Source organism: Okeania sp. KiyG1, assembly GCF_014132355.1.
Classification (GTDB): domain Bacteria; phylum Cyanobacteriota; class Cyanobacteriia; order Cyanobacteriales; family Microcoleaceae; genus Okeania.
Map to the genome: position 1 here is coordinate 1 of NZ_BLZO01000098.1, position 57,671 is coordinate 57,671.

Here is a 57,671-nt window from a genome sequence, read left to right on the forward strand (position 1 = left end):
TAGCCATAGGATAAGCAAAGTGCTAAACTTCACTTGATTGGCTTATCTTATGGCTTATTTATTAAGAGCTTATGAAAATTAACTATCATATCATCAAAAAATCTATGAAAGTCCTAATTCCTTAGTTTATAAAGCTACTTTAAAGGAAAATAATAACCCAATTATTCTCAAAATCCTCAAAGAAAACTACCCAATTCCTTTAGAACTGATTCGCTACAAACAAGAATATGAAATTACTCGTTCTTTAAATGTAGATAGTATTATCAAAGCTTACGATCTACAAAGATATGAGAATAGTTTAGTAATACTCTTAGAAGACTTCGGTGGTCAATCTCTAAAATTACTAATATCTCAATCTCAATTAAACTTAGAAAACTTTCTAACCATCGCCATTAAAACAACAGAAAGTCTAGCAGCAATTCATAAATCTAATATTATCCACAAAGACATTAACCCCTCAAATATTGTCTATAACCCCCAAACAAAACAACTCAAAATCATCGACTTTGGCATTTCTACCCGTTTATCCCAAGAATTTCTCACAGTTGTTCCCCCCAATCAACTAGAAGGAACCTTAGCATATATCGCCCCAGAACAAACAGGTAGAATGAACCGAGGTATAGATTATCGTAGCGATTTTTATTCCCTGGGAGTAACTTTCTATGAACTTTTAACTAATACAGTACCTTTTGAAACAACAGACCCCATGGAGTTAGTTCATTGTCATATTGCCCAACAACCATTACCAGTACATCAACTAATTCCCGACATTCCTCATTCTATCTCTAACATCATCAACAAACTATTAGCAAAAACCCCAGAAGAAAGATATCAAAGCGCTAGGGGAATTAAAGCAGATCTACAAACCTGTCTAGAGCAATTCAATACTTTAGGAGAAATTTCAGACTTTCCTTTAGCAACTCAAGATATTTGTGAGAAATTTCAAATTCCTCAAAAACTCTATGGTAGAGAACAAGAAGTCGAGCAACTATTAACAGCATTCGAGCTAGTAAGTCTGGGAAAAACTGGAATGATTTTGATTTCTGGTTATTCAGGAATTGGTAAATCTGCTTTAGTCAATGAAATTCACAAACCTATTACAAAAAAACGAGGAAAATTTATAAGTGGAAAATTTGACCAGCTCCAGAGAGATATTCCTTATTCAGCAATTTCTCAAGCTTTTCAAGAGTTAATCCGTAAATTGCTCAGTGAACCAGAAACTACTCTGCAAAATTGGAAAAATCAACTATTAGAAGCTCTAGGAAATAACGGTCAAATTATTATTGATGTAATTCCCGAAGTTGAAAAAATTATCGGTAAACAACCACAAATTGAACAATTAGAAGCTACTGAAAGTCAAAATAGATTTAATTTATTCTTTCAAAGATTTTTGAGTGTTTTCTGCAAAAAACAACATCCTTTAGTAATCTTTATTGACGATTTACAATGGGCAGATTTAGCATCTTTGAACTTAATTGAGCAATTAATGTCAGATGATGAAAATCAATATTTTCTTTTAATTGGAGCATATCGAGATAATGAAGTTAGTGCTACCCATCCTCTAATGTATACCTTAGAGAAAATTAAGACTGCACAAGTACCAGTTAATGAAATTACCCTTTATCCATTAAAAATTAATCATATTAATCAATTAATCGCTGATACCCTAAGTTGCTCAACAGAAATTACTAAACCTTTAGCTGAATTAGTTGCCAAAAAAACAGGAGGCAATCCATTTTTCCTGACTCAACTGCTGAGTTCTTTATACCAAGAAAAATTCTTAGTCTTTAACCCCATAAACAACAAGATGATCGACAAAGTTATTGGCAATGGGATATAGAAAAAATTGAAAGAGTTTCTATTACTGATAATGTAGTTGAATTGATGGTGGGTAAAATTGAAAAATTAGATGAAAAAACTCAACAAGTTCTTAAATTAGCAGCTTGTATTGGCAATAAATTTAATTTAGAAATTCTGGCTATCGTTAATAATAAATCTCAAACAGTAACAGCTAATGAATTACAATCTGCTTTAGATGAAGGGTTGATTTTACCGCTAAAAAATAACTATAAAGTTCCTTTACTATGGAATCCAGAAGACTTATCAAATAACCTCTCGCAAAACTATTTTGAATCCTCAAAATATATCCCCTACAAATTTTTACACGACCGAGTACAACAGGCAGCTTATTCTCTGATTCCAGCAGTAGAAAAAAAGCAAGTGCATCTACAAATAGGTCGTCTACTGTTGAAAAATATTGAAGAGGATGAGTTACAGAAGAAGATTTTTGATGTTGTCAATCAACTAAATCAAGGGTCTAGTTTAATTACCGAACAATGGGAAAAAGATGAGTTAGCGAAATTAAATCTTCAGGCAGGTAGAAAAGCAAAAGCTGCAACAGCTTACAAAACAGCATTAGAATATTTAGAGACAGGGAAAAAATTATTAGCAGAAAATAGTTGGGAAGAGCAGTACAAATTTACATTAGAACTTCAAGTAGAAACCTTAGAAGCTTTGTACTTAAATTATCAGTGGGAACAGGTTGAAAAACTATCTACAACTATTCTAGAAAAAGTCAACAATATTCTCGATAGTGTCAAGATTTATGAGTTAGTAATCTTGTCTTACTATGGTCAATATCAGCCGCAAAAATCTATAGATATTGCTTTAAAAGTTTTAGAAAAACTCGGAATAAAACTCTCTCAAGAATTGGTTAGTCAAAGTGCCATAAAAAATAGGATTGAACAACAACAGAAATCTTTAAAGTTTCTATTAAAAGGAAAAAACATTGAAAATTTAGCCAATATGCCGAAAATGACCGATCCCTATAAACTGGCAGCTTTCTCAATAATGCAGTCAGTTGGAACAGCATTAACAACAAGAAATTTTTCTCTGCGGATTGAAACAATCTTAATTCAGCTTAATCTCTGTATTAAATATAATAATCCTCCTGAAGCTGCTACTACTTATAGCTTATATGGAGTACTTCTGTGTGGAATAATCAAAGATATTGATTCTGGATATCGGTTCGGAAAACTTTCCCTCAAATTATTAGAGAAAGATAATATAGATCAATTAGAATCTGTACTTATCAATCAATATTACGGAAATATCTGGCACTGGAAACAGTTGCTGAATGAAAAATTGTCGCGAGAAAAGTTACTAAAGAGTTTACAAAAAGATATCAATCTAGGAAACAATGAACATATTTGTTATCTTGCTATAGCTTATTGCTTTATCGAGTTTTTTGGAGGGTGTAATTTAGAAGACGTTGAACGGGATTATCGAAAATACAGCAAGTTAATCGCAAAAACTCATCAAGAATATTCTATAAATTATATAGAAATCTGCAAAAATATTGTTTTAAATTTAACCACTACAGAGCAACACAAATACTATCTATTAATTGGAAATTCTCAAGATGCAGAAGATAGAGCAATGGAAATATATATTAATCAAAAAACCCATGGTTACTATTTACTTACTACTTTGGCAAAACTTTAATTTTATATCTCTTCAAAGATTACATTCGAGCTTTTAAAAATAGTCAATATGCAGATAGATATGTTGCTGGAATGATCGGATATTTATGTACCCCGCAGCATAATTTTTACTACTCTCTTGCTTGTCTTGCTCATCACAATAATTGCGACATAGAACAGCGAAAACAATTACTAGAACAAGTAGAAAAAAATCAAGAGGATATGAAAATATGGGCTGGTCATTGTCGTGAAAATTTCCAGCACAAATACGATTTAGTAGAAGCAGAAAAAGCCAGAATATTAGGACAAACTTTACAAGCAGAAGAACTGTACGATCGCGCCATTCAAGGAGCAGAAAAATATGAATTTATCCATGAAGAAGCTTTAGCTTACGAACGAGCAGCAGAGTTTTATCTCGCCCTTGACAGAAAGAAAATCGGTCAATTTTACTTAAGAAATGCCCATCATTGTTACATCCGTTGGGGTGCTAAAGCTAAAGTAAAACAGTTAGAATCAGAATATCCTCAGTATTTATTAAGAGTAACAAATAAAAAAAATTAAAAGGTATTAATCCAACCATTTCTACTTCTGGTTCTGATGGAGAAATTCTCGACTTAACAACAGTTATTAAAGCATCTCAAGCAATTTCAGGTGAAATTAATCTGGAAAAACTTTTACACAATTTAATGAAAATTGTGATAGAAAATGCCGGGGCACAAACAGGGTTTTTAATTCTCAATCACGAAGATAGTTGGGTTATTGAAGCTCAAGGAAAAATAGATAGCGATGAAGTGATAATTTTACAATCAATTCCTATAGAATTTGTAGACCCAGAAACATCAATTCCGATTTTACCAACCACGATTATCAATTATGTACTCCGCAGTCAAGAAAATATTGTTCTCAAAGATGCAGCCAACGAAGGACAATTTATTAATGACCCTTATATTATTGCCAAAAAAACTAAATCAATTCTCTGTATTCCATTAATTAATCAAAATCAATTAAGAGGAATTGTTTATTTAGAAAATAATTTAACTACAGACACATTCACAGCAAAAAGAGTCGAACTATTAAAAATATTATCCGCTCAAGCTGCAATTTCCATTGACAATTCCAGACTGTATCAAACCCTAGAACAAAGAGTCGAAGAACGCACAAAAGAACTGTCTCAAACCTTAGAAATTCTCAAAGAAACTCAAGCAGAACTTATCTTTGAAAATGACCTACTAAAAACTGCCGAACCTAGCTCTAGTTTTGATTATCAAGTAGGAGGAAGTTTGCCCATGGATGCTCCTACTTATGTAGTCCGACAAGCAGACCGCACTCTCTATCAAGCCTTAAAAAAAGGTCAGTTTTGTTATATTTTGAACTCCCGACAAATGGGTAAATCTAGTCTCATGGTGAAGATGATGCACCATTTTAACCATGAAGGATATCATTGTGCTGCTATAGATTTAACCCGCATCGCTGATGAAAATGTAACGATAGAACAATGGTATAAAGGATTAGCCGTCGATCTATTGTACAGTTTTGATTTACTAACCACAGTTAATTTAAAAGCTTGGTGGAATGACCGATTAGATATTTCTCCCTTACAAAGATTCGATAGATTTATGCAAGATATTTTATTAGTTGAACTGAATAATAACGAAAGTCAAACTCCCAAAAAGTCTTCATTTTTATTGATGAAATAGATAGTATTTTAGGCTTAAAAATTCCCGTGGATAGCTTTTTTGCCCTAATTCGGTCTTGCTACAATCAACGAATGATCGATCCAAAATCTAGATATCAGCATCTCACCTTTGCCTTGTTTGGGGTAGCAACTCCTTCCCAATTAATGACTGATATTAGGAGAACCCCTTTTAATATCGGTCAAGCAATTGAATTAGAAAGCTTTAAACCACATGAAGCACAACCTTTATTATTTGGAATAGCTGAAAAAGTTAGTAATCCTCAAACTATTCTTCAAGAAATATTAAACTGGACGGGAGGACAACCTTTTTTAACTCAAAAACTATGTCAGTTTATTCGTAATTCAAAAATACCCATTCCTGTTAATGGTGAAACAGAATGGATAGAGAACCTAGTACAAGAAAAAATTCTGACAAATTGGGAAACTCAAGATGAACCAGAACATTTAAGAACTATACGCGATCGCATTCTTTACAGTCCAAACAAAACCAAACTTCTCACAATTTATCAACAATTATGGGAGGAAAAAGAGATAGCAAGCGTAGATATTCCAGAACAAAAAGAATTATGTTTGTCAGGACTAGCAATAAAGCAAAATGGGTCGCTAAAAATTCATAACCGCATTTACGAATTAATTTTTAATCAGCGTTGGATCGAGTGCAACCTGGGTTCAAAAATTAATAATTAACAATTAATAATTAATAATTACCTATTCTTTTAAAGGAGAGGATTTACTCATTCGTTCCTGTTATAATCAACGGAATATTAACCCAAAATATCAGAATTTAACATTTAGATTATTTGGAGTAGCAACCCATCCGACTTAATATCAGATTCCCAAAAAACACCATTTAATATCATGTCCGGTAGCATCGGTATTGTATAGAGAAGGTAAGGAAGAAGGAAGAAGAAAGAAGGAAGAAGGAAGAAGTAGGGGCGTTAACGATAGTTATGCGCAAGCTTTCGGCCGTTCACCCCTACAAGAGAAGGAAAAACCTTATATGGCGCTAGATATTTCCCCAACTTTATACACAAACGATTGCGTTCGGACATGATATAATATTAGTAAAACAATTCAACTAAAAGGCTTTCAACTCCACGAAGCAAAACCTTTATTGCAAGGCTTAACAGAAAAAATTAGTAATCCAGAAATAGTCTTAAAAGAAGTATTAGCTTGGACAAACGGACAACCATTTTTAACCCAAAAAATTTGTAGACTAATACGCAACTATTCCGCAGCTATCCCCACTAATAATGAAGCCAAATGGGTAGAAAAATTAGTGCGAACCAATGTCATAGAAAATTGGGAAATACAAGATCGGCCAGAACATTTAAGGTAAGCATTCAGCTATTAGCAGTCAGCTATCAGCAATAAGACCCTGTGCTTAAGGATGAGGTTTACCGAATAATTAATAATTAAATAATTAAATAATTAAATAATTAAATAGTTCAGGTTTAAAGCCTCCCCTTTCAAGGGGAAAAAAGCGGTCGAGGGATGGCGAGGAAACCTGCGCCATATCCAATCGACCAAGAGAATAAATTTTTTCCTTTTACTCAATCCTCTTCCTTTTAGGGAGAGGTAATTATCAATTATCCATTATCAATTATCAATTATTGAAAGCAGTTTTCATTTCAGTAGACCACAGTAGGGACGCCCTTATGCAACGTCCCTACAAGGTTTTGGTTATGGCGATGTGGTTCATAAATGAGCAAAAGCGCTGTAAATGAATATAGACTTTGGAGTTGACTTTTGTATCAGGTTTTTCGTTTCTCAATTAATAAAGTCTTTATCACTCACTAAAAGCAATAGCTGTTAACGTAGTTCCGACCATAGGAGGCTAGCTGAAGTTCGCAGTTCCGACCATAGGAGGCTAGCTGACGGCTGTTTGCGCAGCAGTCCGCAGGAAATGCTTACCATTTAAGAACGATACGCGATCGCATTATTCATAGTACACAGCCAAGGAATAAACTACTGCAATTGTATAGACAAATATTAGTAGAAGGGCAGGTGATGGCCATTGATAGTCCAGAAGAAAAAGAGTTGTTGTTGTCAGGGTTAGTGGTAAAGGAAGGGAGAGTTATCAAGGTTTATAACCGTATTTATGAATGGGTACTTGATAGTAATTGGGTAGAGATGGCCGAGCTTACTTAGGGGATTAAATTCTACAATTTGGCCGCATCAATAAGGCTTTCGGTAAATTTCCGGGGACGATATAAAGTTTATATAAAGTTGTCTAAAAATCATATAAACTTTATATAAAGTTTTGGGGTTGTATTTTTTTTTTGGTGCAAGTATCGTTGGTAATAACTCAGAGAACAACACTCAAAAGAAGTCAGGACTTACGCACCAACCGCCATATTTAGTAGGGGTGAATGGCATTTGCGTTCCGCAAAGCTGTCGCTAACGCCCCCTACTGATAGCGTATTGTCAATAATTTGCGTAAGTCCTGAGAAGTATGTTCTTTGTGCAACTGGTTGGTCTTGGCAGCTATAATAATTGCCTTCCCCATCATATTGAGTGGATACAATAATTTTATAGCAAATCACCTTAGATATTGACCAAAATAAATGCTCTAACTCAGTCAGGGATTATTTTTCACTTTTGACTAGGGCAAAGTTGGTATTAAAAATAATTATCTTTATTTATCAAAAAATCTACTTAAGCAGTTGATATTGACATCACGGTAGCTATCCGATCGTGTTGCAGCAAAATTAAAACACTTAAAACACTTTAAATACCCCAAATTAATTAATCTATGGTACATCTCAAAGCCAAGGAAAAAGGGAAATTAACAGACCAGAACCCTGGTGGTAAAACAACTGAAGAGGGAGGAAGTATGGCTATGTTAGCGACCTTGACTCCCTCTCCCGTGGCAGTAGCTCCAGGAAAAGGCAGAAATCCTCAGAAATTGGAGAAAGAGGATATAGAAAACCAGTTTTGGCAGGTATGGTGCGAGCATCGAGACCGACTTTATCGTTGCTGTCTGAGATTGATGAACTCTAACCAGACAGATGCGGAGGATGCTCTGAGTGAGGCCATGCTGAAAGCATTAGAACTGGTGCAGAAGTTCGCGGGGAAAATTACTAATTTGCCAGCTTGGTTGACAACCCTGACTCGCAATTTATGTCTCGATCTCATCCGCAAACGTTCTCGGGGTGCTGTGGGTGTTGATGATATAGAGTGGGTTGGTGATAGTGGAGAAATGGGAGTTGCTTCGGCGGTGGATTTGCCGGAGCAGGTTTTGGAGAGGGATGAGAGGTCAGTAGTTATTCGACGGGCGATCGCTTCTTTGCCCGAATTGATGCGGGAAACTTTTATTTTACATTTTTATCAAGAGCTTTCTTATCAGGAAATAGTCGAGCAGCAAGGGATTTCAATAGATTGTGTTTACAAGCGCATCTCCCAAGCACGGAAAAAGTTGAAGCCGATGTTGAGGAGTTATTTTATTGACATGGATGGGTCAGTGTTGGGCACGGAGAGGGAATTAGGCGAAAGCAATGAGTCGTGCGAGAAACAGGAAGATTTGGCAAAGGTGTCGGTGCAGGAGATATCGGCAACTCCTGGGGTGTCTGGGGAAGAGCAGAAGAAGGAGGAGTCGGAAGTTATGAGTGCGGATATTGCCCCTGAAAATACCCAGGGGTTGGAGACTATGACGGTATTGGTATCGGAAGAGTGTGTTGAGGTGGATGGGGAAGGAGAAGGTGTTGAGGCAGAAAAAATAATGGTGGTAGAGAGTTCAGAAAAGAGTAACCCAACAGTCAAATTAAGTAGGATGTCAAAAAAAACAGACACCTAAATTAAAGAAAAACAAAAGGACAAAAAAAGACAATCAAAGAAATAGGAAAGGTAATAATGGCAGTGTTGCTAGCAATAACGATTAGTCTAGCAGCCATACCTACTCAGAGTGCGTCTGCTGAAGTTGGAGTTGATGTAAGTATTGATGTAAATCAGACGATAGATCAGATTCTCGGCCTGTTTAAGTTTGAAGGAGAGCGGTATGTAGTTGTAATCAACAAGACAGATGATCTGCTATACAGATCGGGAGCATACAATGACTCAGTGAACTGGCCAGCGGGAGACGTGCCAGCACTGACAGCAAATCAAACGTTAATACAAGGAACGCAACCAGCAGATACACATTCATTTGCAAATTATAGATAATAAAATCTGGATACAAAGAGATGGAATAGAGGAAGGTATTGCTACGGACTTAATGGAAGCTGGCATTCCTAAAGAGCAAATTGTCCTGGGTTTAAAGCGGAACATATTCGCCCTTATACCGAATTTGCAGTCAAATAGTATTCCATCTTACTAATGTGGAGCGATATAGCTGCCGCTAGGCTCCGAATGGCGCCAATCATTCACACAATTTGTTAGGTTAAGCGCTAGCGCAACCCAACAAATATTCCTAATGTCAGTACTTTGGTAAGCATTCAGCTAGCTCGCATTTCCGTTTGTCATGCTCCGCAAACAGCAATCAGATGCATGAACTTATGCAAGCAAGAACTAAGGTTAGGTTATAGCCAATTTCATTAATGAATTTTAATTCTCCTTGGTGGATAATTCCCCTCTAGTATGATAATGAGTTAATAACAAATAGCTGATAACGTAGTTCCGACCTTATGAGGCTAACTGATGGCTGACTGCTGTTAGCTCCGCATTCCGCAGGAAATGCTTACGTACTTTGCTAGTCAACTAAAGCATGAATCAGAATATCTGTGAGAGATTTTTGCTTAATTTCATACCAAAACTTCGTGTCAACAATATCACACTTTGCACCAGCGTTGACGAGATGATCGTCTAAGAAAGTCAAACATTCTGTTGTTGCTGGATCTTCACCAATTTGTAAAAAACTAATTCCTAATTCATAACTATTTTCTGTACCTGGAATCAGGTCAATTTTTTCAGTAGCATTAATAATTAAATTTACCAAAGCTTCTTGTTCATCAGAAATTTTATCTACTAATACTAAAATAATATCCCCATTTGTAGTTTGCTTTGCATCTCGGCGTTGAAAATAGTCATCAATAGCATCTTCTAGACTACTTACTACATCTATTATTTCTGGAGGATTTTTTAGTTGAAATAGTTGAGCTAATTTTACAACTTCTGTATTTGTATGCTTGAGAAAAGGACTAGAAGCAAGATAAACAGTGATTCCATCATCATCTAATGTTTGACAATGCTTGGCTAAATCAATAATTTTTATTTGTGCTGCAATCCAATCTTCATAGTACAGATTAGAAATAGACCAGCTTTCAAAACTTCGAGCAAAAATAAATGTGTAGTCTCGATTTTTTAGTAATGAAAGATTATCAGACATAGACTTTTACCTAGAATTTTAGTTGGGAGCAATATTGTTTTTTGTACTTATAATCAAAATAGTAACAACTTAAATAAGTATATGTCTATTAAATTAATATGAAATTATATCATGTTCGGATAAAAGCGTGATAAAAAAACTGGCGTTGCTGAATTGAAGTACGAATGCGCGATTGTTTGGTTCTCGCCTTCGCCCCCGCGCATCCCCCGTTCAACAAAAAGCGCAGCAACATCTGGCTTCCCCCGATCCTGCGGGGGACGGGAGGGGATCAAGGGGGACTTTTAGAGTTTTATTCCCCCCAAAATTGGCTTGCTCGGGGGGCCAAATCATACCCAGAATCAGCAACGCCAAAAAACTTTCTCCTTTTCCTTCTCTTTCTTATTTCTTCCCTCCTGACTTCCCCTCCCCTCCTGGGAGGGGCTAGGAGTGGGTTGGGAGGGGTTAGGGGTGGGTTGTCTCCTACCCTCACCCATAAGACTTTTTCAGCAAATCCTAAATAGGTATTAATACTGTGACTGCATAGCGATTTGGAGATAAATATTTTTCAGCTAAATTGAGTAATTCTTTTGGTTGAAATGCTGCTATTTTTTCTGGATAAGCGATCGCTAACTCTGGATTTGCTATAGTAAAATAATAACCATAAAGACCTGCTAACTGTCCTGGACTTTCAATGGAAAACACATAGTCATTACATAATAAACGCTTACACCTAGCTAATTCTACCTCTGAAATTTCTTGAGTCAATAACTCATAAAGGCGATCGCCAATTCGTGCCTCTACTTCTGGAATATCTTTCGGTTCTAACATAGCACTAATTGTAAATAAACTTGAGTCTTGCTGCAAAGAGAAACTGCTAACAATTCCTTGCACTAAACCTAAATCTTCGCGCAATTCTCTAACTAACCTAGAACTTCTACCATCAGCTAATAATATTGAAAGCAAGTCTAATCCATAAGCATCATCTAGCTGTTCGACTCCAGGTCCCATCCAAGCCATCATTAGACGACCTTGTTCTAATCTTGGCAAACATATTTCCTGGCGACGAACTTCAGTTATTAACGGTTCTGCTGCTATTTCAACTCGCGGACAATGAGAACATTTTTCCGCAAAACTTTCAAAAGCTGCACTAACTAATTCTATTACCTGGGTTTGCTCTACTCCCCCAATAACCACCACTGCCATATTCTCTGGTTGATAGTGATAATTGTGAAAACAACGCATTTCATCAACCTCTCGCTCTCTCAGAAGTTCTGCTGTCCCCATAACTGAACGTCGGTAGGGATGATATTTGTAAACATTCTCCATCAATGCTTGAAAACCTACCGAGTCAACACAGTCCTCTGATTGACGAATTTCTTCTAATACCACTTCCCGCTCTCTAGCAAATTCTGATTCTGGTATGGAAGCACGCAATAATATTTCTGCCAATGGATGTACCACTTCTTCTACATATTGGGCAGCAGTTGTAATAAAAAAATGAGCATAGTCGTGACTTGTAGCCGCATTTGCTAGTCCGCCACGATTTTCAATTATTTGATCAAAGATACCAGGACCTAATGTTTCTGTTCCCTTAAAAATCATGTGTTCTAGGAAGTGAGCCATACCTGACCATTTATCCGGTTCCTCCCTAGCACCTGCTCTTACCCACACATCTATAACCACTGCTGGAGTAGCTGAAATATATTGATGAATAATTGTTAGACCATTATCCAGCTTGAAAACATTAGCTGGAAAATCAGGAGTAGAAGTTCGTACAGACAATTCTTTTAATAATTAAATTTGGGCTGAAATTTTATATGTATTAAATTTTGATATCATATAACTTTTTATACAAAAGTTTGTAACATTTAATACAATTGAATCCGTTAATTAATTCCTAGTTTCTCCTAATATCATGTCCGGATGATTAGTGATAAAAAAAACGGCGTTGGTAATTTGAGGTATGATACCATGTCCGGATAAGAGCGCGATAGAACTCCGTGACCTTTACCGAAAAATTGTGGGTATGCGCCTCCCCTTTTAAGGGGATAATAAATAAAAATTTTCATGAATTTGTCAATCCTCTTCTTTTCAAGGAGAGGTAATTATTCATTATTCATTATTCATTATTCATTGTTGAACCGACCAAAAAACTTTCTCCCCTCCAGGGAGGGGTTGGGGGTGGGTTTCCTCCCTCCAGGGAGGGGTTGGGAGTGGGTTTTCTCCCTCCAGGGAGGGGTTGGGGGTGGGTTGACTCCTGACTCCTGAGTTCCCCTCCCCTCCAGGGAGGGGAGGGGCGAGGGGTGGGTTGACTCCTAAAGAATTAAGATTAATATCATACACGCGCTTTACCAATGCCAAAAAAACTTTCTCCTTCTTCTTCTTCCTCCCCTCCAGGGAGGGGTTGGGGGTGGGTTTCTCCCCTCCAGGGAGGGGTTGGGGGTGGGTTTTCTCCCTCCAGGGAGGGGTTGGGGTGGGTTTTCTCCCTCCAGGGAGGGGTTGGGGGTGGGTTGACTTCTGAGGACTCCGTCGTTATTTATTTATAACTGTTCAACCGGACATGATATAACTACTCTAATCTTCTCTACTCCCCCGCTCCCCTACTCCTGAAAAAGACTTTTGAGCGCAAACCCTAAGTATTCAACCAAATACGATATAACAGGTCAAAAAAACAAAAGCGTAGTCAAATTTCCAAAAATGATTGACTACGCTGAAAATTTCATTTTATAGTTTTATCTCATTGACATCTCCAGGAGTTGAAACACCCTGGATTCTGTGGTTAGTCCACCGCAAATGGGACGGGGCGTTTAAAGTGCGGAATTTACTTCCGCACACAGCCCCTCATAAATCAACATTACGCTCCCCTTTTGTTCCCCCCTTTCAAAGGGGGGTTAGGGGGGATGGAGAGCACAGGTTTTCAACCAACGTTGAGATAAATCTAGATATTATACACCGGTACTACCAAAGTTCACATTAGGAACATTTTGACCACCAAATGTGGCGATCACAGCCGTTTCACCAGGAGCAGGAAAAGTTTGAGTAAAGATTCCTGCCTGATCTGGGTTTAGTTCTTGCCGAACTGTATAAGCATCATCTGCTAAGTTTGAGAAACCGTAATTACCGTTAGCATCACTAGCAACGAATATTTCATCAGCATCTCGAACAGAGTTGTTGTTTTGGTCTAAGTAAACCACAATACCACCAATACCACCTTCGCCAGGGTCTAGAAAACCATTACCATTGAGGTCTTCAAAAGTTATCCCACTAATTGCACCAGTACCAGCAGAAGGAAGAGCTGGAGGTGGTATAACTGGTGGAGTAGTGCTGTTGCCAAAGTTGACAAAATTAGCATCATCCCCTGCAAACAGAGTTAGAGTTGGGTCTTGGTTAGTTTGGAATAGACCAGCTGGCTGAACTTGGCGGACTGTATAAGTGCCAGGAGGTAACTCATCAAAGTCATATACTCCCAGTGAATCAGTAATCGCAGTACGTTCCTCATTGTCTAAAATTGAGTTATCATTGCGATCGAGGAATACCGTAGTACCAGGAATACCATTCTCTCCTGGTTCTAGGAAACCATTACCGTTGATATCATTGAAAACAACACCACCAATACTAACAACAGGAAGAACAGCTTTTGGTAGTCCTGTTGGATTGTTGGCAAAGTTAACAAAGTCAGCATTATCCCCTGTTGCCAAAGTAACAATGACTGGAGCTGCAGGAGTAGAATCAGTGAAACCAGGCAGCGGTTCCTGACGAATCACATAAGTTCCTGGAGACACATTGGAAAGATCGTAGCGACCAAATTGATCGGTAAGCGCAAATCGTTCGTCACTACCTCGTTCCCCATCCTCATCAGCATCTATATAGATAACCGCATTAGGTAGTTGAGGTTCACCTGGATCTGCCTGACCATCTCCGTTTTCATCTATGAATGCAATACCAGAAATATTACCAAAACCAGGGGGAGGAACTATCGGAGACTGTCCAAAGTCAATTTCCACATTGGAGTTTTCAAACTCATCAACAGTAATTGTGAGGTCTGTTGGAGTAGTAGAAGTAAAGTTGTCCGGAACTGGATTCAGACGTAGTGTGTAAGTACCTGGCAACAAGCCAACAATTGCATATTCTCCATCTGTATCTGAGAAGGTATTAGGCTCAATATCGTCATTATCAAGAATACCATTTTCATTGATATCGACATAGATACGGAAACCAGGAGCACCCCTTTCTACAAATTCATTAGGATCGAGGATGCCATTACCGTTAGTATCGTTAAAGTCTTGGATACCATTACTGTTAAAGTCTTCAAAAACAGTTCCAGTAATCAAGGTTTGCGGTTGGTTACCAAAGTTGTAGACAACACTGTCGCCTCCCACACTTACCTCTACTGGCGCAGTAGTCTGGGTAAAGCCAGTACGAATTACTTGTCGAAGCGGAAATGAGCCTGATAAACCTGATGTATCTAGACCATAAGTACCACCAGGACCACTAATTTGGTTTGGTTCAAAGCCTTGTATTTGTCCATCTGTGTGCACATCTAGGAAGACCTCAACCCCAGGCAAACCAACTTCCCCTTTCAGAGGTTCAAATAGTCCGTTACCGTTATTGTCAGCAAATACAATTCCACTAACAGTATCTCCCCCTGGTGCTGTGACGTTAACACCAAGGTCAATATCATTTAGACTCTGACCGAGGGGAAGATTAATTGGAGTGGGTGAGATATTGGGATCTGGTGGTACCGGACCAACAGTAACGCTAATATCGGGGTTACTGCTAGTTAAGAATAAGTTTTCTTGCAGAACAACATCAACTGTGTAATTCCCTGGCGTTAAACCATTAAAGACATAACGACCATCAGGATCGGTGAAAGTTTCAGGTTCGTCTGGATCGAGTGTACCGTCGCCGTTTAGGTCTAGGAAAACTTGAGCAGTTGGAATACCTGCTTCCCCAGACCCTTGAGAACCACTGTTGTCGCTATCAGTGAAGATTACACCACTAATGCTAGTGTTGGGGTCAAAGATACTGGTATCACCGAAGTTATAAACGACAGTCTCACCTGGAACAACAGGAACAATAGGAGTAGGAGTAGTGTTAACAAAACCAGCAGGTGGTGTTTCTCGTACTCTGTAGTTACCTGGTGGCAAGGCAAACACATATTCCCCGTGAACATCTGTAAAAGTAAATGGTTCATTAGCTTCCGCTAAACCATTATTATTCAGGTCTACAAAGATTTCAACACCTATAAGTCTTGGTTCATCTGTGTCTGCTTGACCATTACCATTACGGTCATCAAATTTAACACCAGTAATTATACCCGTGCTATCAGTATTGACAATTGGGGGAGGAATTGGTGTAGGAATTGGTGTAGGACCTGGGAGAGGAACTGGAGTTGGAGGAGGGGGAATTATTGGTACATCAGGTTGGTTGCCAATATTCACGAAATTAACGTCGTCACCCCCAACTATAGTAATTACTGGATCGGGAGTAATTTGGGTAAAACCTGGTTGTTGAACTACCCTGACTACATAAGTATTAGGTGCTAAACCTTCAAAACTATAGCTACCATCTACATTTGTAAAAGATGCAGGTTCATCAGGGTCTAGAACTTGGTTATTATTGATATCGAGGTAAATAGTGAAACCGCCAAGACCAGCTTCATCTGGATCTACTGCATTGTTGCCATTATTGTCACTAAATGTAGTACCAGCGATTCTACCTGTTGTTGTGACTTGACTGGAAACTCTGGTCGCTTCTGTTGTAGGATTATCAGTTACGCCAGTATCAGTAGGAGCGTCAATATTAGTATCAGTGGTTCCTTCTGCTGTGGCAGTATCAGTATCAGTAGTTCCTTCTGCTGTGGCAGTATCAGTATCAGTAGTTCCTTCTGCTGGTGCTGGTGCTGCTGGTGCTGGTGCTGCTGGTGCTGGTTCTGCTGCTGGTTCTGCTGCTGGTGCTGGTTCAGGTACTGGAGGTGGTTCGGCAATTAAAGCATTACCAACATTGAAGACAAGAGGAGCATCACCTTGCAGAACATTAATAGGTGCATTCAAAGTAATTTGTTGATCTGGAGTAGTTTTTACGAAACCTGGTTGAGGTATTTCTCGTAGAAAATAAGTTCCTACAGGAGGGTTAGTAAAGCTAAAATCACCAGTAGCATTTGATATTGCAGCTGGTTCTGTAGGGTCTAATATATTGTTGCCGTTTTGGTCTAAGTAGAGGGTGAAGTTAGCTAAACCTGGTTCTCCTGGATCTAGAACTCCATTTGAATTAAAATCGTTGAACTTATTCCCTATTAAGTCACCCTGAAGTAAAGGGGTGGCAGGAGAGCTACCAATATTAACAAAGTTAACATCGTCTCCACTGGTGACTGCAATGACTGGGTCTGGAGTTGTTTGAGTAAATCCTGGTTGAGGTACTAATCTGACAACATAAGTATCTGGTGGTAGAGTATTAAAGCTGTACTCACCTTCACTGTTAGTAATCCTGAATGGTTCTTCTGGGTCAAAGATACCATTTTCATTTAGGTCTAGATATACAGTAGAGTTTGATAAACCTACATCTCCTGGGTCGATAGCACCATTGGCATTGTTATCTACAAAATTAACACCAGCGATTACATTTCTTTCAGCATTACCAAAGTTAATACCAGATAAAGTTCCCCCACTAGGTATATCAACAGTCCGAGAATTAGTTGTCAGATTAAATCCTACTTGTTCCTCTGCTTCCCGAATAGTCACGCGAGTTGATGTAAGATTAGGTAAGAAGTAAGCACCATTACTATCAGTAATATCAAATGGTTCACCCACATCTAGAATGTGATTACTATTGAGGTCTGCATAGATAGTAAAGTTTGGAATTCCAGGCTCGCCAGAATCTAAAATACCATTAGCATTAAAATCGAGATATTTAGTTCCTTCAACATTACCAGTCCCGCTAGGAGTAACAATACCAATATCTACAGCTATATTTGGTGGTGTTTCTTCAAAACCAGTAATTATAGCTACTGAATTAGGAGTTGTTCTTGCTTCGTCTGGTTCCCTGATAACATCAATGTTGTATTGGCCAGGGAATACGTCTACATAGGAATAAAAGCCAAATTCATCTGTAAAAGTGCTGGCTTCCCCTTCGTCTAAAATGCCATTTCGGTTGGCATCAAGGAATACTTGGCTACCAGAAATTCCTGGTTCTCCAGGGTCACGGACACCATTAATATTTACGTCTTCAAATAATACACCACTAATATTACCTCTACCTGGTCCAACTATAGGTGGAGGTGGAGTGGGGTCTGGAGTGGGAACTGGTGTTGGGATACCTACCCCACTACCAAGAGCTATCCTGCTCTCTCTGACCATACTCCCACCGACTATGCTCACTGGTACTGGCAGTGGTGTAGTTGAAACAGTGCCACTGGGTGGAATCTGTCTGACTGAATATTGACCATCTACTAATCCCAAGAAGTTGTAGACACCATCTGGACGACTAATGTTAGATAATTCATTGGGATCTAGAATACCGTTATTATTCTGGTCTAGATAGACTGTAACATTACCTATTACTGATTCCGATGTATCAAAAATTCCATCACCATCTGTGTCATTAAATGTGACACCTACTATATTACCGCTCCCTCCAAGTTGGGAGCCTCTTCTTATTTCATTCACGTTCTAACTCCTCCACCATAAATTTATGCAAATAGCGATTTATATTTAAGTGACATACTCCCACCCCAACCTTAAGGTATGACGTGGGCTTCTCGTTTCCCAGTCCCGGTACCCCGTCGGACTCCACGAGCTTTAAAGACGTCTGGGCCCTACCGCCCTATTTTTTATATTTATCGCTGCATTCAAACAGATACATCAAGTCCGGCAATTCCCTGCAAAATCGGGAAAACCGTTCATAGCAACGTGACGGCAGAACCATCAACGCAGGCGGTATCGCACTAACGCGCCGCTTCACTAACGCAATGCTTTGAGAAAAATTCCCAAAGCGCCATTCCAATATCTCGGCATTGAGTGACCAATAATACAGATATACCTTAAATCAATATGTTGCTTATAACCGCTCAACTAAACTTACTCAAAGGTCTGAAAGTATAGTCATTCGTAGTGGGTCAAGCACTACAGGGTTAAACGGCAAACCCTTTATTCCCTGGTCAAAAACATCGGGAATTACTTTTCTAATAATATTCAGAGAAGTTTTCGCTTTCTGTATTTACCCCAATAACGAGTAAAGCTAAAGCGCAGACGCTGAGGATTATATCAGGTTGACAAGAATGTGACAATTAGATTAGAAAATAGACTAGAACATTTTATTCTTAAGGCCATAAACAAAATTTAATTATTTCATCTCTAGTAATATGTAGGCACCGCTCAACTAAACTTACTCAAACTTACTCAAAAGCCTGAAAGCTTAGTTGTTCGTAGTGGATCGACCACCACAGGGTTAAACGGCAAACCCTTTATTCCTTGGTCAAAGACATCAGGAATTACTTTTTAATAATGTTCAACGACCCATTTACATCTGCATTTAATAATTTATTTTCCCTGGTTTTATACAATCCTCTTGTTACTCTTTTTCCACTAAATTTCGGTTTTTTCTCTCCATATTTTGGTAAATCATCCCCATCTAAACAGCTTGATTGAGATGTATAGGATTCTTCTGTTATTATTACTTTTATTCCTCTTAGTTGGGCTTTATATCTTAACATCTCTATTAACTTATAGTGAGGGATATTCACAAATTGTTGATTGTTCTTTTTTCCTAATTTTATTTCTTGTTTCCAGGTCTGATTCTGCCCAATGATTAAGATTCCTATTTCATGGTTTACACACCAATCTATTACTCTTTTACTTGCTGTATGGAGATAGTTTTCTACTCGACAATTTCGTTTCGTGAGCCGACATGAATGTGAGTTAATTTTTTAACCGATGAGAATTACATCTGATTATGGTTGTTTTTAATTGAGATTGTAAATAAGAGCGCTGTTTATTATAAAAGGTGTTAATTGCTTTTAATGGTCTGCCTTTAATCAACAGAGGTGATAGTTCCTGTTTGATTTGTAGTTACAGCTATTAAGTTATTTACTCCTAAATCTACTCCAGCTAATTGTTTATTTTCTGTTGTTTCTTCCGCTTTTTCATAGACTATTTCCACTATATAACAGCTACTTTTGGGAATAATTCTTGCCTCTATTATTTCTGTCTGTGAAGTGGGGATTTTTATTTCACTCATCGACAGATGACAAATTCCTTTTTTTAAGGCTTTTTTGTAAATTGATTCATCTGGGTAGGGCAGAATATTTCGACCTTTTGTTTTGTGTTTATATTTGGGAATTTTCGGTTTTCCTAAAAATTTATTTGGGTGTTTTTTCCACTCTCTTAAAGCTGAAAAATAACTTTTCCAAGCTTTGATCTAATTTCCTAATAATTTGCTTACTTACCTTGGTAGGTAAAGCTTTATAATCATAACTTTTAGATATCTTGTGATAAAGTTCATTAAAATTTAATTTCTTTTGAGCGGCAAAGAAATATTGACGATAATAATAGTTACCTAAATTAAACAGATTTTTCGACAAAAAGCCTTGTGGTCAATTTCTGACCACAAATAATGCGATTTAGCGATCGAATGACGTTCAACTAGCTTCATACCTTAACTGTAGCTGATAACGACTCAATGGATAGACAACTGAGCAAACTTACTCATTTTAGTTTTATAGCTATAGTTATGAGTAAGTTTGAGAAACTTTAGACAAGTTTTTGCTTTCTATATTTACCCCACCTAAATCAAAAAATAGGGGGGTAATTATGTTGTCGGGACGTTATCAATCTATGACAAGTTCCAATTTCAGAGAAATTTTCTCCTATTTCCTGAAACCTTAAGAAAATAGGTAGAAATTGACTTAAATATAAATATCAAATCAAAACAATTTTCTCTGTTTAATCCTCTTTTAACCAATTGCCTACAGGGTATGATTACTAATGCTACTTAGGTGAAAAGGTTAATTTTTCAACCTAAAATTTAGTAGGCATCTTGTAATTCATAGAACTCTGGAGAGATATAATCTTTACGCAATGGCCAACCAACCCAATCTTCAGACATCAAAATGCGTTTCAGATTAGGATGTCCTTCATAGACAATGCCATACATATCATAGGATTCCCGTTCTTGAAAATCAGCCGATTTCCAAATCCAGTAAACAGAAGGAACTCTAGGATCGTCTCTGGGCACAAATACCTTTAAACGTATTTCTTCTGGTTGGTCTACATCGTCGCTGACCTTAACCAAGTGATAAACACTCACCAAGTCTTCTCCGGGACCTGCATCATAAGCACATTGACATTGTAGATAATTAAACCCATAAGCATATAAAGCTGTAGCCAAGGGAATTAAAAATTCTCTGTCAACTTTGATCATTTCTACTCCCAGATGATCTGGTTCTAGAGACTCATGCTCAAAGCCATTTTCTGTCAGCCATTTTGAAGCTTTACCTGCTTCAACTATTGGAGCTTCTGACTCACTCACGACTTACCTCCTCTTTTTGTGTAGCTTGCAGTGCTGGTGGTATTGGCATACCTATTGCTTCTGTTAATTCTTTTGGTGGTGTTTCCCGGTCTGATGTCTTGAGATAATTACCATTCAGAATTGGTTCAACCACTTTCATATTGTGTTTAACAGTGTGGTAGCGATGTACCTGCTGCAATTTAGCCCGTTCTTGCAAAGATTCATTGGCAACTTTTTTTCTCAGCTTGATGACGGCATCAATAATTGCTTCTGGACGTGGTGGACAACCAGGAATATAAACATCTACTGGGATTAATTTGTCTACCCCACGGACTGCTGTTGGTGAGTCCATGCTGAACATTCCGCCAGTAATTGTACAAGCACCCATGGCAATGACATATTTAGGTTCTGGCATTTGCTCATAAAGACGTACCAAAACTGGGGCATACTTCATAGTGATTGTACCTGCAGTAATCAACAGGTCTGCTTGCCGAGGGCTAGACCGTGGCACTAGGCCAAAGCGGTCAAAGTCGAATCTAGAGCCAATCAGAGCTGCAAATTCAATGAAGCAGCAGGCTGTACCATATAGTAGAGGCCACAAACTAGAAAGTCGTGCCCAGTTGTAAAGGTCATCAACTGTAGTTAACACAACATTCTCTGATAGTTCTTGAGTAACCTGGGGAGATTGCTCAATAGGATTTATAATTTTTTGGTTTTGATTAGGACTTAAGACCATTCCAAAGCTCCTTTACGCCACGCGTAGACTAAAGCAACAACTAAGATTGTGATGAAAATTAGGGCTTCTATAAATGCTAGAAGTCCCAATTGATGAAAGGCCACTGCCCAAGGATACAAAAATACTGTTTCTACATCAAAGACGACGAAGACGAGGGCGAACATATAATAACGGATATTGAATTGTATCCAAGCTCCACCAACTGGTTCTACACCAGATTCATAAGTAGTTCGTCGCTCTGGGCCACGAGTTTTAGGCCGCAGTAGTTTAGATGCAGTTAAGGCAATAACTGGAACTAGGCTGCTAATTAGTAGGAAGCCTAGAAAATATTCGTAACCACTAAGAGTAAACACGATTAACCTACATTTCCTAAGTAACTAGGACTTTTATCTTTGAACATTTTGACACTTTCTTGTTAAGGGTGCATCTCAATGCGTGAATAAAGCCAAAAATTTATCGCTTATAGGGAACAGGGAATAGGGAATAGGAAAAAAGTATTCTTGCAAATTATGAGATGCACTTCTAGCTAAATTAGAGATTATAACGAGAGATTATTTTTTTAGCGATTGTTACCGAAAAATTGGGTTTAAAGCCTCGCCCTTGTAGGGCGACTTTTTATTTGAGCATGCAAGTGAATTGAATATATGCTAAACTGTTATTAGTTGCCGGGGGCACTCGGAAACTCTAAACGGACGTGGAGGGAAGCATCAGACTACCGCCAAGGAAGCAGCACCCTGTGTTAGCGACAGCTATGCGAAGCAAAGCGTCAACCCGCCGAAGAGCTACGGCTCAGTAGGAATCCCCGTGCCTTTAGGCCGGGGAGGATGTCAAAATTGTGCTGTTTAATTGTTCATAAATTTAAGATGAAACGATCCAGTAGGTTGGGTTGAGGGACGTTAGCGGAGCTTATCCGTTAGGATAAACCCAACAGCAATCTTTCTCCCCTACTCCCCTACTCCCCTACTCCCTAATGCACCATTTTAGCTGTGTCGGTCCAGTAGGGGCGGGTTCCGCGTTAAGGTAATGGTGTTACAAATTATTCAGATCAACGCGCCCCGGCCCCAATAATCTCATGCACAGCTTTAGTTGTGTCAGTCCAGTAGGAATAACGAAGTCAGAAGTCAGAAGTCAAAAGTCAGTAGGGGCGTTAACGATAGTTATTTTTGTAACGGGGATTTGATCAAGGCTCCACAAATATTTCCCCTTAAAAGGCGGAGTGGCTCGACCCAATTATTTTGATAAATCACAAATTAAAATATGTAACTATCTTTGCGTGAATTTGGCATAACCTTCATCAGGCCAGATACATAAGCTTTTACCAGTCCAATTTTTAAGTCAAATGTCAAGATAAAAAAGCTAAAAGTAGCTCTCACCAGTCGGGTTGCAATCATTTTTCAATACCCATCTCCTCGAATTGCAACAATTCTGTAATAATAATTAAAGATGTTCTCATAATCGCTATTCAATTTTTTGGAACTATGAGCGAGCAAGTAACTGAGGCCACAGATGAACTGGATCGGTATGAATGTCGAGCCTGTGGATATATATATGAACCGAAGAAGGGAAGTTCTACTGGTAATATTCCGGCCGGAACTGCTTTTTCAGATTTGCCCCCTGGTTGGCGTTGTCCTGTTTGTGGAGCGATTAAGGTTCAATTTGTGAATGTTGGACCAACTGAAGGTCCTTCCGGATTTAAAGAAAACCTTGGATATGGTTTTGGTGTTAATACACTCACACCAAGCCAGAAAAATATCCTAATTTTTGGCGCTTTAGCCGCCGGATTTTTGTTTTTCTTGAGCTTATATGGTTTACGATAAGATGGCCTTAACAGCCTTCTCCTCACGGAGACGCTGCGCAAACGGCTGGAAGTCAGAAGCCAGGAGTCAGTAGATTTTTTTGGGCGCGATTGATGGGAGTAGCTGGCTCCTGGTTGGAAGCCTTGCCGGGTATAAATTCCCACCATCACCCGTGGTGTCCACAATTGGTTGGGGTTTTCTAGAGACGAAGTGGCCTGTCAAAGACTATCCCCACGAACATTGATTCTGTCTCCAGAATTGCTGTCTCCTGAGTCCTTCTTCAAGGCTAATTAATGATTTAATGTGATGCATTCAATAGTAAAGTTCTGGAAACAAATTTTCATAATACTAGCAGCAGTTATACTTTGTAGTGGCTGCAAAAATGCCTTTTTACCTGCAATAAGTTACAATCCCTGGGAGATAATTCAACTACCAACTGAGGCTAAGTTGTTTGATATCGGATTTACAGGCAATCCTGACCATGGTTGGATTGTCGGTGGTAATGCTACTCTCTTAGAAACTACTGATGGTGGTAATACTTGGCAACCTAAAAGTATAGATATAGAAGAAGAAAAAGCTCGCTTGACTTCTGTGAGTTTTAATGGTAATGAAGGGTGGATTTTAGGGCAGCCTTCTTTACTTCTACACACGGATGATCAAGGAGAGTCTTGGACTCAGATTCCTCTCAGCTCTAAATTACCAGGTGCTCCTAATACGATTATTGCTCTTGGGCCAGATTCTGCTGAGATGACTACTGATGTAGGAGCTATCTATCGCACAGAAGATAGTGGCCAACATTGGCGTGCTCAGGTAGAGGATGCTGTGGGAGTAGTGAGGAATATTTCCCGTTCTCCTGATGGTAAGTATATTGCTGTTTCGGCCAAGGGTAATTTTTACTCTAGTTGGGAACCAGGCCAAAGAGCTTGGACTCCTCATAATCGTCAAGACTCTCGCCGTTTGGAAAATATGGGGTTCAGTGATGATGGTGGTTTATGGCTATTGGCACGAGGAGGCCAACTGCGGTTTAGCGATCCAGAAAATCCTGAAGAGTGGGGTGAAGCTATTAGTCCAGAATATGCCACAAGTTGGGGTTTATTAGATTTGGCTTATCGCACTCCTGATGAAATTTGGGTTTCTGGTGGTAGTGGTAATTTACTTCGCAGTGTTGATGGCGGTCAGACTTGGGAAAAAGACCGTGATGTAGAGAGTGTTCCAGAAAATTTCTACAAAATTGTTTTTATTAACCAAGAAAAAGGTTTTATTCTTGGTCAAAGAGGAACTGTGTTGAAATACAATGGTTCAGCAGTTTCAGAAGCAGCGTGAAACTCAATACAATATTCAGAGAAAAATTCTTCCTCATAATTTGAATTGGGTAGTATTACTCAGATGGGAAAAGCTAATTTCTTGATGTTGTTTGAGTTACTGAAAATTTCGACTGGATATGTTAGAATCGATCCCGTCTAACTAACAGATAAAAATAGCAGATGTTAAAGAAGGCAAAAAGTGAGTCTGTCTTTAGCTATTAACAAAGAAAAAAAACTCAAACCATTAATTTAGTTATGGGGTGAGGTATTGAGAAAGGTTTTAAAACTATCACATTTAGATGATAGTTAGAAATAAATTTGGAGGAGAAAATTAGATGGCAGGCGGCAATACCGGTGAGCGTCCTTTTGGAGATATCATCACAAGTATTCGTTATTGGGTAATACACAGTATCACTATTCCAGCTCTGTTTGTTGCAGGTTGGCTATTTGTAAGTACAGGTTTGGCTTACGATGTTTTTGGTACACCTAGACCTAACGAGTATTATACTGATCAAAGACAAGAATTACCAGTTGTATCAGACCGTTTTGAAGCTAAAAAACAAATTGATGAATTTATTGGTGAATAGTTGAAAATTTAGGAGATTTTTATTATGACTAGCGGAAATCCAAATCAACCAATTAGCTATCCAATTTTTACAGTTAGATGGTTAGCAGTTCATACCCTTGGCGTGCCTACAGTTTTCTTTTTAGGTGCCATTGCAGCTATGCAGTTTATTCAAAGATAGGAGTATATTATGCCTTTAGATCGTAGTGAAAATACTAATAAGCAGCCAGTAGAATTAAACAGAACTTCACTCTACCTTGGTTTATTATTAGTATTTGTTCTTGGTATTCTGTTTTCGAGTTATTTCTTTAATTAATTCGGAAAGTAAAACAGAGAAATTACTAGGTATTTAAGTCACCCTATTGGGGTGGCCTATTTCTAGTAATATTGAGTAGAAAGTTAACAAGTATATTGTTGGCAAATTACCTTATAGGTAAAAATTTTTTAGCACGAAGTAGTTTTGAAATAATGAGGTGAAATATTATGATGTCCGAACCAGGTAGAATTCCTTTATGGTTGGTTGCTACTGTTGCCGGAACTGGCGTACTTGTAGTTGTTGGTCTTTTCTTTTATGGTGCCTATGTTGGTGTAGGTTCTTCTTTATAAGAAAGATTTGAACTTTGATTTTGTTAAATAATCTCACTATTTTTTAAAGTGGGATTATTTTTTTTGAGGTTCATAGATGAAGTTAAATTTCACAATCATTAGTGACAAGTTACCCACTTTTTAGGATAGTTAGGTATGGCAGTCGCCACTATAACTATAGTTAGGACATCGGGTAATTATATAGTTAGGACATCAGGTAATTATGATGATTTATGACGCGAGCAAGATGCTCGCACTAATTGTCAAACAACAACCTGGCAGTTCCTAAGTGACAAGTTACCCACTTTTTAGGATAGTTAGGTATGGCAGTCGCCACTATAACTATAGTTAGGACATCGGGTAATTATATAGTTAGGACATCAGGTAATTATGATGATTTATGACGCGAGCAAGATGCTCGCACTAATTGTCAAACAACAACCTGGCAGTTCCTATCCGGATGATATTATAAGAACTGTCCAATAGCTAAAAGTCTGATATTATCGGTTTTTTATTCCCCCTTCCGGAACTGTTGCCAGATGAGCTGCGCACAGCGCTATATTTAGGCAATTATTTAAAGATTGAGAAACATCAATGATACCTATGGATTTGTATAAAGGTATGTCCGATTTCTATAATAGCTTTGTGCAAAAGAATCGGAATTACAAAGCAATTGCTACGGAGCTGATCGAAATTTTCGGCGATCGGAAAGACATCTTGGATGTGGGAATTGGGACTGGTTTGCTTGTAGAGCAAATTCTTCTGTTGCGACCTGAACTCCAGATATCCGGGGTGGACACGAGTGCGTCTCTACTTGCTCAAGCTCAAGAATGCTTAGGCTCCCGAGTCGATCTCTACTGTCAAGATGTGGTCGATATGCACCTCAACAAGATGTTTGATCTGGCCTATTCTCGTGGTGGTGCGTGGGCTTTTGTGAATGATGGTGATACCATTTTACTTGCTAGTCACATCCTCGATCTTGATGCGATTCAGAGGAGTTTTGAACGTATTGCTGGACACTTACGAGACAGAGGGCAATTAATTATCATCTCATCGAATTCTAATCATAGCAAATGCGAGAATTTGGATGAGGAAGTCTCATTCCAGAGAACCGTTACCAAGAATTGGATTGATGGAGAGCAATATCTTAGTCTTGATTACACTTGTCATCAGCAAGGGAGTCTTATCGGACAGCAAAAGCTGCGAATGCGATTACTTGAGTTCGATGTTGTCGAAGAAATGCTGAAATCGGCAAATTTGCGCTCGGTCTCCGTTGGAGATAACCAGTACCATATCTATCAAAAAGAGGTTTCTGAATGAGTGAGTACTTCAATCTGATGAAAGAGACATCCCAAGCAACGGATGTGCTAATCGCTGAATATACTGAGAAGTTAAGCCCAGAAGTGCAGCAGCTTCCTATGAAACGTCATGGTCATCCTCGATTACGAGACCTCCAGATCCGAACAGGTTATGAGATTAACGGAGGTCAAAACTGGAAGGAGATTATTCCCGTCTGTGCAAGTTTTGAGATCCTCAACTGTTCGACTTATGTTATCAACTGGTTTCTTGATGAGAAAAATGGGTATGATAGCACCGATAGTAAGCGAAAGCTAGTCATCGCAGGGTTCCAACTGAGAGAAGTTGCTCAACAGATCCTAGAGGATTATGGCATGACTTCGCTCTTAACGCTCCTCAGCAAAATCAACCATCAAGTCTATCTTGGTCAGAGGATGGACATTCACGATCTACAGGTTTCTAAAGTGAGTGACTATCCAGACTACGACCAGTTTCTAGCAGCGTATCAGCAGCGATGTAGATTGCTTTCAGGTGTGTTCTACGGAAGTTGTTTCTTTGCAGGATCGATCGTTGCAGAGCAACCTGACGAATTGCTGTATGAGATGGGTGCTATCTATGGTGCAGCTACTCAGGCGGCTAATGATTTTGGTGATTTTGCATTGCCTGTCGAGCGTCTATCAAAGCTGGAGAAACCTTATCAGGATCAATTTTCGGACTTTATCAATGGAAAACTAACGTTGGCAGTGTATCTGATGACTCAAAGATCCAACGAGCAAGAGCGGGAGCGACTTGAAGAGTTAAGGTCTAGTACCATTGATGATAATTCCTATCGCGAAATTCTAGAGATACTGGTCAACAAAGGTGTATATGCTGACTGTCTGACTTACCTCAAGCATGAGCATAAAAGATGTAAGACGATGCTCTATTCTAAAGAGAAAACAGTACATCGAGACACGGTTGCTTCAATTTTAGTGAGAATTACCTCGAACAAGTTCCTGTCACAGCTCAGAAAGAACATCGAAATGTTTAGCATTGGATAATACTTTTGCTATTCCTGTATGATATGATTTGGTAGCACGTCCTAAATTTTCAACAATGAACTCTTTTACTTTAGCTAAAACAATTGGTTCAATTTATTGTGTAGGTCGTAATTATGCCGATCATGCAAAAGAGCTAAACAACCCAGTTCCGAAAGAACCGATAATTTTCACAAAATCCCCTGCTTGTGTTGTTCCATTTGAAGGAAAGATATTTTTACCCCTTAATTTAGGGCGATGCGATTATGAAACAGAGATTGCTATCCAACTTGGCGCTGATTTGTATCAGGGGGATGTAAATCAGGTTTTACAGGCAATTAGTAGTGTTGGTATTGCTCTAGATTTGACTCTTCGTGATCAGCAAAATGAGTTGAGGGCGAAAAAGTATCCTTGGGTTCTAGCCAAAAGTTTTGTAAATGCTTGTCCGTTGTCAAAGTTTAGGAAGTTGAATGATGTCACAGAAATAGAAGAACTGGAAATCAGACTTGAAATAAATGGTGAAGTTCGCCAACAAGGGTCTAGCAAACAAATGTTATTTTCTATTCAAGACTTGCTCTGTTTCATTAGTCAGCAGATACCGCTACGTTCGGGGGATATTATTTTAACTGGGACTCCACCTAATGTTGGGCCTCTCAATAATAATGATTATTTGGTTGCTTTTCTGAATGGGGAAGCTATTGCGGAGAGCTGAGATTATTAGAAATTGATTAATTTTAAGGCAATTTTTGGATAAGTACCAATTATATCATATCCGGTTGAATATTTATAAATAAACATAGGGGCGAACGGGCTGCCACTCAGGTTTTTAGAATAATTTGACTATTTATATTATAGCATTTTACTGTTTAATTATCTGTTTGAATTAGTTAAAATAACAATATTCTATGGGTGAAAACGAAAATGACATTCGGGTGCAACATTTTTCTCTTCTCAAGTCTAAGTATAAAGCAACTAAATATCAAAATTCATCTCCTTTAAGTTTTCTATATCTCATACTTAGAAGAGTTGATTTTGGCATTTCAATTACAGACTTAGAGTTTCAATATTTAGAAGCAAATCAACTTTTTAAAACTATCAAACTAATTAAGTCAGGATTTACCTCAAAACAATATAAGAAAACTGAGTTTCAAGAAGCATTTAAAAATGAGTTCTTGGCTCTCAAAACAAAATACAAAGTACCCAAAAATTTTGGATTTTATTTTTTACATCCACTGCTTTTTAAACTTGATAGTGAAAAGATATTAACTAATTCAGAAATTAAATTACTTGAAGATTATAATCTTAACGAAACTTTAGCGATCGCTAATCAAATCCAAGAGTTTGCCAAATTAAAAGCTATATACCATGCTACTAAATATCAATATTTTTCCCGGATAAATTGTTTCGTATTCTGAAAAAAATTGACTCATCAGAGACATTAAGCGCAGAATAATCTAATTGGTTATCGAATAATGGTTTCTTGGAAACTCTAGAAATTTATTCGGAGCAGGAGAAACAAAAACAAAGAGAGGCTGAAGCTAAGTTTGCAAAACTAAAAGATAAGTATCAAGCTACTGAGTATCCTGATAAATCTGTCTCTAGTCCGTTATTTTCAATATTGGAAAAACTAGAAACAGAAACTATTCTTGATAAATCAGAATTAGATTTGTTACAAGAAAATCAACTAACTGAGGCGTTTTCTATTGCACAGAAACAAAAACAAAATAAGGAAAATGAGGAAAATGAGGTTAAAAGATTAGAAGATGAGTTATTAGCTCTCAAAGCAAAATATAAAGTACCTAAAAATGTGGAATATAGTTTTTGCATAAACTACTTCTTAAACTTGATACTAAAAATAAATTAACTAATTCAGAAATTAAATTACTTGAAGATTATAATCTTAACGAAACTTTAGCGATCGCTAATCAAATCAAAGAATTTGCAAAATTAAAAACTATATACCATGCTACTAAATATCAAGATTTTTCCCGGATAAATTGTTTTATATTCTGAAAAAATTGACTCAGCAAAAAATTAAGTGCTGAAGAATCTAATTGGTTATCGAATCATGGTTTATTGGAAACTCTAAAAATTTATTTGAAGCAGGAGAAAGAAAAAGAACAAAAACAAAGAGAGGCTGAGGCTAAATTTGCAGAACTAAAAGATAAGTATCAAGCTACTAAATATCCAGATCGATCTATCTCTAGTAAATTATTTTCAATATTGAAAAACTAGAAACAGAAACTATTCTCGAAAAATCAGAATTAGATTGGTTAGAAAAAATCAATTAACTGAGACACTTTCTATTGCGGAGAAACAAAAACAAAATAAGGAAAATGAGGAAAATGAGGTTAAAAGATTAGAAGATGAGTTATTAGCTCTCAAAGCAAAATATAAAGTACCTAAAAATGTGAAATATCGTTTTTTACATCAACTACTTTTGAAGCTTGATACTAAAAATAAATTAACTAATTCAGAAATTAAATTACTTGAAGATTATAATCTTAACGAAACTTTAGCGATCGCTAATCAAATCCAAGAATTTGCCGAGTTAAAAATTAAATACTGTGCTACTAAATATCCCGATAAATCTATCTCTAGCCGATTATTTTCAATATTAGAAAAACTAGAAAAGGAAACTATTCTTAAAAAATCGGAATTAGATTGGTTAGAAGAAAATCAACTAACTGAAACGTTTTCCATTGCCGAGAAACAAAAACAAAATAATGAGGAAGTTAAAAGATTAGAAAATGAGTTTTTAGACCTCAAAGAAAAATATAAAGTACCAAAAAATGTGGAATATAGTTTTTTACATCAACTACTTTTTAAGCTTGACACTGAAAATAAATTAACTAATTCAGAAATTAAATTACTTAAATATTATAATCTTAACGAAACTTTAGCGATCGCTAATCAAATCCAAGAGTTTGCCGAGTTAAAAATTAAATACTGTGCTACTAAATATCCCGATAAATCTATCTCTAGCCGATTATTTTCAATATTAGAAAAACTAGAAAAGGAAACTATTCTTAAAAAATCGGAATTAGATTGGTTAGAAGAAAATCAACTAACTGAAACGTTTTCCATTGCCGAGAAACAAAAACAAAATAATGAGGAAGTTAAAAGATTAGAAAATGAGTTTTTAGACCTCAAAGAAAAATATAAAGTACCAAAAATGTGGAATATAGTTTTTACATCAACTACTTTTTAAGCTTGACACTGAAAATAAATTAACTAATTCAGAAATTAAATTACTTAAATATTATAATCTTAACGAAACTTTAGCGATCGCTAATCAAATCCAAGAGTTTGCCGAGTTAAAAATTAAATACTGTGCTACTAAATATCAAGATTTTTTCCCGGATACACCATTGTTTCCTATTCTGAAAAAAATTTACTCAGCAAATTTGTTAAGTACAAAAGAATGTAATTGGTTGTCAAATAATAGCTTCTTGGAAACTCTAGAAATTTATTCCGGTCGGGAAAAACAAAAACGAAAAAGAAAATTTGCAATACTCAAGAAAAAGTACAAATTGACTGAATTTGAAGATTCATCACCTGATAGTAATTTGTATGAAATTCTCCAAAAAATAGAGCAATTTGAGCTATTAACAGAGGCAGATATTGATTGGTTAAAGTCATATAATTTGACTGAAATTATTAAAGTAGCTGAAGAAAAATATTTAGAAAAAGATTGGATAAGACTCCAAGATAAATATTTAGCTACAGTCGGGGTATTAAAATTCGATCCTTTCTACAATATTCTTAGTAAACTAGATAAAGGAGAGCGATTAGACAAATTAATGTTTACTCAGTTAACAACTGAGAATTTGCTAACTCCTGGTAGTAAGATTACAACTACTTATTATCAGATTGAGGCTGATTTTTTTGAGGATGAATTTAAAAGAACTAAAGATAAATGGCTAATCCCTAAAATTAGTAGTTACTGGCGTAAAGCAAATAAATCATTAAAAGCATTAGAAATTACCAGTAAAAGTAAAGTCAATTTAGAGAAATTAAAAGATAAAGACCTTAAGGCTAGAATACTTGTAACTAGAGGTGCTGCTTTTAGAGATGTTAGGCAATTAAATGAGGCAAAAAATCTTGCTTTACAAGCTCATAAAATTGATTCTAAAAGTCATCATCCTTGTACTTTATTGGGAGCTACTTGTTATGGTCTAGGAAAATATGGAGATGGAGACTATTGGTTTGAAGAGGCACAACAAAGAGGAGCTGATATAAAAGACATTGATAAAGAAATTAAGCGATTAGTTAAAGAGACTAGCAACAGGAAGAAGCGAAAAGAAATTATAGAATATCTACTGAAAAAGATAAAAGGAAATATGCTTGGACTAAAAAATATCTATAGCATTAATCAATATCAGCTTAGGCGGTTTAATTAATTAATAGAAAGTAGATGATTTTAATAGTTTTGTGTAAGTGGGATGGGCATCTTGGCCGTTATTGATATTTTTGGGCAGGCAGGATGCCACTTATATTCATCCCGCCTCTCAGTAATGCCTTAATTAGTGGTTATAATAGGTAGAAAATGATAGATATTTTTATGCAAGGGTAATCTCTTAGCAACCTATCTCACAAAGGAAAGAATTATTCTCATAAATTTTGAGTGTTTCTTAGTAATATTAAATCAAGTTAAACACTTATTATATAGTTGAGAGTAGGGGAGTGGAGGAGTAGGAGAATAGGGAAGATTAAATAGACATCTCCAATAATAAAAAATTAAATCAATTATTGTACATAAATTATCAATTACTTCCCTATTTTTATACTGATTTTTATGTTACAAATTGAAGTGCGGAATGTGGGATACAATGTCCCTACTCCCTCTTTCGGTAGAGATGTCTAATATTGAAGTAATTATAGAATTTCAACAGATATTATATAATCAGATTCTATGTATAATTAACCGGATTTAATATCAAACAATTATTTCCAAAATTCTATAAAATTATAATTTAGTAATCGCAATTAATTATTGATATTTATTATGAACTTAGTCACAGCTTTAGGACTACTAGCAGGCAGTTTAACCACTATTTCATTTTTACCTCAAGTTATCAAAACTTGGCGCACTCGCTCCACAAAAGATATCTCCCTAGAAATGTTTGCTATTTTTTGTTCTGGTGTATTGATCTGGATAATTTATGGCATTTTGGTTAAAGATGTACCAGTGATTTTTACTAATGTTGCTACACTGACTTTAGCTTCTCCGATTTTGTGGTTTAAATTAAAGTATAAATAACTCAATATATAGGGATAATATTTTAGTGGTGAGATATTAGAGACTTTTGTTTTAGGGAATAGGGAATAGGGAAGAAGAAAAAAACGAATACATAATAATAAGATAAATTCTATATTCTATACTTCAAAGGAACACCTCAATTCTCACATCTGATTCCTGATTGCTATACTTCTCAGAAAAAGTATTGATTTATAATTGTTTTAGGATTTTGTAACTGGTCAGTTATTTCTGCCATCCTGCACTAGGCTATTTATTAGGAGTCAGGAGTTAGAAGTCAGAGTGAATAGCTTCAATACCATTTTTTAGGTTGGAAATTATCTTTTTTGCCAAAGGGAAATCTGCTTTTCAGGGCGAATGGCAATTTGCCCCTACTGCCTTTATTATTCATAAAATTCTTTTTTAAATTGGTATAATATCAAATTGATAAATGTTTGCTACAAATATCTAGGGTATTTCTTAGGAGTCAGGAGTCAGGAGTCGTATGGGAATGGCTTTAATACCATTTTTAGGTCGGAAATTATCTTTTTTGCCAAAGGAAAATCTGCTTTCAAGGGCGAATGGCCATTCGCCCCTACTGCCTTTATTATTCATAAAATTCTTTTTTAAATTGGTATAATACCAAATTGATAAATGTTTGCTACAAATATCTAGGGTATTTCTTAGGAGTCAGTCCTCAGGAGTCAGAAGTCAGAGTGAATAGCTTCAATACCATTTTTTAGGTTGGAAATTATCTTTTTGCCAAAGGGAAATCTGCTTTTCAGGGCGAATGGCAATTTGCCCCTACTGCCTTTATTATTCATAAAATTCTTTTTTAAATTGGTATAATATCAAATTGATAAATGTTTGCTACAAATATCTAGGGTATTTCTTAGGAGTCAGTCCTCAGGAGTCGTATGGGAATGGCTTTAATACCATTTTTAGGTCGGAAATTATCTTTTTGCCAAAGGAAATCTGCTTTCAAGGGCGAATGGCCATTCGCCCCTACTGCCTTTATTATTCATAAAATTCTTTTTTAAATTGGTATAATATCAAATTGATAAATATTTGCTACAAATATCTAGGGTATTTTTTAGGAGTCAGGAGTCAGGAGTTAGAAGTCAGAGTGAATAGCTTCAATACCATTTTTTAGGTTGGAAATTATCTTTTTGCCAAAGGGAAATCTGCTTTTCAGGGCGAATGGCAATTTGCCCCTACTGCCTTTATTATTCATAAAATTCTTTTTTAAATTGGTATAATATCAAATTGATAAATGTTTGCTACAAATATCTAGGGTATTTCTTAGGAGTCAGTCCTCAGGAGTCGTATGGGAATGGCTTTAATACCATTTTTTAGGTCGGAAATTATCTTTTTTGCCAAAGGGAAATCTGCTTTCAAGGGCGAATGGCCATTCGCCCCTACTGCCTTTATTATTCATAAAATTCTTTTTTAAATTAGTATAATAACTGATAACTGATAACTGATAGCTGATAACTAATAACTGATAACTGATAACTGATAACTGATAACTTATAACTGTTTAAGTATGTCTACTAATATATTTAATACTGAACGTTTACTCTTCACTCCAGCAATACCTGAATCTAATGCTATTCCGATTATTTTTGCTTTTCCTAATGAATATACTGTAGGGATAACTAGCCTTGGTTATCAGATTGTTTGGGCAACTTTGGCAATGCGTTCCGATCTACAAGTTAGTCGTTTATTTACTGATATTAATGAACCTCTTCCACAGGAAACAGAATTATTTGGTTTTTCTGTTTCTTGGGAACTTGATTATGTGAATATTTTCAATATTCTGGAATCTTTAGAAATTCCTATTAGAGCTAAAAATCGTTCAGCAAAAAATTATCCAATCATATTTGGTGGCGGACCTGTTTTAACGGCAAACCCTGAACCTTTTGCTGATTTTTTGATGTAATTTTACTGGGGGATGGGGAAAATTTATTGGCAGATTTTATTGAAGCTTATAAAGAAATTAGGGGTGCTGAAAAACAAGTACAATTAAAACATTTATCTCAAGTACCTGGGGTTTATATTCCTAGTCTTTATGAAGTAACTTATGAAAGTGCTGATGGTGCTATTAAATCTATTGAACCTATAGATAAAGATATTCCGGCTTTGGTACAAAAACAAACTTATCGGGGTAATACTTTATCTGCTTCTACCGTAGTGACTGAAAAGGCTGCTTGGGAAAATATTTTTATGGTAGAAGTGGTGAGAAGTTGCCCGGAAATGTGTCGTTTTTGTTTGGCAAGTTATCTGACTTTGCCGTTTAGAAGTGCTAGTTTAGAAGGGTCTCTTATTCCAGCAATTGAAAAGGGATTAACTGTTACAAAACGTTTGGGTTTATTGGGTGCTTCGGTAACTCAACATCCAGAATTTGATAGTTTACTAGATTATTTGAATCAGCAAAAATATGATGATATTCGGTTGAGTATTGCATCGGTTAGAACAAATACGGTGACGGAAAAATTAGCAAAAATTTTGAGTAATAGGGATACAAAATCAATTACTATTGCTGTAGAAAGTGGGAGCGATCGCCTACGAAAAATTATCAATAAAAAGTTGGAAAATGAGGAGATTATTGAAGCTGCTGTTAATGCTAAAGCTGGTGGTTTAAAAGCAATTAAATTTTATGGAATGGTGGGTTTACCAGGAGAGGAAGTAGAAGATTTGGATGCTACTATAGAAATGATGTTGGCTTTGAAAAAAGCTGCTCCTGGTTTGAGATTAAGTTTGGGATGTAGCACTTTTGTACCGAAATCTCACACTCCTTTTCAATGGTTTGGAGTCAACTCTCAATCAGAAAAAAGGCTGAAGTTTTTGGAGAAACAACTACGCTCAAAAGGGATAGATTTTCGCCCAGAAAGTTATAAATGGTCGGTAATACAAGGGTTAATTTCTAGAGGAGATAGAAGGTTATCTAATTTATTAGAATTGGTAAGAAATTATGGAGATTCTTTGGGCAGTTATAAGAGAGCTTTTAAGGAGTTGCGTGGGGAGTTACCAGAGTTGGATTTTTATGTTTTTAATGATTGGGAGTTAGAGCAAATTTTGCCTTGGAATCATATTCAAGGACCTCTACCAATAACAACTTTAAAGAAACATTTAGCAGAAGCTATGGCAATTCATAATTTAGAATTTAGAATTTAGAATTCAGAATTTAGGAGAGAAAAAGAAGGAAGAGGAGAAGACAATTTTTTATCCCACATTCCGCACTTCAATTTATAACATTAAAAGTAGTATATAAATCTGTAGCTTAGTAAGTATTTATACTATGCAAATCATCTCAATTACTTTTTTCGTTCATCAAATTCTGAGTAAAAAATTTACGCATAAATACTTACTCTTATGATGACTCGATCGCGGCAGCTATGATTTTCTTCTAAAATTCTGTCTCCAGTATAGCTGACTCCTGACTCCTGATTCGGTTGCTACATTTTGTGGTGCGGAATGTGGGTTTTATCACTTATTAAACGCACATGATATTCTTTTCAAGAGGATGATTGAGAAGCAGGGAAATTTTGAAACAAAGTTGTGAATTTTTGCCTAAAAATAATATCTAATGAAATCTAATGAAATTACTTTTTGTTTGCAATTATACCATTTCTCAAAAGTATTGCTACATTTCCTTGATAGTAGGGAGTAGGGAGTAGGGAGTAGGGAGTAGAATTCAAAGATATCTTATATCCCACATTCCGCACGTCAAGAGCGTAACATTAAAAGTAGTATATAAATCTGTAGCTTAGTAAGTATTTATACTATGCAAATCATCTCAATTACTTTTTTCGTTCATCAAATTCTGAGTAAAAAATTTACGCATAAATACTTACCCGATCGTGTACTCAATCGTGACAACTATGATTCTCTTCTAAAATTCTGTCTCCAGTATAGCTGTCTCCTGACTCCTGATTCGGTTGCTACATTTTGTGGTACGGAATGTAGGTTATATCTTTGTTTAATGCCGATAATCGTTACAAACATTACTGAACCATTATTACTACTTAATAGCTAAAGTCGCATCGGAAGTATAGCATTATTTTTGGGAATTGCAATTACTTAATCAAAACTATAGCTTATTTTCTCCTAGCAAAAACAAGCTATTAACTTGTAGCTTTGCCTCTATTTCTAGAAGCAAAGCGATATGTATTAAAGTTTGAGTATGAATTATCTAGGAAAATCACTACCAATAAATATTTAATTGTATTATCTATTATTTCTGTTAGAAAATAGGTGTCAACAGAAAAGCACAACAACTTTGATCTTTAATTCCCCATCCCACAATTTGCCCATGATTATTAATAGATCGTGCTTCCTTAAGAACCCAACCCGAGGACGGATCGATCAAATCATTTAGGTCTTGCATCTTATTAAGACTATCCCAAATAAAAGCTCTTTTAGCCCATCCTTCTTGCTCTGTATTTATTAGCTTGTCAGAATAACCAACTATTACACCAGAATCATTAATACTATGAGCTTCACTGTCAAAAAATTGTAAATTGACATTATTAGAAATAGTACCAAGGTCTTGAAATTCCTCACTGTTATTCCACAAGAAAGCTCGGTTATTGTGTTGAGGTACAGAATAAAAACCGATCGCTTGACCAGACGTATTAATATCTGAACCTAAAAAACCTGGTAATTCTTGGATATCTTTATCACTATTCCATATAAAAGCTTTGACGATTAAATCTGAAGAAACAGAATAGCCTGCTACTTGACCAGAATAGTTAATTGCGTATGCACTACTTTCTATATCATCAGAAATACTAAGATTTTGTATGCCTTTTGTCTCATCCCAAATAAAAGCTTTCCGTTGACCATTATTAGTGACAGAAAAACCTACTACTTGACCAGAATTATTAATACTATAAGCCTCACTCAAATTGTTACTTTTAGTATCAAGGTAATATATGCCTTTTGTCTTATCCCAAATAAAAGCTTTCCGTTGACCACAATAATATTCAGAATAGCCAACTACTTGACCATATTCATTAATACTATAGGCACAGCTAGAATTATTACCAATAGTACCAATATCTTGCATACCTTCGTTAGAGTCCCATACAAAGGCTTGTTTTTGACCTATATCATTAATTGAATAACCGACTATTTGAGCAGAATCATTAATATCTTTAGCTACACTTATATCACCTCCAAGTGTTCCTAAGTCAGTCAGATAGTAGTAAGAAGCAGCAGTAGGATTTAATGGTTTTACACTGGGCATCAGTAATTGTGCTGAGACTTGGGATGGTTTAATTTTATGATTTATAGATAGAGGTAAAATCATGGTTATTTGTTTTGTAATTTATTAGGGATTATCTACATTTTTGTGTCACTACTTATTAACCAAGAATCAAAGAAGTAATTACGTTCAACTTCACGATAAATCAGCCATTTCTATTAGTTTCTTTTGATACATTTTTTTGGACACCATGAATATTGTTAACTTGAAAATTCCATCACTCTACTTAAATAATATCATAAATTAATAAGATTTTTCTAGCTAGACTTACTGTATATATTTACTTAGTATTCATCAAACTAGCAATTATTTTAAATTGGTATTACCAAATCTTCATAAGATAAATTTGTCAAGAATATATAACTCTATATCAATTACAAGTATGCAATATTTCTAAATTTATAGTGGTAATGTTCGATTTTACTTAAGCTTTGACATTCGGACGTGGCGAGCTATGCATTATTTATCTATACAATTTTTTTCGATAAATCTGTAAATTGAATTAGTATTTATACATTCTTAAAAAGAGAAAAAGTATAACTTAAGTTAGTATGAAAAAAAAATTTTGTATAAGAAAAGACAAATTATGCTTAAGTATATAAACTTATTTGGAGAAAGTAAAACTTCTGGGAATGAAAAACTACTCTAACTTCAGAAATATTGTGGTATCAGATTTAAGTATTTTTGATAAGTTTTTAACATTAACTTTTACTTCCAGTCTGAGACGAGAACATTAACCACCAAAAAACCAAGTAGAGCTGCAACTTCAGGACTGTTAAAATAGCAATGAAGTAGCCCTTATAGTAAACAATAATTATGATAAGCTTTGAGGATTAACGAAATGTCCGGCAGAATTCCCTCATCCTCTGTAGGTTAGGGATGAATACCCGACCAACAAATAAACCGCAAAGCGTCCACATTTTGTCATCCTGTGTTATGATAATTGACCATCAACCCTAGTTCACCTGAAACTATTGTATAGAGCCATCAAAGTCAGAATCTATCCCAACCCTCAGCAGTGCCAAAAACTAACTCAAGTCATGGGGGCAGCCAGATGGCGGTGGAATTATGCTTTGAATTTGTCCAATCAAACTTACAAAGAAACAGGTAAAGGGTTAACTCAAATAGCTCTCAATCAAGTTTTACCATTACTCAAAAAATCAGAAGAAACTGCATGGCTAAAAGAGTGTTACTCACAAGTTTTGCAGTCCACAACCCTGAACTTAACTAAAGCTTTCAAGAACTTTTTTGAAGGTAGAGCTAAATACCCAAGATTCAAGTCCTATCATGGCAGACAATCAGCCCAATATCCTCAGAACTGTCAGGTAGTGGAGAATGGGGTAAAAATCCCTCAAGTTGGAGTAATCAAAGCATCTATTCATCGGCTATTTGATGGTCAACTAAAAACCGTAACCATTACTAAAACACCAACCCGAAAGTATTACGCTTCATTGTTATTTGACACTAAACAAGAAACTCCGGAAGTGGTTGTTACAGGTAAGGTTATCGGTATAGATTTAGGCTTAAAAGATTTTTGTATTACCCATAATGGAGAAAAAGTATCTAAATATGCTAATCCTAAACACTTCAAAAAACATCAAAAAAACTTAGCTCGAAAACAGGCTAAATTAGCCCGTAATAACATTGGGAGTAAATCAAGACAAAAAGCTCGTAAGCTAGTAGCTAGAGTTCACGAACGTATTAGCAATACCCGCCAAGACTTTCTACATAAATTATCTAGAAAAATTGTCAATGATAATCAAGTAGTGGTTGTGGAGAATTTGAATATCAAGGGTATGGTTTGTAATCATAACTTAGCTCAGGCTATTTCTGATGTGGGATGGGGAATGTTTATCAATTTTCTTGACTATAAACTACAGCAAAAAGGCGGTTTATTGGTTAAGATTGACCGTTTTTTCCCTAGCTCTAAAACTTGCTCTAACTGTCTGTATCAAATATCGGAGCTGCCATTAGATATGAGAGAATGGACTTGTCCGAGTTGTCGTACACACCACGACAGAGATGAAAATGTGAGTAAAAACATTAGATCAGAAAACATTAGACAACTATACGGTCTTGGAAGGACTGCTGCTGTTCGCGCAGCGTCCCGTAGGGAAGGAGGGGAAGTAAGACCAAAAGGTGGGCGTAAGTCTGTCTTGAGGCATTCCCCTGTGAGTTCAGAAGCCCCACAACGTAGCAAGTTGAGGTAGTTCACGAATGTTGCACTTTCGGTATTCAACGTTAATTAATGCACCAGTTGAAGTTGTTTGGGAATTTCACGAACGTTCCGATATTTTGCAAATCCTGACACCGCCATGGCAACCAGTCCAAATTATCCGTTGTCAAGGTGGACTAGAAATAGGAGCAATATCAGAATTTAAGATTTGGCTCGGTCCAATTCCTGTGAATTGGGTGGCCGAATATACGGAGCATGAAAAATATCGTCTGTTTACTGACGAACAAAAAGAAGGGCCAATGGCTAGCTGGACTCATCGTCATCAGTTTAGTGAAGAAGATGGTAAGACTAGGTTAACTGATGCGATCGCATTTTCTTTACCGGGAGATTGGTTAGCGGAATCTTTTTTAGGTTGGTGGGTAGATTCTCGACTAGAGGATATGTTTCGGTATAGACATGATGTTACTAAACGGGAATGCGAGTAGGGGAGTAGGGAGTGAGGGAGTGGGAGAGTGAGGGAGTAGGGGAGAAGTAAAGATCGGAATAATTATAGCAATGGGCGCTGGTATATTTACAAATTGCAGAAGAGGCCAAATAGCTAAAATTCTTATATTGTCGGCAATTTATTTCCCTGTATTTGTTCTTAGAAACTATTTACAAAAAAATCAAACCGAAAGAGAGCATTGACTTAATCAACGAATAACGATATAATACGTTAAAAAGCATACCATTAGATAGAGTGCCCTCAATCTCTATGAAATCCATCAGAACCAAACTCAAATTAAATAATCAACAAAAAACTCTGATGGCTCAACATGCAGGTTATAGTAGATGGTGCTACAACTGGGGTTTAAGTCTATGGAATGCTGCATATATTGATGGTTACAAGCCCAACTCTCGTAAACTCAGAGAGGTTTTTACCAATCACACCAAACCACTCTACCCCTGGATGAAAAACTTATCATCTAAAGTTTACCAATATGCTTTTATTAACTTGGGTGAAGCATTTAAGAGGTTCTTCCAAGGCTTAGGTAAACGCCCAAGGTTTAAAAAGAAAGGGAAGTCTGATTCATTCACCATAGATAATTGTGGAAAACCAATAGAATTAAATGGATGGAATCACAAATTACCTTTTATTGGTATAGTCAAAACTTATGAACCAATTGAAGCAACAACAAAAAAAATAACAATCAGCAGACAAGCTGGTGATTGGTATTTAAGTTGCAGCTATGAATTTACTCCGACCTCAACACCAAAAACCACAGAAGTTGTAGGTGTAGATTTAGGAATTAAGACACTAGCAACACTAAGTACAGGTGAAGTATTCAAGAGTATTAAGCCTTACAAAAAAGCGCAAAACAGACTGGCTAAATTACAACGACAACTGAGTAAGAAAGTTAAGCATTCAAGGAATTGGTACAAAGCAGTAGTCAAGCTAGCCAAACAACATAGACGAGTAGCTAATATCCGTAAAGATGCACTTGATAAATTGACAACTTACTTAGCCAAAAACCACGGCACTGTTGTGATAGAAGACCTAAATGTGTCCGGAATGTTAGCCAACCATAAGCTAGCCAAATCAGTTAGCAGATAGTGATTTTATGAATTTAGAAGACAGCTAGAATACAAGTGTCAATGGTACGGCTGTGAATTAGTAATAGTTGATAGATTTTTTCCATCATCAAAAACTTGCTCTAATTGTGGTCATGTACAGGATATGCCTTTGAATGTCAGAACTTATGACTGCCCAGAATGTGGTTTATCCATTGAGAGAGACTGGAATGCCTCAATTAATTTAAGAGATGCGGTCGGCTTGACCGTCAATGCCTGTGGACGGAGTGCTGCCGACAGTTCCGGTGGAAGCAGGAAGTAAACATTAAAATGTCACGCTATGTGACGTTTTATGTAGGTTTTATGAAGCAGTTGTTAAGAACAATAGCTCTACTACTAGGTATAATAGCTCTTTTTAGTATCAACTAGACGGGGTTTCTTGCACAATTGCTACTCAAACCCCAAGCATTGTAAACTTTAAATTAATTGTCTGATCCTGGAGCCTAACAAAGATGTCCTTTGATATTGAGTCTGCTCGCAATATTTTTCCCAAAACACTTTCTGCGGATGTGGTGCCTGCGACACTCGCCCGCTTCAACCAGTTGATTGTGGAAGACAAACTAGCACTGATCTGGTTTGCCTATCTGGAAATGGGGAAGACATTGTCAATCTCGACCCCCGAGCCTGTGAATATGCAATTTGTCAGCAGTACCCTTAGTCAGATCAGGCTGATGAGTTTTAGTGAGCAATCGCAATTAATGTTTGACCTAGCTAGCCGGACAGACCGACCCATCTGCCGTCTCTACGCTACCTGGTCAGTGAACATCAAACTCGGCTTCTGGTTCCAATTGGGCAAATGGATGGAAGAGGGTCTTGTAACCCCTATTCCTAGGGAATATAAGCTTTCAGCCAACGCATCGGCAGTCCTTCAAGCCATTCGAGTTGTCGATCCAGGTCAACAAATTACAATTCTGCGTAATGCAGTGGTGGATATGGGCTTTGAACCATCAGAGTTGGGTGCCTACAGCCCGGTGGCGGAGCCCTTGGTTGCTCCCAAAGCCATGGCCGAGCGCACTCCAATTACAGCCATTCCCGGTGTTGAGAGCCAGATCGTTTTGCAGTACATGGATAACCTGAATGCCAATGACTTTGATGCGCTGATCCAACTCTTTGCCCCAGATGGGGCCCTGCAACCGCCGTTCCAACGCCCGGTTGTGGGACATAATGCCCTATTGCGCTTTTTCCGGGAGGATTGCCAAAACATAAGATTGCTGCCTGAACGGGGTATAACAGAGCCTGACGAAGAAGGCTACACTCGAATTAAGGTAACAGGCCAAGTACAAACCCCATGGTTTGGCCATGATGTGGGCATGAATGTAGCATGGCGATTCCTGCTTAATCCAGAGAACAAGATTTTCTTTGTGGCCATTGATTTACTTGCTTCTGCTCAGGAGTTGCTGAACCTGGCATCTTAGCTTGACCTCTCATCGGTTCGGGTGCAGCTTCTGTCTGTGATGTCTCAGATAATGCGCTCGACTCTATCAAGGGTGATTAACTGTTAAACTTAAACTGTAGAAAATAGTTGTAAAATTTACACTCATTGTTGTAATATTAAACAGGTACAGGACTTAAGATGAATTATAGTGGGTGAATGCGACTTGTTGACAGACATATTATTAACCGAACACATCGGTATTGGCAGGTGTGTGATGAGTTAGCCTTTAAGTCGAAAAACTTGTACAATTTAGCTAACTATTATTGTCGTCAGCATTTTTTCAGGTCCTCAAAAAGTCTGGATTTAACGAAACTATACCACGCCACCAAAGATAGCGATGCCTATAGATCATTACCAACTAAAGTATCAAAACAAATAATCAAATGTTTGGTTGCAACTTGGCGTGGTTATTTTCAGGCAATCAAAGAATGGTCAAAACATCCAGGGAAGTTTTTAGGTAAACCTAAAATACCAAAGTATAAGGACAAAACCAAAGGTAGAAATGTAGTTATATATTCAAAGGAATCAGTCTATAAAGCCCCTCTCAAAGATGGTATTTGTCACTTATCCATGAGTGATATCAAAATACCTGTAGTTGTGGAAACTGTAATCGAAGTCAGGATAGTACCTGCTACTAGCTGCTATATAATTGAAGTAGTCTATGAAAAAACACTTCAGCCACAAATACACTCAACATCTGTAGCCGGAATAGACTTAGGGATTGACAGATTAGTTGCTCTATCTACAAACAAGCCTGGTGTTAAGCCGATGCTTGTTAATGGGAAGCCACTAAAAAGTGTTAATCAGCTTTACAACAAGCGTAAAGCTAAGTACCAAAGTCATCTCAAAGGCAACAGAAAAACTAGCCGTAAGATTGAGGCGTTAACCTATCACCGAAATCGTTTTGTGGAGAATTATCTGCATAACACCAGTAAATTAGTTGTCAATTATTTAGTGACTAATAATATTGGTACTGTAGTCATAGGAAAAAATGAGAACTGGAAACAATGTGCAGATATAGGCAAAAAAAACAATCAAAACTTTACCCAAATACCCCACTCAAAGCTAATTCAACAGATAACTTATAAATGTCAACTAGCTGGGATCAAAGTCATTGAAACGGAAGAAAGTTACACCAGTAAAACTTCTGCACTTGACCTAGAATTGCCATGTCAGCAGGAAAATTATGTGGGAAAACGAGTCAAACGTGGTTTATTCAGAAGTGCAACAGGTAAAGTGATTAATGCCGATATTAATGGCAGTATATGCGATAATCAGAAAGAAATTCCCAGGGGCTTTTACTGTCGAGGGAATAGTGAGCTGTGCCGAGAGCGCCTGTATTGGTTAATCCAATATCAAGATAAAAGCTCAGATCGATTTTCTACAGTTTTTTTCGTACGGTCTCACCGCTCTCTTGATCGGCGTTCCCATGGTGAGGAGAGCGCTCTTATCAGAGCCGCTCCGCTGTTAGCGCAGCTTTGCGAAGCGCAAACGCCGGGTTCCGACCGCGCCTGCGCACAGCGCTATAACTAGCGATTAGCTTTTAGCATTTCCGTTCCGGTATGCTTTGCAAACGCGCACATTTACTGCTAACTGCCGATGGCCGATCGCTTACTTAAATGCAAAATAGCTTATCAATTTACTTATTAATTATTAATTGTTGAATGTAGCTTGTTGTTGATTTGATATTGTAGAAGTATCTGCTGTTAATAAAGGTGAACGTACAGACAAATAAATTAATGGACCTAAAAGTGGAACTAATGCTATCCAATACCACGGAGATTTTTTCATTCCTCGCCTACTCATATCATCTTCTAACAAAGTGGGAAATAATAGACACAACAGACAAAAATCTAAACTCATTACATGAATAAATCTACTGGTTTGCCACTGTTGAATAAAATCTCCCCAGTCGCCATTTGTCAAACCGTATATTAGTAATAAAATTGTACCTACTGTTAAAGCAATTCCTAAAATTCGAGAATCTAAAATATTTAAAAATAAGTTCTTTTTTCCTGAGAAATTTGGATTAGGTTGACGCCATCCTAAATAGGGTAAAATAGCAAATGCTCCGACTCCAAATGATAATGTCGAAAATAACCAAGCTGGTGTTTTTTGTCCTCTGCCATCAAAGAACATTAAACAACTGTAAATCAACGGCCATATTCCCATAATATTGAATAGAGATACAATCAACGGATTGATATTTTCCCATTGACCTGTTGATAATTTTTGGATTAATTCTAAAGTATCTGGTTGGTCAGGAGGTGCTAGCATAAATGCGTAAGTGCTAAACCCAATCCAAAGTAACCACAAAGCTATTTTTTTTAACATAAGTTGTTTGATGAAATCTTTTTCTTGCTTTGTTGAAAAGTCAAATTATTTGATGGAATATGATGAAATTTACTGTTGATTTTGCAGCTAATCGATAACTTAATTTTCTAGTCAAACCATTGATTTAATTTTAGTGGATAAAGGTCATTTCAGTTATCAGTTATCAGTTATCAGTTATCACTAATCCTGCAATAAGGAGGCTTGAAATATGGAATATTCTATTTTTTTTTGTCCCCTTAAAAGGGGAGGCTTTACACCAAAATTTTTCGGTAAAAAATTATCCGAAAAAACATAATAAATCAAGGTAAAAATCTATCTAAAGCTGACTTTAAAGCTTCAACTTCAACATCAATATCTCCATCTTGAGTTGCCCGGGAAATACAATCAGATAAATGGTTATCTAAAACCATACGAGCGACTCGGTCCAAAGCACCACGAACTGCAGCTATTTGTACTAAGACATCAGGACAAGGACGACTATCTTTGATCATAGTTTTAATTCCTCTAACGTGCCCTTCAATTCTTGATAATCTATTCACTAGACGTTGTAGGGATTCTTCACTATGAACATGAGGATGAGCAGAAGAGTGGTGGCTATGTTCCGAATTTGACTCTGCCTTGGCTTGATTATGAGGTAACTGTTCTTTTTGTTGTTCCTGAGATAACACCATAGATTTTGAGTATAATATAGTTAGGATTAGGGTTATTATAACACCAATCCCACTCAATTAGTCAATCAAACTTTAATGCTATGAAATTGTGCAAATTTTCTCAAATAACTGCCAAAATAACTTATCAATTATTGGCCATTTTTGTTGTTTTTACTTTAATAGTTACTTGTCTACCAATAGCACCAGCAATGGCAACTTCTAAACTATTTAAAGGGTTATCGAATCCTCCCTTAGTAGCATTGCAAGGTATACCAGAGAATATCAATACTAGAAATAGTAATAGTTTTGTGACAGAAGCAGTCAATAAAGTTGGTTCAGCCGTGGTAAGAATTGATACAGAACGACTAATTACTCGCCCTACTAATCCTTTTTTTGAAGACCCATTTTTTGAACGTTTTTTTGATGACAACTTAATGATTCAACCACCTTCACAAGAATTGTTAAAAGGTCAAGGTTCGGGTTTTATTGTTGACTCGAAAGGTATAATTTTAACCAATGCTCATGTAGTAGATCAGGCTGACAAAGTTACTGTGAGTTTAAATGATGGTAGACAGTTTATTGGAGAAGTAAAAGGAACAGATGAAGTTACAGATTTAGCCGTAGTTGAAGTTGATACAAAAGGTGAAAATTTACCAGTAGCAGCTTTAGGTAATTCCGACTTAGTACAGGTAGGAGATTGGGCAATAGCAGTAGGAAATCCTTTGGGATTTAATAATACTGTAACTTTAGGAATTATTAGTACTTTAAAACGTCCTAGTTCAGCAGTAGGAATTCCTGATAAAAGATTAGATTTTATTCAAACTGATGCAGCGATTAATCCTGGAAATTCTGGGGGTCCGTTGTTGAATGATCGGGGTGAAGTAATTGGGATTAATACTGCAATTAGAGCTGATGCTATGGGTATTGGTTTTGCTATTCCTATCAATAAAGCTAAAGAAATTAAAGATGTATTAGCTCGTGGAGAACAAGTACCCCATCCTTTTGTTGGTATTCAGATGATTACTTTGACTCCAGAAGTTGCGAAGGAAAATAATAATGACCCCAATTCTGTTTTAATTTTGCCAGAGGTAAATGGAGTTTTAGTAACGAAAGTTTTGTCTGGTACTGCGGCAGAAAAAGCAGGCATTCGGAGAGGAGATGTAATTCTAGAAATTGATAATCAACCAATAGTTAATGCAGAGCAATTACAGAGGAAAGTTGAAGATGGTGGTGTTGGTCAAAAATTGCAGTTTAAGATTCTACGAAATGGTAGAGAAAAACAGTTATTTGTTGTAAGTGGACAAATGATTTCTTCTGCTCATGTAGTAGATAAAGTTGACACAGTAACTGTGAGTTTGAATGATGGTAGACAGTTTATTGGAGAGGTAAAAGGAACAGATGAAGTTACAGACTTAAAAGAAATCAAATATATACTAGCTCGTGGAGAACAACTACCCCATCCTTCTGTTGGTATTCAGATGATTTCTCTAACACCAGAAATTGCTAAAGAAAATAATGTTGACCCCAATTCTCCTTTAATTTTGCCAGAGGTAAATGGAGTTTTAGTAACGAAAGTTTTGTCTGGTACTGCGGCAGAAAAAGCAGGCATTCGTAGAGGAGATGTAATTCTAGAAATTGACAATCAACCCATCATTAATGCAGAACAATTACAGAGGAAAGTTGAAGATAGTAGTGTAGGGGAAAAATTGGAATTCAAAATTATCCGAAATGGTAGAGAAAAACAGTTATTTGTTGTAAGTTAACAAATGATTTCTTAGAATGTAGTAATACAGCAGATTCCAAGTATATGAAGTACAGATATTAATAATTGAATGTTTCCAGTGCGAGCATCTTGCTCGCGTGGGTGTACCTCACCAAGGTGGAATCCGTTGTATCTGTTAAGGCAAGAATAGTTAGGGAGCAAGATGCTCCCACTTTTGCCTTGATTTATATATTGATTTATCCATTCAACAAAAAGAATTAAAACTAGCTAAAGACTTCTATCGCGATACGTTCAACAATTATTAATTATTAATTATTAATTATTAATTATTAATTATTAATTATTAATTATAATGGATACCTTAGTTAAATATCGAGACACTATTCAACAGCAACTTCAGGAATATACAGAAATTCCTTATGCTTATGGAGATTTACAATGTCGTTTAATTATTAGCGAAGATAAGAATAATTTTTTATTAATTACTCAGGGATGGGAAGATGATTTACAAGTTCATGGATGTCTAGTTCATGTAGAAGTAATTGAAGATAAAATCTGGATACATCGGGATGGTTTAGAGGATGGTATCGCTTTAGATTTAGTCAATGCAGGTATTCCGAAAAATCAAATTGTTTTGGGTTTTCATCCACCAGAAGTACGTCCTTATACAGAATTTGCAGTTAATTAGAAAAATAAGCTTTTTTAATAGTAAATGGGGATGAAAAATGTCTGGCAAAGAAGAATGATAACTTTGTAGGGACGTTGCGTGCAATGTCCCTATTTAATTATTCGTCGGTATCTTTTAAGCTGATTAGTAAAGCAGATATACTAGATGTCATAGTTACTCCACTTTCAATAGCTTGACTAATTTTTTTGGCATTTTGATTATTGCTGATTGATAGAATGCTGAAAATAATTCCAGCAAAGATTGAGATTAATAATATTTTGAATGATTTAGACATTTTTTCCTCTTGTTTTTTTGAATTTATACTATTAGCTTAATTAGAAAATTTAGGATATAACAATAGAATATTAAAGAGTTAAGTAGAAGTTTTATTAAAGTATAAATAATCAAAAATGGTAGAAAAAAGATTAGTTTTGAATCAAAATAGAGCTATGTAGAGCCAGGTAGAGTTATGTAGAAATATGTAGAATTGTTATTGCCAGTTTGAATTTATCGAAATATAGTTATAGGTGAATCTATCGAAAAGGAATAGTTGATGATGGTAGATAAAAGTTACAAGGATAAAGAGGCTAGTTTTCTGGAAAAAATAGCTGATATATTGATGCTTAAAGATAAAAATAGGTTGGTATTTATCGAACGGTTTAAAAGAGATAATGATGATTTGAATAATCCAGCACTGGCTGATGTTTTATCAAATAATTTATTAGAAAATGCTAGTAAAAAAGCAATCCCAGAAATTGTTCTGCGTGACTCTTTGAGGACAATATTTAGAAAACTAGAGGTTGAAGGTTGTGATTTTGAGGGAGCGAAAAGAGATAAAGTTGAAATTGCTAAACGGTGGTTGCGTGAAATAGTTTATCGTTGGTATCTATTGAAAAATATGGCTGTTTCAACTAATAAAATGGGTCCGGTTATCCCAAGGGTTAGCAGAATGGATATGTGGCAATGTGATTCTAATTATCCTGGTAGTGTACCTTTGGGAACTGAGATTAAATTTGAGGTACAGTTGGAACGTCCGGGATATTTGACTCTTTTGGAAAAAGGTACTTCTGGCAAATTTTATTGTTTGTCGCCGTCGTTTCTTGCGCCTTCTCCTAGTTTTAATGAAGCGGGTGCAGTATCGTTACCAATGGAGGGAGCATTTAGAGAATCTTTTAAACTGAGTGGTAAACCTGGGGTTGAGGAGATAATAGTGGCGATCGCTCCGGAACGTCCAAAGTTAGATTGGTTGCCGAAACCAGAGCAACCACCTTTACGTCTTGAGGGAGAGCATTTGCAGGAATTTTTGGCATATTTTGAGGGTGAGTCAGATTGTACTTTGTGGTATATGGATTATAAGGTGGTGTAGATGTAGGGTGTGTTTAAGCGAAGCGTAATGCACCAGCAGAAATTCTTGTGATTTCTGAGAACGGGAGCTAGACACTGATTTTGCCACGGATGTACGGATTTATTGTTGCTACTGAGAGGTTTAAAACCTGAACTTTGAAGTTTTAAACCTCAACTGATTTAAACTTTTTATGTAATAGATAAAAAGCTGTAAAATCTATAAAATCAACTTATTAAAGTCTGAAAACCAGCTTGTCTGAAATGGCGATCGGAGGTTAAAGCTTGGGTAATATTTGCCTCACGCATAACTACAAAAGAAATACAATCTACTAATCCCCAAGATTGGTCTTGGTAACTTTTGTACAAAGCAAATCCTTTGTCAAATAATTGAGGAGTTAACCGAACAATTTCTACCTGTTGGGAACTCAAAAAGTGTTCGATTATTTCGGTCGCTTTATCTTTATAATTTCGCGCCAGAGCATTACCAATTTCTAGCAAAATGGCATCGGTACTTAATAAAGGATAGCCATCAAAGCGATCGGCTAATTCCCTAGCTTGTTGATGGTATCGGTCTCGCCTATTGATTAAAGCTATTACAAACGAGGTATCTACAAATGTTTTACTCGACACTTTTCTCTCCGCTCAAATACAAATCTAAATTAGCCGCAAAATCTTCTGGACCGTCTATTTGTATACTTTTCAATTTAGACATAAATGTAGATTCTTTTTTAATCGGTTTTGCATCTGCAAACTTTTTAATTAACCAGTAGAGTTCCTCGAAATATTCTTCTGAAATACTCTCAATTTCTGCGTAAATTTTTTCTTTATCGGTCATTGTTTTACTCCATTAAAAAAGCATCGTCTCTATTTCCCGAAAAAGGAATTGATAGGAATTATACCAAATTAGGTTCTCAAAAGTACCTTTTTCAAATTATTTTCTTAAAAGGAACAAATTAATATGTACAAAGTTCTACAAGCAATTTGTCAAAATGGCAATCTGATATTTAGCGAACAACTCAGTTCAGAATTAGAGGGAAAAAAACTTAAGGTTATTTTGGTAGAAGCAGATGTTATTCAAGATAACAAGGAAAGATTTTTGCAGTTAGTAGACGAATATTCTTTTGCTTTGCCAGATGACTATCAGTTTAATCGGGGAGAATTATATGATAGATAAAATAATAGTAGATACTTAAGAGTCAACTATGAAATTAAAAGATTTAGAACCCCAACTTTTGGCATTAACTCCAGCAGAAAAACTTCAAGCTATCCAACTTTTAGCTCACAGTTTGGCTAATATTTATTCTGGTATTGAAAAGACTCCGGGTGTTTGTGGTGGTGATGCTTGTATTGTTGGTACTCGCATTCCTGTGTGGGTGTTGGTGAATTATGGAAATTTGGGAGTAAGTGATGCTGAACTTCTCAAGTGTTATCCTAGTCTGCGTATTTCCGATTTAGAAAATGCTTGGGTTTATGCTGAAGCTAATACGGAGGAAATCAAACGTGCTATTCAGGAAAATGAGGAAGCTTGAGCTATGGCACGTTTATATGTTGTTGCTGTCGTCTATAGTTATCTGAAAAACCTTTGTTGTGCTACTTCTCAGAAGAATTTAACAATCCAACAATAAACAAAACAAATTATCTATTAACAAAAATAAAAGAAGTAAATCATGTTGAACTGGATAAAAGTATTCATTATTGGCGCGATAAATGCACTTATTTATTTCGGTTATTATGTTTCTATTTTACTTTTTACATTTCCTGCATTTTATTCGTTTATATAGTAATTCAAGGAATACGTTATAGATTTTTGAACTATCGTGCTAATAGACTCCAAAAGTTAGGTCGATATGATGGGGCTATTCCCATTGCCGAACAATCAGTAAAACTGGCGCAGCAAATCTGGGGGAAAACCTACTATGCTAAAAGCAAAAATGCTTTAGAAGCTATGCTCAACATCCTGGGAAAATTATACCGTATTAGTGAAAAGTTATTGTTATTCGGAAAAAAAAATAATTATAGAGCTGTAACAGTTGCTATTAACAACTTAGCAGAATTATATCGCTTAACTGGGCAATACAATAAAGCTGAACCTTTGTTCAAACAAGCTATAGAAATTGATAAAATTGCACTGCCAGAAACTTACCTAGACCTTGCTCACAAGATCAACAACTTAGCATTATTATACTCGGCACAAGGACGGTATAAGGAAGCGGAACTATTGTTCAAAGAAGCTCTAGAAATCTACAAAATAGCACTACCAGAAAATCACCCCTACCTTGCTAACCCACTAGGTAGCATAGCATACTTATACCGTACTCAAAGGCAGTACAATGAAGCCGAAACTTTGCTCAAACAAGCTCTAGAAATAAAAAAAATTGCACTGCCAAAAAATCATCCCTCTTTAGCCACAACTCTTAACAATATAGCATTATTATATAAGTCTCAAGGCCGATTCAATGAAGCAGAAATTTTATACAAGGAAGCTGTAGAAATCTACAAAACCGCCTTGCTAGAAAGTCATCCAGACTTTGCTAGCACTATAAGCAATCAAGGAAAATTATATAAGTCTCAAAGACGATATAATGAGGCAGAAATTTTATACAGACAAGCCATAGAAATTGATAAAATTGCACTGCCAAAAAATCATCCTGACTTAGCCATCCACCTCAAATACCTAGCAGAATTGTTAGTTGCAACCGATCGCCCCAAAGAAGCATTGAAACTGATGCTCAAGTCAAACAAAATTGAAGATATGACGATTAGACGAATTTTTGCCTCCAGTTCTGACAGCGATCGCATGGCCTGTATACAACAACGAGTCGTACCTTATCTTGGTGGTCTCCTCTCCTTAGTCTACCAATATCTCCCCCACTCCCAAGCAGCAAAACAAGCAGCATTAAATCTCGTCCTCAAACGGAAAGCTCTAACTGCAACTGCTCTTGCTGCTCAAAACCAAGCAGTCTTCAGCGATCGTTATCCCCAACTCCAAGAATTTTTTAGACAGTGGCGAGAAAAATGCAAGGAACTTTTAGCATTTACCTATGAAGTACCCCCACCAGAAAAACTGGAAGCTCACAAACAACAGTTAGCTCAACTGCAAAAAGAATGTAATGAGTTAGAAAGACAGTTAGCGCAAAAGATACCAGAAATTGCTATGCAGGAACAAATGGGCGACAGACGGGCAGTAGCTTCAGAGTTACTAGAGGGAGGAAAGTTGTTGGAGTTTGTGCGGTTTGATGTCTTTGATTTTCAGAATGATAGTTGGCAGGAGACGCGGTATCTGGCGTTTGTTTTAGCTGCGGAAAAACCTTCTGAGGTAGAAATGATGGATCTAGGGGAGGCAGAAAATATCGATCGCTTGATTTCTCTGTATCGAGAGTCGGTGATAGATTTGGAAATACAACAAGTGACGACTTTAGACCCATCATGGATTTATACAACCGAGTCTACCCAGGCAATTACATATAATTCCCAACCAGGTAAGAAACTACGAGAGGCAGTTTTTGATAAATTGCGGGATAAGTTAGCAGGTTGCAGTCATTTAGTAATAGCTCCCGATGGGGATTTAAACTTGGTGCCATTTCAGATATTGCCAGAGGATGATGAGACAACAATATTGCAGGATGAGTACAACATTAGTTATGTCAGCGTCGGGCGAGAATTATTGCGCCGTCGCATCAAAACTAAGGGTACAGCAAACGAACCATTAATTATTGCCGATCCTAATTTTGATTGGTCTCAGAATGATGCAGGTATTCGACAACCAGAGTCAAATATGGCTGTTTCTGATATGAATGTTAGTCAAATGTTTGGTACTCTTGCAGGTGTAGAATTTAAACGGTTGAAAGCAACTGCTGATTTTGCCCTAACTATTGGACAACAGTTAGGAGTCAAACCTTTCTTGCAAAATGAGGCAACAGGCGATCGCCTGCTCAAATGTAAATCTCCTAAACTGCTCATTGTTGCTACTCACGGTTATTACACCCAGAGATGGAGAGAATATCAGCGTTTGTTGATAGAATTGTTGATCTGTTCCCAGGAAAAACAAGCAGAGATATTAGTAAAAAATTATGGTTTCGTTGATGAAGAGTTTCTGGAATATATTGAAGAGTTTCTGAAATATATTGAAGCGTTGCAAAAAAGCGAAAATTTTCATAATGAAATCAGAGAAAAGTTGGGAGCGATATATTCTCTGGTGAAACAACAGATAAATACCACTTCAGCAAAACCTCCAGTTAATAACATGGAATTTGAAACCTTCAAACCAAACCGCCACCAAGCAAAAGTCGAAAACCCGATGATGCGTTCGGCGATCGCTTTTACAGGAGCGAACACCTGGTTTTCCGGCGGCAAACTACCCGAAAATTTCCCAACTATGGTATTTGCTCAAGATATTGCGGGTATTGACCTCTGGGAAACAGACCTCACGATTTTAATTGCTTGTCAAAGTGGGTTAGGAGACGTGCAAACGGGAGAAGGAGTTTTCGGGTTGCGTCGTGCATTTGCGGTCGCTGGCAGTAAAACATTAATAATGAGTTTGTGGAGCGTACCAACATTAGCAACTATGTTATTAATGGAGCAATTTTTAGATTATTTAAAACCAGATCTTAGTCCTGCGGAAGCATTTAAAAAAGCACAGCAATATATCATTAATGTCACGGTTGGAGAGTTACAAAAAAGTAAATTAGGTAGGGATATTTTAGCCGAATTAAAGTTAGGAAATAATCTAAAAATTGACAGTAAACCATTAGCTCATCCGTATTTTTGGGGAGCGTGGGTGTGTCAGGGAGAGTAAATTCAGTTATCAGTTATCAGTTTTTAAAGCCCCCTAAATCCCCCAAAATTGGGGGACTTTTAGAAGCAAATTGACTCTTGTTGCCCCCAAATTTGGGGGGCTAGGGGGGCAAAATTCAGTCCCCAATTCTGGGGGACTAGAGCAAGCAAATTGACTCTTGTTCCCCTTTTAGTAGGGACGTTGTATGCAACATCTCAGCCCCCGCGCATCCCCCAAAGTTGGGGGACTAGAGCAAGCAAATTGACTCTTGTTCCCCTTTTAGTAGGGACGTTGTATGCAACATCTAAGCCCCCGCGCATCCCCCAATTTTGGGGGACTAGAGCAAGCAAATTGACTCTTGTTCCCCTTTTAGTAGGGACGTTGTATGCAACATCTAAGCCCCCGCGCATCCCCCAATTTTGGGGGACTAGAGCAAGCAAATTGACTCTTGTTCCCCTTTTAGTAGGGACGTTGTATGCAACATCTAAGCCCCCGCGCATCCCCCAATTTTGGGGGACTAGAGCAAGCAAATTGACTCTTGTTCCCCCCAAAGTTGGGGGGCTAGGGGGGCAAATTTCAGATATCCTCTAAATATAATGGGATTTTGTACATGAATCAAATAGGATTATCATATTAATAACAGTACTTACGCAAATGCACTGCATATGGTGCATTGGTGCGTTACGCTAGCGCTAACACACCCTACCAATAGCACTGCATATGGTGCATTGGTGCGTTACGCTAGCGCTAACACACCCTACCAATAGCGTTCATGCGTAAGTCCTATTAATAAAAACAGACTTTCCCCTATAGAAGGTCTCTACTTGAAAAATAGCGGTAAAAACTATGAAGAAAAATCCCACTATCGAAGGCATCTATGAAATTTGCATCGGTATCACTGAAACCTTACCAATGATTCAATATTGGCAACAATTTGGCTATCGCATTGGCAAAACAGGAGAATTAACTGCTCCTACAGTGAAAAATTTGTATGGAGTCAATTCTAATCTGCGCTCAATTAGACTCGAACATCAAAATGCCGACCATGGTTTGATTCGCCTTATGACTTGGGAAAACCCCACTAATGAAGGTTTAGAAATGACATCCATGAAAGTTTTGGGCAACCGTTGGGGGACAACCTTAACTGCAGATGTTTTGAATATTCTTAACCATGCTGAGGATGCCTACTTAGCAGGTTTGCCAATTTGTATTACTTTTCCTGAGTGGGAAATAATTTACAAAACGGAGAAAGGTCGCCCGTTTATCGATCCAGCAGTGGGAGTGCGGGAAATGATGTTACTGCAACCATTAACACGTCAGGTATTGTTCCAACGCTTTAATTACACAGTTCCCGAATATGGCAAAATTAATCATAACTGTACTTTCAAAACTAGCCAATTTACCCATGCAGGTATGGTGGTGCAAGATGATAGCAAAGAAAAATTGAGATTTTATGAGGATGTATTAGGTTTGTTGCGAACGCGGGATGACTCAGAAACTACTTATGAAAGTTCAGCAGCAGGCAGGCAAATTTTTGATTTGCAACCAGGGGAAAAGTTTATAGTTACAACTTTTGACGATCCACGCTCCTCAATAAATTGGCAGGAAGCACGTTCTGGCAGAATGTATATTATTCGATTTCCTGAAGCAGTGAAGTTGAACAATTGTTTTGAATATTCGCGACCTGGTTGCTTAGGAATGTCTTTGTATACTTATCGAGTTAATAATATAAAATATTATTTTGACCGAGTTAACAATTCAGCAGCAACGGAAGTTACAGATATTATTGATAACGAGTTTGGCGAACAAAGTTTTTCTTTTGTTGCTCCTGATGGTTATTTCTGGAATTTAGTTAGTAAGTAGGAGGAGTCAGGAGTAGGGGAGCGGGGGAGTAGGGGAGCGGGGGAGCGGGGGAGTAGAGAGTAGTTAGGAGAAACGAGGAATTAATTAGGAAATAGTCGGATATATTTGTTCCTTGATTTTTCTGCTATCCCCCCTGCCTTTTATGCTAATTTTTTGAGGGTTTTCAACGTGATACCAGGCACTTTTTTCGCTCCTTTAAAGGCTAATTTTTTTGATCTGTCAGTGCTTTTATATTTAATCAGAAAGCCCTAATTAGGTATAAAAAAATGTTCCATCCTCGCCCCATCTCCCCACCTCCCCATCTC

General features: G+C 36.9%; 52 protein-coding genes and 3 pseudogenes (1 of these 55 running past the window's edge). 39 read left to right on the forward strand and 16 right to left on the reverse strand.

All coding sequences use genetic code 11. From position 1 onward, the window contains the following. The first annotated feature begins 100 nt into the window (after positions 1 to 100). The 10 genes from SAGCYANO_RS45475 (at position 101) to SAGCYANO_RS23910 (ending at position 9,493) form a co-directional block, all read left to right on the forward strand. Positions 101 to 1,840, forward strand: coding sequence for an AAA family ATPase (locus SAGCYANO_RS45475; RefSeq protein ID WP_305081054.1), 1,740 nt, complete (start codon positions 101 to 103; stop codon positions 1,838 to 1,840). A gap of 44 nt (positions 1,841 to 1,884) precedes the next feature. Further along, complete coding sequence (locus SAGCYANO_RS45480; RefSeq protein WP_237396610.1) at positions 1,885 to 3,504, forward strand: hypothetical protein; 1,620 nt, start codon at positions 1,885 to 1,887, stop codon at positions 3,502 to 3,504. A gap of 71 nt (positions 3,505 to 3,575) precedes the next feature. Next, positions 3,576 to 4,043 (forward strand): hypothetical protein, encoded by a 468-nt coding sequence (locus SAGCYANO_RS45485; RefSeq protein ID WP_237396611.1) that lies wholly within the window; start codon positions 3,576 to 3,578, stop codon positions 4,041 to 4,043. Between the two features lie 125 nt (positions 4,044 to 4,168). Then, positions 4,169 to 5,179, forward strand: a complete 1,011-nt coding sequence (locus SAGCYANO_RS47965) for a GAF domain-containing protein (protein ID WP_255502680.1) — start codon at positions 4,169 to 4,171, stop codon at positions 5,177 to 5,179. Between the two features lie 26 nt (positions 5,180 to 5,205). After that, complete coding sequence (locus SAGCYANO_RS47970; RefSeq protein WP_255502681.1) at positions 5,206 to 5,865, forward strand: AAA-like domain-containing protein; 660 nt, start codon at positions 5,206 to 5,208, stop codon at positions 5,863 to 5,865. Positions 5,866 to 6,055: 190 nt separating this feature from the next. Next, positions 6,056 to 6,232, forward strand: coding sequence for a hypothetical protein (locus tag SAGCYANO_RS23885; RefSeq protein WP_202222367.1), 177 nt, complete (start codon positions 6,056 to 6,058; stop codon positions 6,230 to 6,232). 60 nt (positions 6,233 to 6,292) lie between these two features. Next, complete coding sequence (locus SAGCYANO_RS23890) at positions 6,293 to 6,517, forward strand: hypothetical protein (RefSeq protein ID WP_202222368.1); 225 nt, start codon at positions 6,293 to 6,295, stop codon at positions 6,515 to 6,517. Positions 6,518 to 7,155: 638 nt separating this feature from the next. Continuing rightward, entirely contained in the window at positions 7,156 to 7,329 is a 174-nt protein-coding gene (locus tag SAGCYANO_RS23895; RefSeq protein WP_202222369.1) for a hypothetical protein, read from the forward strand. A 604-nt stretch (positions 7,330 to 7,933) separates the two neighbouring features. Beyond that, positions 7,934 to 8,974, forward strand: coding sequence for an RNA polymerase sigma factor (locus SAGCYANO_RS23900; RefSeq protein WP_202222370.1), 1,041 nt, complete (start codon positions 7,934 to 7,936; stop codon positions 8,972 to 8,974). 348 nt (positions 8,975 to 9,322) lie between these two features. Then, on the forward strand, positions 9,323 to 9,493 hold the full coding sequence (locus SAGCYANO_RS23910) for an element excision factor XisI family protein (protein WP_237396612.1): 171 nt from the start codon (positions 9,323 to 9,325) through the stop codon (positions 9,491 to 9,493). Between the two features lie 372 nt (positions 9,494 to 9,865). Here the strand turns inward: SAGCYANO_RS23910 and SAGCYANO_RS23915 are convergent, their stop codons facing one another. The 8 genes from SAGCYANO_RS23915 to ndhC form a co-directional block, all read right to left on the reverse strand. Then, positions 9,866 to 10,501: a hypothetical protein gene (locus SAGCYANO_RS23915; protein ID WP_202222371.1), complete on the reverse strand. Its 636-nt coding sequence runs from the start codon at positions 10,499 to 10,501 to the stop codon at positions 9,866 to 9,868. 492 nt (positions 10,502 to 10,993) lie between these two features. Continuing rightward, complete coding sequence (locus SAGCYANO_RS23920) at positions 10,994 to 12,262, reverse strand: pitrilysin family protein (protein ID WP_202222372.1); 1,269 nt, start codon at positions 12,260 to 12,262, stop codon at positions 10,994 to 10,996. A gap of 1,163 nt (positions 12,263 to 13,425) precedes the next feature. Next, a complete protein-coding gene (locus SAGCYANO_RS23925) occupies positions 13,426 to 18,144 on the reverse strand; it encodes an SdrD B-like domain-containing protein (protein WP_202222373.1) in 4,719 nt (1,572 codons plus the stop codon). Positions 18,145 to 18,968: 824 nt separating this feature from the next. Next, a complete protein-coding gene (locus SAGCYANO_RS45495; protein WP_307785964.1) occupies positions 18,969 to 19,400 on the reverse strand; it encodes a transposase in 432 nt (143 codons plus the stop codon). Between the two features lie 107 nt (positions 19,401 to 19,507). After that, the gene (locus tag SAGCYANO_RS45500; RefSeq protein ID WP_237396613.1) at positions 19,508 to 19,714 is read right to left on the reverse strand and encodes a transposase; all 207 of its coding nucleotides are present in this window, start codon (positions 19,712 to 19,714) and stop codon (positions 19,508 to 19,510) included. A gap of 786 nt (positions 19,715 to 20,500) precedes the next feature. Continuing rightward, positions 20,501 to 21,004 (reverse strand): NAD(P)H-quinone oxidoreductase subunit J, encoded by a 504-nt coding sequence (locus SAGCYANO_RS23935; RefSeq protein ID WP_202222374.1) that lies wholly within the window; start codon positions 21,002 to 21,004, stop codon positions 20,501 to 20,503. Then, positions 20,997 to 21,719, reverse strand: a complete 723-nt coding sequence (gene ndhK / locus SAGCYANO_RS23940) for a photosynthetic/respiratory NAD(P)H-quinone oxidoreductase subunit K (RefSeq protein ID WP_202222375.1) — start codon at positions 21,717 to 21,719, stop codon at positions 20,997 to 20,999. The genes SAGCYANO_RS23935 and ndhK overlap by 8 nt, the downstream gene beginning before the upstream one ends. Continuing rightward, positions 21,710 to 22,072 (reverse strand): photosynthetic/respiratory NAD(P)H-quinone oxidoreductase subunit C, encoded by a 363-nt coding sequence (gene ndhC, locus SAGCYANO_RS23945; protein WP_202222376.1) that lies wholly within the window; start codon positions 22,070 to 22,072, stop codon positions 21,710 to 21,712. Before ndhC ends, ndhK begins: the two co-directional genes overlap by 10 nt. Positions 22,073 to 23,197: 1,125 nt before the next feature. Between ndhC and SAGCYANO_RS23950 the strand changes: the two genes are divergently transcribed. The 15 genes from SAGCYANO_RS23950 to SAGCYANO_RS24020 all read left to right on the forward strand — a co-directional run bounded on the left by SAGCYANO_RS23950 (position 23,198) and on the right by SAGCYANO_RS24020 (position 33,544). After that, on the forward strand, positions 23,198 to 23,536 hold the full coding sequence (locus tag SAGCYANO_RS23950; protein WP_202222377.1) for a rubredoxin: 339 nt from the start codon (positions 23,198 to 23,200) through the stop codon (positions 23,534 to 23,536). 285 nt (positions 23,537 to 23,821) lie between these two features. After that, positions 23,822 to 24,838, forward strand: coding sequence for a photosynthesis system II assembly factor Ycf48 (locus SAGCYANO_RS23955; protein WP_202222406.1), 1,017 nt, complete (start codon positions 23,822 to 23,824; stop codon positions 24,836 to 24,838). Positions 24,839 to 25,154: 316 nt separating this feature from the next. Further along, complete coding sequence (gene psbE / locus SAGCYANO_RS23960; RefSeq protein ID WP_202222378.1) at positions 25,155 to 25,406, forward strand: cytochrome b559 subunit alpha; 252 nt, start codon at positions 25,155 to 25,157, stop codon at positions 25,404 to 25,406. Between the two features lie 24 nt (positions 25,407 to 25,430). Further along, positions 25,431 to 25,565 carry a cytochrome b559 subunit beta gene (gene psbF, locus SAGCYANO_RS23965; RefSeq protein WP_202222379.1) on the forward strand — a complete coding sequence of 45 codons (135 nt, stop codon included), beginning with the start codon at positions 25,431 to 25,433 and terminating at the stop codon, positions 25,563 to 25,565. Between the two features lie 9 nt (positions 25,566 to 25,574). Further along, on the forward strand, positions 25,575 to 25,700 hold the full coding sequence (locus SAGCYANO_RS23970) for a photosystem II reaction center protein L (RefSeq protein ID WP_124147170.1): 126 nt from the start codon (positions 25,575 to 25,577) through the stop codon (positions 25,698 to 25,700). Between the two features lie 167 nt (positions 25,701 to 25,867). Next, the gene (locus SAGCYANO_RS23975) at positions 25,868 to 25,990 is read left to right on the forward strand and encodes a photosystem II reaction center protein J (RefSeq protein WP_124147169.1); all 123 of its coding nucleotides are present in this window, start codon (positions 25,868 to 25,870) and stop codon (positions 25,988 to 25,990) included. Positions 25,991 to 26,563: 573 nt separating this feature from the next. Then, on the forward strand, positions 26,564 to 27,289 hold the full coding sequence (locus tag SAGCYANO_RS23980) for a trans-aconitate 2-methyltransferase (protein ID WP_202222380.1): 726 nt from the start codon (positions 26,564 to 26,566) through the stop codon (positions 27,287 to 27,289). Further along, the gene (locus SAGCYANO_RS23985; protein WP_237396614.1) at positions 27,286 to 28,305 is read left to right on the forward strand and encodes a polyprenyl synthetase family protein; all 1,020 of its coding nucleotides are present in this window, start codon (positions 27,286 to 27,288) and stop codon (positions 28,303 to 28,305) included. Before SAGCYANO_RS23980 ends, SAGCYANO_RS23985 begins: the two co-directional genes overlap by 4 nt. 55 nt (positions 28,306 to 28,360) lie before the next feature. Then, positions 28,361 to 28,993: a fumarylacetoacetate hydrolase family protein gene (locus tag SAGCYANO_RS23990; protein WP_202222382.1), complete on the forward strand. Its 633-nt coding sequence runs from the start codon at positions 28,361 to 28,363 to the stop codon at positions 28,991 to 28,993. Positions 28,994 to 29,186: 193 nt separating this feature from the next. Then, positions 29,187 to 29,696 (forward strand): hypothetical protein, encoded by a 510-nt coding sequence (locus SAGCYANO_RS23995; protein WP_202222383.1) that lies wholly within the window; start codon positions 29,187 to 29,189, stop codon positions 29,694 to 29,696. 65 nt (positions 29,697 to 29,761) lie between these two features. Next, positions 29,762 to 30,145 carry a hypothetical protein gene (locus SAGCYANO_RS24000; RefSeq protein WP_202222384.1) on the forward strand — a complete coding sequence of 128 codons (384 nt, stop codon included), beginning with the start codon at positions 29,762 to 29,764 and terminating at the stop codon, positions 30,143 to 30,145. A gap of 212 nt (positions 30,146 to 30,357) precedes the next feature. Next, entirely contained in the window at positions 30,358 to 30,516 is a 159-nt protein-coding gene (locus tag SAGCYANO_RS24005) for a hypothetical protein (RefSeq protein WP_202222385.1), read from the forward strand. A 34-nt stretch (positions 30,517 to 30,550) separates the two neighbouring features. Next, the gene (locus SAGCYANO_RS24010) at positions 30,551 to 31,492 is read left to right on the forward strand and encodes a hypothetical protein (protein WP_202222386.1); all 942 of its coding nucleotides are present in this window, start codon (positions 30,551 to 30,553) and stop codon (positions 31,490 to 31,492) included. A 196-nt stretch (positions 31,493 to 31,688) separates the two neighbouring features. Beyond that, a complete protein-coding gene (locus SAGCYANO_RS24015; RefSeq protein WP_202222387.1) occupies positions 31,689 to 32,684 on the forward strand; it encodes a hypothetical protein in 996 nt (331 codons plus the stop codon). A 605-nt stretch (positions 32,685 to 33,289) separates the two neighbouring features. Next, positions 33,290 to 33,544: a SemiSWEET transporter gene (locus SAGCYANO_RS24020; protein WP_202222388.1), complete on the forward strand. Its 255-nt coding sequence runs from the start codon at positions 33,290 to 33,292 to the stop codon at positions 33,542 to 33,544. A 456-nt stretch (positions 33,545 to 34,000) separates the two neighbouring features. On the opposite strand, the gene SAGCYANO_RS47975 is transcribed toward SAGCYANO_RS24020, so the two are convergent. Next, a complete protein-coding gene (locus tag SAGCYANO_RS47975) occupies positions 34,001 to 34,135 on the reverse strand; it encodes a hypothetical protein (RefSeq protein ID WP_255502682.1) in 135 nt (44 codons plus the stop codon). Positions 34,136 to 35,066: 931 nt separating this feature from the next. On the opposite strand from SAGCYANO_RS47975, the pseudogene SAGCYANO_RS24025 reads away from it, so the two are divergent. After that, positions 35,067 to 36,697, forward strand: a pseudogene (locus SAGCYANO_RS24025) (B12-binding domain-containing radical SAM protein). 1,069 nt (positions 36,698 to 37,766) lie between these two features. Here the strand turns inward: SAGCYANO_RS24025 and SAGCYANO_RS24030 are convergent. Continuing rightward, positions 37,767 to 38,834 (reverse strand): DUF3466 family protein, encoded by a 1,068-nt coding sequence (locus SAGCYANO_RS24030; RefSeq protein ID WP_202222389.1) that lies wholly within the window; start codon positions 38,832 to 38,834, stop codon positions 37,767 to 37,769. A 929-nt stretch (positions 38,835 to 39,763) separates the two neighbouring features. Between SAGCYANO_RS24030 and SAGCYANO_RS24035 the strand changes: the two genes are divergently transcribed. The 5 genes and pseudogenes from SAGCYANO_RS24035 (at position 39,764) to SAGCYANO_RS24055 (ending at position 45,544) form a co-directional block, all read left to right on the forward strand. Continuing rightward, entirely contained in the window at positions 39,764 to 40,999 is a 1,236-nt protein-coding gene (locus tag SAGCYANO_RS24035) for an RNA-guided endonuclease InsQ/TnpB family protein (RefSeq protein ID WP_375339982.1), read from the forward strand. 7 nt (positions 41,000 to 41,006) lie between these two features. Next, positions 41,007 to 41,450 carry an SRPBCC family protein gene (locus SAGCYANO_RS24040; protein ID WP_202222390.1) on the forward strand — a complete coding sequence of 148 codons (444 nt, stop codon included), beginning with the start codon at positions 41,007 to 41,009 and terminating at the stop codon, positions 41,448 to 41,450. A gap of 263 nt (positions 41,451 to 41,713) precedes the next feature. Further along, positions 41,714 to 42,838 (forward strand): annotated as a pseudogene (locus SAGCYANO_RS24045) (RNA-guided endonuclease InsQ/TnpB family protein). 190 nt (positions 42,839 to 43,028) lie between these two features. After that, on the forward strand, positions 43,029 to 43,991 hold the full coding sequence (locus SAGCYANO_RS24050; protein WP_202222391.1) for an orange carotenoid-binding protein: 963 nt from the start codon (positions 43,029 to 43,031) through the stop codon (positions 43,989 to 43,991). 176 nt (positions 43,992 to 44,167) lie between these two features. Then, entirely contained in the window at positions 44,168 to 45,544 is a 1,377-nt protein-coding gene (locus SAGCYANO_RS24055) for an RNA-guided endonuclease TnpB family protein (protein WP_202222392.1), read from the forward strand. Between the two features lie 120 nt (positions 45,545 to 45,664). Here the strand turns inward: SAGCYANO_RS24055 and SAGCYANO_RS24060 are convergent, their stop codons facing one another. Then, positions 45,665 to 46,345: a DUF2834 domain-containing protein gene (locus SAGCYANO_RS24060; protein WP_202222393.1), complete on the reverse strand. Its 681-nt coding sequence runs from the start codon at positions 46,343 to 46,345 to the stop codon at positions 45,665 to 45,667. Between the two features lie 299 nt (positions 46,346 to 46,644). Continuing rightward, positions 46,645 to 47,016, reverse strand: a complete 372-nt coding sequence (locus tag SAGCYANO_RS24065) for a metal-sensitive transcriptional regulator (protein WP_202222394.1) — start codon at positions 47,014 to 47,016, stop codon at positions 46,645 to 46,647. A gap of 80 nt (positions 47,017 to 47,096) precedes the next feature. Between SAGCYANO_RS24065 and SAGCYANO_RS24070 the strand changes: the two are divergent. The 3 genes and pseudogenes from SAGCYANO_RS24070 to SAGCYANO_RS24080 all read left to right on the forward strand — a co-directional run. Beyond that, positions 47,097 to 48,302: pseudogene (locus SAGCYANO_RS24070) on the forward strand (HhoA/HhoB/HtrA family serine endopeptidase); the annotation flags it as partial. Next, positions 48,300 to 48,758 (forward strand): PDZ domain-containing protein, encoded by a 459-nt coding sequence (locus tag SAGCYANO_RS47980; protein ID WP_202222408.1) that lies wholly within the window; start codon positions 48,300 to 48,302, stop codon positions 48,756 to 48,758. The pseudogene SAGCYANO_RS24070 and the gene SAGCYANO_RS47980, both read left to right, overlap by 3 nt. Positions 48,759 to 49,070: 312 nt before the next feature. Further along, positions 49,071 to 49,406 (forward strand): XisI protein, encoded by a 336-nt coding sequence (locus SAGCYANO_RS24080; RefSeq protein WP_202222395.1) that lies wholly within the window; start codon positions 49,071 to 49,073, stop codon positions 49,404 to 49,406. A gap of 97 nt (positions 49,407 to 49,503) precedes the next feature. Here SAGCYANO_RS24080 and SAGCYANO_RS24085 read toward each other — a convergent pair whose 3' ends face one another. After that, positions 49,504 to 49,680, reverse strand: coding sequence for a hypothetical protein (locus tag SAGCYANO_RS24085; RefSeq protein ID WP_202222396.1), 177 nt, complete (start codon positions 49,678 to 49,680; stop codon positions 49,504 to 49,506). A 258-nt stretch (positions 49,681 to 49,938) separates the two neighbouring features. Between SAGCYANO_RS24085 and SAGCYANO_RS24090 the strand changes: the two genes are divergently transcribed. Next, on the forward strand, positions 49,939 to 50,751 hold the full coding sequence (locus SAGCYANO_RS24090) for a DUF4384 domain-containing protein (protein ID WP_237396616.1): 813 nt from the start codon (positions 49,939 to 49,941) through the stop codon (positions 50,749 to 50,751). 203 nt (positions 50,752 to 50,954) lie between these two features. Here the strand turns inward: SAGCYANO_RS24090 and SAGCYANO_RS24095 are convergent, their stop codons facing one another. Next, the gene (locus SAGCYANO_RS24095) at positions 50,955 to 51,359 is read right to left on the reverse strand and encodes a type II toxin-antitoxin system VapC family toxin (protein ID WP_202222397.1); all 405 of its coding nucleotides are present in this window, start codon (positions 51,357 to 51,359) and stop codon (positions 50,955 to 50,957) included. Then, positions 51,349 to 51,564 carry a hypothetical protein gene (locus tag SAGCYANO_RS24100; protein WP_202222398.1) on the reverse strand — a complete coding sequence of 72 codons (216 nt, stop codon included), beginning with the start codon at positions 51,562 to 51,564 and terminating at the stop codon, positions 51,349 to 51,351. The genes SAGCYANO_RS24095 and SAGCYANO_RS24100 overlap by 11 nt, the downstream gene beginning before the upstream one ends. Before the next feature lie 123 nt (positions 51,565 to 51,687). On the opposite strand from SAGCYANO_RS24100, the gene SAGCYANO_RS24105 reads away from it, so the two are divergent. The 4 genes from SAGCYANO_RS24105 to SAGCYANO_RS24120 all read left to right on the forward strand — a co-directional run bounded on the left by SAGCYANO_RS24105 (position 51,688) and on the right by SAGCYANO_RS24120 (position 57,366). Further along, a complete protein-coding gene (locus SAGCYANO_RS24105) occupies positions 51,688 to 51,903 on the forward strand; it encodes a hypothetical protein (RefSeq protein WP_202222399.1) in 216 nt (71 codons plus the stop codon). Between the two features lie 28 nt (positions 51,904 to 51,931). Next, positions 51,932 to 52,258 (forward strand): DUF433 domain-containing protein, encoded by a 327-nt coding sequence (locus SAGCYANO_RS24110; RefSeq protein ID WP_202222400.1) that lies wholly within the window; start codon positions 51,932 to 51,934, stop codon positions 52,256 to 52,258. Between the two features lie 278 nt (positions 52,259 to 52,536). Next, entirely contained in the window at positions 52,537 to 55,524 is a 2,988-nt protein-coding gene (locus tag SAGCYANO_RS24115) for a CHAT domain-containing tetratricopeptide repeat protein (protein ID WP_202222401.1), read from the forward strand. Positions 55,525 to 56,349: 825 nt separating this feature from the next. Next, positions 56,350 to 57,366, forward strand: coding sequence for a hypothetical protein (locus tag SAGCYANO_RS24120; protein ID WP_202222402.1), 1,017 nt, complete (start codon positions 56,350 to 56,352; stop codon positions 57,364 to 57,366). Between the two features lie 252 nt (positions 57,367 to 57,618). Here the strand turns inward: SAGCYANO_RS24120 and SAGCYANO_RS24125 are convergent, their stop codons facing one another. Further along, positions 57,619 to 57,671 carry the final stretch of a hypothetical protein gene (locus SAGCYANO_RS24125; RefSeq protein ID WP_202222403.1) on the reverse strand. 208 nt of this gene lie beyond the right edge of the window, so the window shows 53 of its 261 coding nt (coding positions 209–261); the start codon falls outside the window, past its right edge — the gene reads right to left on this strand; it ends in the stop codon at positions 57,619 to 57,621.

What these genes read in the sequence shown, in the direction of transcription:
- SAGCYANO_RS45480 (WP_237396610.1), top strand. Translation starts at nt 1,885, where the DNA reads ATGGTGGGTAAAATTGAAAAATTAGATGAAAAAACTCAACAAGTTCTT.
- SAGCYANO_RS45485 (WP_237396611.1), top strand. Translation starts at nt 3,576, where the DNA reads ATGATCGGATATTTATGTACCCCGCAGCATAATTTTTACTACTCTCTT.
- SAGCYANO_RS47965 (WP_255502680.1), top strand. Translation starts at nt 4,169, where the DNA reads ATGAAAATTGTGATAGAAAATGCCGGGGCACAAACAGGGTTTTTAATT.
- SAGCYANO_RS23900 (WP_202222370.1), top strand. Translation starts at nt 7,934, where the DNA reads ATGGTACATCTCAAAGCCAAGGAAAAAGGGAAATTAACAGACCAGAAC.
- SAGCYANO_RS23915 (WP_202222371.1), bottom strand. Translation starts at nt 10,501, where the DNA reads ATGTCTGATAATCTTTCATTACTAAAAAATCGAGACTACACATTTATT.
- SAGCYANO_RS45500 (WP_237396613.1), bottom strand. Translation starts at nt 19,714, where the DNA reads ATGAGTGAAATAAAAATCCCCACTTCACAGACAGAAATAATAGAGGCA.
- ndhK (WP_202222375.1), bottom strand. Translation starts at nt 21,719, where the DNA reads ATGGTCTTAAGTCCTAATCAAAACCAAAAAATTATAAATCCTATTGAG.
- SAGCYANO_RS23950 (WP_202222377.1), top strand. Translation starts at nt 23,198, where the DNA reads ATGAGCGAGCAAGTAACTGAGGCCACAGATGAACTGGATCGGTATGAA.
- SAGCYANO_RS23955 (WP_202222406.1), top strand. Translation starts at nt 23,822, where the DNA reads ATGCATTCAATAGTAAAGTTCTGGAAACAAATTTTCATAATACTAGCA.
- psbE (WP_202222378.1), top strand. Translation starts at nt 25,155, where the DNA reads ATGGCAGGCGGCAATACCGGTGAGCGTCCTTTTGGAGATATCATCACA.
- psbF (WP_202222379.1), top strand. Translation starts at nt 25,431, where the DNA reads ATGACTAGCGGAAATCCAAATCAACCAATTAGCTATCCAATTTTTACA.
- SAGCYANO_RS23970 (WP_124147170.1), top strand. Translation starts at nt 25,575, where the DNA reads ATGCCTTTAGATCGTAGTGAAAATACTAATAAGCAGCCAGTAGAATTA.
- SAGCYANO_RS23975 (WP_124147169.1), top strand. Translation starts at nt 25,868, where the DNA reads ATGATGTCCGAACCAGGTAGAATTCCTTTATGGTTGGTTGCTACTGTT.
- SAGCYANO_RS23980 (WP_202222380.1), top strand. Translation starts at nt 26,564, where the DNA reads ATGATACCTATGGATTTGTATAAAGGTATGTCCGATTTCTATAATAGC.
- SAGCYANO_RS23985 (WP_237396614.1), top strand. Translation starts at nt 27,286, where the DNA reads ATGAGTGAGTACTTCAATCTGATGAAAGAGACATCCCAAGCAACGGAT.
- SAGCYANO_RS23990 (WP_202222382.1), top strand. Translation starts at nt 28,361, where the DNA reads ATGAACTCTTTTACTTTAGCTAAAACAATTGGTTCAATTTATTGTGTA.
- SAGCYANO_RS23995 (WP_202222383.1), top strand. Translation starts at nt 29,187, where the DNA reads ATGGGTGAAAACGAAAATGACATTCGGGTGCAACATTTTTCTCTTCTC.
- SAGCYANO_RS24020 (WP_202222388.1), top strand. Translation starts at nt 33,290, where the DNA reads ATGAACTTAGTCACAGCTTTAGGACTACTAGCAGGCAGTTTAACCACT.
- SAGCYANO_RS47975 (WP_255502682.1), bottom strand. Translation starts at nt 34,135, where the DNA reads ATGAATAATAAAGGCAGTAGGGGCGAATGGCCATTCGCCCTTGAAAGC.
- SAGCYANO_RS24030 (WP_202222389.1), bottom strand. Translation starts at nt 38,834, where the DNA reads ATGATTTTACCTCTATCTATAAATCATAAAATTAAACCATCCCAAGTC.
- SAGCYANO_RS24040 (WP_202222390.1), top strand. Translation starts at nt 41,007, where the DNA reads ATGTTGCACTTTCGGTATTCAACGTTAATTAATGCACCAGTTGAAGTT.
- SAGCYANO_RS24050 (WP_202222391.1), top strand. Translation starts at nt 43,029, where the DNA reads ATGTCCTTTGATATTGAGTCTGCTCGCAATATTTTTCCCAAAACACTT.
- SAGCYANO_RS24055 (WP_202222392.1), top strand. Translation starts at nt 44,168, where the DNA reads ATGCGACTTGTTGACAGACATATTATTAACCGAACACATCGGTATTGG.
- SAGCYANO_RS24060 (WP_202222393.1), bottom strand. Translation starts at nt 46,345, where the DNA reads ATGTTAAAAAAAATAGCTTTGTGGTTACTTTGGATTGGGTTTAGCACT.
- SAGCYANO_RS24065 (WP_202222394.1), bottom strand. Translation starts at nt 47,016, where the DNA reads ATGGTGTTATCTCAGGAACAACAAAAAGAACAGTTACCTCATAATCAA.
- SAGCYANO_RS47980 (WP_202222408.1), top strand. Translation starts at nt 48,300, where the DNA reads ATGATTTCTTCTGCTCATGTAGTAGATAAAGTTGACACAGTAACTGTG.
- SAGCYANO_RS24080 (WP_202222395.1), top strand. Translation starts at nt 49,071, where the DNA reads ATGGATACCTTAGTTAAATATCGAGACACTATTCAACAGCAACTTCAG.
- SAGCYANO_RS24085 (WP_202222396.1), bottom strand. Translation starts at nt 49,680, where the DNA reads ATGTCTAAATCATTCAAAATATTATTAATCTCAATCTTTGCTGGAATT.
- SAGCYANO_RS24090 (WP_237396616.1), top strand. Translation starts at nt 49,939, where the DNA reads ATGATGGTAGATAAAAGTTACAAGGATAAAGAGGCTAGTTTTCTGGAA.
- SAGCYANO_RS24100 (WP_202222398.1), bottom strand. Translation starts at nt 51,564, where the DNA reads ATGACCGATAAAGAAAAAATTTACGCAGAAATTGAGAGTATTTCAGAA.
- SAGCYANO_RS24105 (WP_202222399.1), top strand. Translation starts at nt 51,688, where the DNA reads ATGTACAAAGTTCTACAAGCAATTTGTCAAAATGGCAATCTGATATTT.
- SAGCYANO_RS24110 (WP_202222400.1), top strand. Translation starts at nt 51,932, where the DNA reads ATGAAATTAAAAGATTTAGAACCCCAACTTTTGGCATTAACTCCAGCA.
- SAGCYANO_RS24120 (WP_202222402.1), top strand. Translation starts at nt 56,350, where the DNA reads ATGAAGAAAAATCCCACTATCGAAGGCATCTATGAAATTTGCATCGGT.